General features: G+C 48.4%; 54 protein-coding genes, 1 tRNA gene, 1 other RNA gene and 2 pseudogenes (1 of these 58 running past the window's edge). 6 read left to right on the top strand and 52 right to left on the bottom strand.

Annotated elements, in window-relative coordinates; translation table 11 throughout:
• Nucleotides 1-482 precede the first annotated feature (482 nt).
• From ssrA to BHE18_RS16820, 15 genes and pseudogenes are all read right to left on the bottom strand, one after another.
• Nucleotides 483-846, bottom strand: a transfer-messenger RNA (tmRNA) gene (ssrA, locus tag BHE18_RS16755).
• A 137-nt stretch (nucleotides 847-983) separates the two neighbouring features.
• Nucleotides 984-1457 (bottom strand): SsrA-binding protein SmpB, encoded by a 474-nt coding sequence (smpB, locus tag BHE18_RS16760; protein ID WP_032086610.1) that lies wholly within the window; start codon nucleotides 1455-1457, stop codon nucleotides 984-986.
• A 343-nt stretch (nucleotides 1458-1800) separates the two neighbouring features.
• Nucleotides 1801-4128: a ribonuclease R gene (rnr, locus tag BHE18_RS16765; protein WP_071619673.1), complete on the bottom strand. Its 2328-nt coding sequence runs from the start codon at nucleotides 4126-4128 to the stop codon at nucleotides 1801-1803.
• 27 nt (nucleotides 4129-4155) lie between these two features.
• Nucleotides 4156-4902 (bottom strand): alpha/beta hydrolase, encoded by a 747-nt coding sequence (locus BHE18_RS16770; protein ID WP_058299643.1) that lies wholly within the window; start codon nucleotides 4900-4902, stop codon nucleotides 4156-4158.
• Between the two features lie 603 nt (nucleotides 4903-5505).
• Nucleotides 5506-5733, bottom strand: a complete 228-nt coding sequence (secG, locus tag BHE18_RS16775; RefSeq protein WP_071619674.1) for a preprotein translocase subunit SecG — start codon at nucleotides 5731-5733, stop codon at nucleotides 5506-5508.
• 616 nt (nucleotides 5734-6349) lie between these two features.
• The gene (gene eno, locus BHE18_RS16780) at nucleotides 6350-7642 is read right to left on the bottom strand and encodes a phosphopyruvate hydratase (RefSeq protein ID WP_071619675.1); all 1293 of its coding nucleotides are present in this window, start codon (nucleotides 7640-7642) and stop codon (nucleotides 6350-6352) included.
• A pseudogene (locus tag BHE18_RS23655) lies at nucleotides 7603-7831 on the bottom strand (hypothetical protein). The gene eno and the pseudogene BHE18_RS23655 overlap by 40 nt, the downstream one beginning before the upstream one ends.
• Before the next feature lie 22 nt (nucleotides 7832-7853).
• A complete protein-coding gene (gpmI, locus tag BHE18_RS16785) occupies nucleotides 7854-9389 on the bottom strand; it encodes a 2,3-bisphosphoglycerate-independent phosphoglycerate mutase (RefSeq protein ID WP_071619676.1) in 1536 nt (511 codons plus the stop codon).
• Nucleotides 9382-10143: a triose-phosphate isomerase gene (tpiA, locus tag BHE18_RS16790; protein ID WP_071619677.1), complete on the bottom strand. Its 762-nt coding sequence runs from the start codon at nucleotides 10141-10143 to the stop codon at nucleotides 9382-9384. Before tpiA ends, gpmI begins: the two co-directional genes overlap by 8 nt.
• A 41-nt stretch (nucleotides 10144-10184) precedes the next feature.
• The gene (locus BHE18_RS16795) at nucleotides 10185-11369 is read right to left on the bottom strand and encodes a phosphoglycerate kinase (RefSeq protein ID WP_071619678.1); all 1185 of its coding nucleotides are present in this window, start codon (nucleotides 11367-11369) and stop codon (nucleotides 10185-10187) included.
• A gap of 177 nt (nucleotides 11370-11546) precedes the next feature.
• On the bottom strand, nucleotides 11547-12554 hold the full coding sequence (gene gap, locus BHE18_RS16800; protein ID WP_071619679.1) for a type I glyceraldehyde-3-phosphate dehydrogenase: 1008 nt from the start codon (nucleotides 12552-12554) through the stop codon (nucleotides 11547-11549).
• A 39-nt stretch (nucleotides 12555-12593) separates the two neighbouring features.
• A complete protein-coding gene (locus tag BHE18_RS16805) occupies nucleotides 12594-13634 on the bottom strand; it encodes a sugar-binding transcriptional regulator (RefSeq protein WP_071619680.1) in 1041 nt (346 codons plus the stop codon).
• Nucleotides 13635-13859: 225 nt separating this feature from the next.
• Entirely contained in the window at nucleotides 13860-14105 is a 246-nt protein-coding gene (locus BHE18_RS16810) for a glutaredoxin family protein (protein WP_071619681.1), read from the bottom strand.
• A gap of 431 nt (nucleotides 14106-14536) precedes the next feature.
• The gene (gene rpoN / locus BHE18_RS16815) at nucleotides 14537-15856 is read right to left on the bottom strand and encodes an RNA polymerase factor sigma-54 (RefSeq protein WP_071619682.1); all 1320 of its coding nucleotides are present in this window, start codon (nucleotides 15854-15856) and stop codon (nucleotides 14537-14539) included.
• Nucleotides 15857-16336: 480 nt separating this feature from the next.
• Nucleotides 16337-16408, bottom strand: a tRNA-Arg gene (locus BHE18_RS16820).
• 244 nt (nucleotides 16409-16652) lie between these two features.
• Between BHE18_RS16820 and clpP the strand changes: the two genes are divergently transcribed.
• The gene (clpP, locus tag BHE18_RS16825; RefSeq protein WP_032086625.1) at nucleotides 16653-17249 is read left to right on the top strand and encodes an ATP-dependent Clp endopeptidase proteolytic subunit ClpP; all 597 of its coding nucleotides are present in this window, start codon (nucleotides 16653-16655) and stop codon (nucleotides 17247-17249) included.
• A 337-nt stretch (nucleotides 17250-17586) separates the two neighbouring features.
• On the opposite strand, the gene BHE18_RS16830 is transcribed toward clpP, so the two are convergent.
• The 7 genes from BHE18_RS16830 to BHE18_RS16860 form a co-directional block, all read right to left on the bottom strand.
• Nucleotides 17587-17844 carry an HPr family phosphocarrier protein gene (locus tag BHE18_RS16830; RefSeq protein ID WP_071619683.1) on the bottom strand — a complete coding sequence of 86 codons (258 nt, stop codon included), beginning with the start codon at nucleotides 17842-17844 and terminating at the stop codon, nucleotides 17587-17589.
• Nucleotides 17845-17868: 24 nt separating this feature from the next.
• On the bottom strand, nucleotides 17869-18816 hold the full coding sequence (gene whiA, locus BHE18_RS16835; protein WP_071619684.1) for a DNA-binding protein WhiA: 948 nt from the start codon (nucleotides 18814-18816) through the stop codon (nucleotides 17869-17871).
• A gap of 60 nt (nucleotides 18817-18876) precedes the next feature.
• The gene (locus BHE18_RS16840) at nucleotides 18877-19833 is read right to left on the bottom strand and encodes a gluconeogenesis factor YvcK family protein (protein WP_071619685.1); all 957 of its coding nucleotides are present in this window, start codon (nucleotides 19831-19833) and stop codon (nucleotides 18877-18879) included.
• Nucleotides 19830-20726, bottom strand: a complete 897-nt coding sequence (rapZ, locus tag BHE18_RS16845; protein WP_071619686.1) for an RNase adapter RapZ — start codon at nucleotides 20724-20726, stop codon at nucleotides 19830-19832. Before rapZ ends, BHE18_RS16840 begins: the two co-directional genes overlap by 4 nt.
• Before the next feature lie 322 nt (nucleotides 20727-21048).
• Nucleotides 21049-21507, bottom strand: a complete 459-nt coding sequence (locus BHE18_RS16850; protein ID WP_032086634.1) for an 8-oxo-dGTP diphosphatase — start codon at nucleotides 21505-21507, stop codon at nucleotides 21049-21051.
• 471 nt (nucleotides 21508-21978) lie between these two features.
• A complete protein-coding gene (locus BHE18_RS16855; protein ID WP_071619687.1) occupies nucleotides 21979-22695 on the bottom strand; it encodes a GDSL-type esterase/lipase family protein in 717 nt (238 codons plus the stop codon).
• A 154-nt stretch (nucleotides 22696-22849) separates the two neighbouring features.
• Nucleotides 22850-23164, bottom strand: a complete 315-nt coding sequence (locus tag BHE18_RS16860; RefSeq protein WP_071619688.1) for a MerR family transcriptional regulator — start codon at nucleotides 23162-23164, stop codon at nucleotides 22850-22852.
• Nucleotides 23165-23327: 163 nt separating this feature from the next.
• Between BHE18_RS16860 and fbpA the strand changes: the two genes are divergently transcribed.
• Nucleotides 23328-23477, top strand: a complete 150-nt coding sequence (fbpA, locus tag BHE18_RS22975; RefSeq protein ID WP_141771914.1) for a Fur-regulated basic protein FbpA — start codon at nucleotides 23328-23330, stop codon at nucleotides 23475-23477.
• 107 nt (nucleotides 23478-23584) lie between these two features.
• Here the strand turns inward: fbpA and trxB are convergent, their stop codons facing one another.
• The 29 genes and pseudogenes from trxB to serC form a co-directional block, all read right to left on the bottom strand.
• Entirely contained in the window at nucleotides 23585-24532 is a 948-nt protein-coding gene (trxB, locus tag BHE18_RS16865) for a thioredoxin-disulfide reductase (RefSeq protein ID WP_071619689.1), read from the bottom strand.
• Nucleotides 24533-24649: 117 nt separating this feature from the next.
• Nucleotides 24650-26158: a tetratricopeptide repeat protein gene (locus BHE18_RS16870; protein WP_071619690.1), complete on the bottom strand. Its 1509-nt coding sequence runs from the start codon at nucleotides 26156-26158 to the stop codon at nucleotides 24650-24652.
• Nucleotides 26159-26891: 733 nt separating this feature from the next.
• Entirely contained in the window at nucleotides 26892-27548 is a 657-nt protein-coding gene (hisIE, locus tag BHE18_RS16875; RefSeq protein ID WP_071619691.1) for a bifunctional phosphoribosyl-AMP cyclohydrolase/phosphoribosyl-ATP diphosphatase HisIE, read from the bottom strand.
• Entirely contained in the window at nucleotides 27545-28303 is a 759-nt protein-coding gene (gene hisF, locus BHE18_RS16880) for an imidazole glycerol phosphate synthase subunit HisF (protein WP_071619692.1), read from the bottom strand. Before hisF ends, hisIE begins: the two co-directional genes overlap by 4 nt.
• Nucleotides 28297-29037, bottom strand: a complete 741-nt coding sequence (hisA, locus tag BHE18_RS16885; protein ID WP_071619693.1) for a 1-(5-phosphoribosyl)-5-[(5-phosphoribosylamino)methylideneamino]imidazole-4-carboxamide isomerase — start codon at nucleotides 29035-29037, stop codon at nucleotides 28297-28299. Before hisA ends, hisF begins: the two co-directional genes overlap by 7 nt.
• On the bottom strand, nucleotides 29034-29672 hold the full coding sequence (gene hisH, locus BHE18_RS16890; protein WP_071619694.1) for an imidazole glycerol phosphate synthase subunit HisH: 639 nt from the start codon (nucleotides 29670-29672) through the stop codon (nucleotides 29034-29036). Before hisH ends, hisA begins: the two co-directional genes overlap by 4 nt.
• Before the next feature lie 3 nt (nucleotides 29673-29675).
• On the bottom strand, nucleotides 29676-30263 hold the full coding sequence (gene hisB / locus BHE18_RS16895) for an imidazoleglycerol-phosphate dehydratase HisB (RefSeq protein ID WP_071619695.1): 588 nt from the start codon (nucleotides 30261-30263) through the stop codon (nucleotides 29676-29678).
• Between the two features lie 32 nt (nucleotides 30264-30295).
• Nucleotides 30296-31570, bottom strand: a complete 1275-nt coding sequence (gene hisD, locus BHE18_RS16900) for a histidinol dehydrogenase (RefSeq protein ID WP_071619696.1) — start codon at nucleotides 31568-31570, stop codon at nucleotides 30296-30298.
• A 218-nt stretch (nucleotides 31571-31788) separates the two neighbouring features.
• Complete coding sequence (hisG, locus tag BHE18_RS16905) at nucleotides 31789-32415, bottom strand: ATP phosphoribosyltransferase (RefSeq protein ID WP_032086644.1); 627 nt, start codon at nucleotides 32413-32415, stop codon at nucleotides 31789-31791.
• Nucleotides 32412-33605 carry an ATP phosphoribosyltransferase regulatory subunit gene (locus tag BHE18_RS16910; RefSeq protein WP_071619697.1) on the bottom strand — a complete coding sequence of 398 codons (1194 nt, stop codon included), beginning with the start codon at nucleotides 33603-33605 and terminating at the stop codon, nucleotides 32412-32414. Before BHE18_RS16910 ends, hisG begins: the two co-directional genes overlap by 4 nt.
• 459 nt (nucleotides 33606-34064) lie before the next feature.
• The gene (locus tag BHE18_RS16915; RefSeq protein ID WP_071619942.1) at nucleotides 34065-35246 is read right to left on the bottom strand and encodes a MalY/PatB family protein; all 1182 of its coding nucleotides are present in this window, start codon (nucleotides 35244-35246) and stop codon (nucleotides 34065-34067) included.
• Between the two features lie 35 nt (nucleotides 35247-35281).
• A pseudogene (locus BHE18_RS23870) lies at nucleotides 35282-35472 on the bottom strand (hypothetical protein).
• A 99-nt stretch (nucleotides 35473-35571) separates the two neighbouring features.
• A complete protein-coding gene (locus tag BHE18_RS16920) occupies nucleotides 35572-36111 on the bottom strand; it encodes an acyltransferase (RefSeq protein WP_071619698.1) in 540 nt (179 codons plus the stop codon).
• Complete coding sequence (ppaX, locus tag BHE18_RS16925) at nucleotides 36108-36758, bottom strand: pyrophosphatase PpaX (protein ID WP_071619699.1); 651 nt, start codon at nucleotides 36756-36758, stop codon at nucleotides 36108-36110. Before ppaX ends, BHE18_RS16920 begins: the two co-directional genes overlap by 4 nt.
• Nucleotides 36730-37695 carry a nucleoside recognition domain-containing protein gene (locus BHE18_RS16930; RefSeq protein ID WP_071619700.1) on the bottom strand — a complete coding sequence of 322 codons (966 nt, stop codon included), beginning with the start codon at nucleotides 37693-37695 and terminating at the stop codon, nucleotides 36730-36732. Before BHE18_RS16930 ends, ppaX begins: the two co-directional genes overlap by 29 nt.
• A gap of 43 nt (nucleotides 37696-37738) precedes the next feature.
• Nucleotides 37739-38575 (bottom strand): prolipoprotein diacylglyceryl transferase, encoded by an 837-nt coding sequence (gene lgt / locus BHE18_RS16935; RefSeq protein WP_071619701.1) that lies wholly within the window; start codon nucleotides 38573-38575, stop codon nucleotides 37739-37741.
• A 166-nt stretch (nucleotides 38576-38741) separates the two neighbouring features.
• A complete protein-coding gene (hprK, locus tag BHE18_RS16940; protein WP_071619702.1) occupies nucleotides 38742-39677 on the bottom strand; it encodes an HPr(Ser) kinase/phosphatase in 936 nt (311 codons plus the stop codon).
• A 377-nt stretch (nucleotides 39678-40054) separates the two neighbouring features.
• On the bottom strand, nucleotides 40055-40705 hold the full coding sequence (locus tag BHE18_RS16945) for a hypothetical protein (protein WP_071619703.1): 651 nt from the start codon (nucleotides 40703-40705) through the stop codon (nucleotides 40055-40057).
• Between the two features lie 102 nt (nucleotides 40706-40807).
• Nucleotides 40808-41158, bottom strand: a complete 351-nt coding sequence (locus BHE18_RS16950) for a phage holin family protein (protein WP_071619704.1) — start codon at nucleotides 41156-41158, stop codon at nucleotides 40808-40810.
• Complete coding sequence (locus BHE18_RS16955; protein WP_071619705.1) at nucleotides 41155-41361, bottom strand: PspC domain-containing protein; 207 nt, start codon at nucleotides 41359-41361, stop codon at nucleotides 41155-41157. The genes BHE18_RS16950 and BHE18_RS16955 overlap by 4 nt, the downstream gene beginning before the upstream one ends.
• Nucleotides 41362-41719: 358 nt before the next feature.
• Nucleotides 41720-42838: a DUF4097 family beta strand repeat-containing protein gene (locus BHE18_RS16960; RefSeq protein WP_071619706.1), complete on the bottom strand. Its 1119-nt coding sequence runs from the start codon at nucleotides 42836-42838 to the stop codon at nucleotides 41720-41722.
• A gap of 183 nt (nucleotides 42839-43021) precedes the next feature.
• Nucleotides 43022-43342: a DUF4870 domain-containing protein gene (locus tag BHE18_RS16965; protein WP_328585898.1), complete on the bottom strand. Its 321-nt coding sequence runs from the start codon at nucleotides 43340-43342 to the stop codon at nucleotides 43022-43024.
• A gap of 384 nt (nucleotides 43343-43726) precedes the next feature.
• Nucleotides 43727-46600 (bottom strand): excinuclease ABC subunit UvrA, encoded by a 2874-nt coding sequence (gene uvrA, locus BHE18_RS16970; protein ID WP_071619708.1) that lies wholly within the window; start codon nucleotides 46598-46600, stop codon nucleotides 43727-43729.
• A 7-nt stretch (nucleotides 46601-46607) separates the two neighbouring features.
• Complete coding sequence (gene uvrB / locus BHE18_RS16975) at nucleotides 46608-48590, bottom strand: excinuclease ABC subunit UvrB (protein WP_071619709.1); 1983 nt, start codon at nucleotides 48588-48590, stop codon at nucleotides 46608-46610.
• A gap of 875 nt (nucleotides 48591-49465) precedes the next feature.
• Complete coding sequence (locus BHE18_RS16980) at nucleotides 49466-49696, bottom strand: CsbA family protein (protein ID WP_058299603.1); 231 nt, start codon at nucleotides 49694-49696, stop codon at nucleotides 49466-49468.
• A 73-nt stretch (nucleotides 49697-49769) separates the two neighbouring features.
• Entirely contained in the window at nucleotides 49770-50411 is a 642-nt protein-coding gene (locus BHE18_RS16985) for an HD domain-containing protein (RefSeq protein WP_071619710.1), read from the bottom strand.
• 50 nt (nucleotides 50412-50461) lie between these two features.
• The gene (locus BHE18_RS16990; protein WP_071619711.1) at nucleotides 50462-51232 is read right to left on the bottom strand and encodes an alpha/beta fold hydrolase; all 771 of its coding nucleotides are present in this window, start codon (nucleotides 51230-51232) and stop codon (nucleotides 50462-50464) included.
• Between the two features lie 77 nt (nucleotides 51233-51309).
• Nucleotides 51310-52482, bottom strand: coding sequence for a phosphoglycerate dehydrogenase (locus BHE18_RS16995; protein WP_071619712.1), 1173 nt, complete (start codon nucleotides 52480-52482; stop codon nucleotides 51310-51312).
• The gene (gene serC / locus BHE18_RS17000) at nucleotides 52482-53567 is read right to left on the bottom strand and encodes a 3-phosphoserine/phosphohydroxythreonine transaminase (RefSeq protein ID WP_071619713.1); all 1086 of its coding nucleotides are present in this window, start codon (nucleotides 53565-53567) and stop codon (nucleotides 52482-52484) included. Before serC ends, BHE18_RS16995 begins: the two co-directional genes overlap by 1 nt.
• 508 nt (nucleotides 53568-54075) lie before the next feature.
• Here serC and BHE18_RS17005 point away from each other — a divergent pair.
• The 4 genes from BHE18_RS17005 to BHE18_RS17020 all read left to right on the top strand — a co-directional run bounded on the left by BHE18_RS17005 (nucleotide 54076) and on the right by BHE18_RS17020 (nucleotide 57542).
• Complete coding sequence (locus BHE18_RS17005; protein WP_141771915.1) at nucleotides 54076-54561, top strand: hypothetical protein; 486 nt, start codon at nucleotides 54076-54078, stop codon at nucleotides 54559-54561.
• A 458-nt stretch (nucleotides 54562-55019) separates the two neighbouring features.
• Nucleotides 55020-55910 carry an ABC transporter permease subunit gene (locus BHE18_RS17010; RefSeq protein WP_071619715.1) on the top strand — a complete coding sequence of 297 codons (891 nt, stop codon included), beginning with the start codon at nucleotides 55020-55022 and terminating at the stop codon, nucleotides 55908-55910.
• Nucleotides 55907-56944 (top strand): ABC transporter permease subunit, encoded by a 1038-nt coding sequence (locus tag BHE18_RS17015; protein WP_071619716.1) that lies wholly within the window; start codon nucleotides 55907-55909, stop codon nucleotides 56942-56944. Before BHE18_RS17010 ends, BHE18_RS17015 begins: the two co-directional genes overlap by 4 nt.
• A complete protein-coding gene (locus BHE18_RS17020; RefSeq protein WP_071619717.1) occupies nucleotides 56931-57542 on the top strand; it encodes a hypothetical protein in 612 nt (203 codons plus the stop codon). Before BHE18_RS17015 ends, BHE18_RS17020 begins: the two co-directional genes overlap by 14 nt.
• A gap of 50 nt (nucleotides 57543-57592) precedes the next feature.
• Here BHE18_RS17020 and BHE18_RS17025 read toward each other — a convergent pair whose 3' ends face one another.
• Nucleotides 57593-57671, bottom strand: the end of a protein-coding gene (locus tag BHE18_RS17025; RefSeq protein WP_071619718.1) for a TrkH family potassium uptake protein. It continues 1244 nt past the right edge of the window; the window shows 79 of its 1323 coding nt (coding positions 1245-1323); its start codon lies off the right edge, out of view; its stop codon occupies nucleotides 57593-57595.

The following is a 57671-nucleotide window of genomic DNA, read 5'->3' on the forward strand; positions in this document are numbered from 1 at the left end:
CCCTTCGGTACTTAATTCGAGGTCATGCATGACACTCTCTATCGTACCAAGGGGGCTTTTTTTATGCACATCGCAAAAACTTCGATATAAACGCAATTTACTTTATAACAGGAATGCTCCTCGTCGCATGCGCTCCTGCGGGTTAGAAAAGCGGAAGGGCTTTGGTCAGAGGCGGGTGGCATAAGGCGAATCGTCCACGAGGCGATCTTTGCCTTCTTGGGCGAGTTGACTTATGACATGTGCCTCTAAGCCCTGGAGCTGGACAGGTCTCACCTGTTTCGCTTTCCCCGCAGGAGTCTTCGTCTTTTACTCCAATCAAACGCTAGAAAAGGCTAAAATTCCATTATATTTTTGAACAAATTAAAAACTCGAACTAATTTGCCACAGGGTGTGCAAAATAGTTCGAGTTTTACTCAGTCTAAACACTCTTGTCCCAGCTTCTTGAATTTTTTGAACAAAATAAAAACCACCAAATATGTATTTGGTGGAGACGGTGGGAATCGAACCCACGTCCAGAAACATCGGCACTTAGGCGTCTACGAGCGTAGTCGATATATTCGCGAGTTCACTGCAATTTCTGCCTATCGACGGGCGTCCATGCAGCTAGTCTGATTAATCTCTTCCTTCATCCTCAGACGGTGGAATCCGGCGTAGCCTACTAAGAGTGAGTCCCTTACCCTACCACATAGGCGATGGAGGGAGGAACAGCTAAAGCGCTATTACGCTGCTAAAGCTAGGTTATTGTTTGATTTGCCAGTTATTATTGGCTTTGACGTTTTAACGTAGACGATCCCTACGGCTCGCGACCCAAGCTCGAACTATCCCTGTCGAATCCGTAACGTCCCCATGATATAAAGGGAAGAACGGGAAGAATAAGTTCAATCTGGTCACTTATTCAATTGTTCTTGCTGCCGCTTGATTACCTCGCGACATCTATTATTATAACAAATCTACAGCAGAATGCAATTGTAAGATTCCGGAAATCAGTACGTTCCCTTTTGTCTTTGTGCCAATTCACGCTGGATTGAACGATTTGCTTCTTTGCGTTTCAGGTCTTCACGCTTATCATACTTCTTCTTACCTTTGGCAAGGCCGATGAGAAGTTTTGCTACACCATTTTTAATATAGAGCTTCAATGGTACGAGCGAGTAGCCTGCTTCCTTCGTTTCACCGATCAGCTTGCTGATCTGTTTTTTGTGCAGCAGGAGCTTTCGCGTCCTCAGCGGTTCGTGGTTGTAGCGGTTCCCCTGTTCATACGGGCTGATGTGCATGTTGTGAACGAAGACTTCGCCGTTTCTGATGCGTGCGAATGAATCCTTCAGGTTCACGCGTCCGGCACGGATGGCTTTGATTTCGGTCCCCTGGAGGACGAGTCCCGCTTCGTATGTTTCTTCGACTGTAAAGTCATGGCGTGCTTTTTTGTTTTGGGCAATGAGTTTGCCTTCTCCCTTTGGCATGTGGATCCCCTCTTTTCTCTTTCTGTCGTGCTTTTTATTATCTCATATTTTGGTGAAGATTTGTATGAAAAGGAAAGGAGCAAAGGATTAGCTTTGCTCACATGTTATTTGTATTCGGTTCTTTATACCGCTTTTGATTTCCGTGCAGGACTACGCTTTCCGCGGGCGGTTGGTGAGCCTCCTCGTCGCTGCGCTCCTGCGGGGTCTCACCTAACTCGCTTCTCCCGCAGGAGTCTTCGTCCTGCACTCCAATCAAAAGCTGGAAGGAACAGATAAACAACACAATCCTCTTTCAAAGTAAAGCTTCATTAAATCTACTCTTATCAATCATATAACAAAAAGCCTACTTCTTCTTTTTACGTTTGCTGCGTGGGGCGTTTTCGTAGTGTTTTTTGTTTTTCTTTTTCTTTTTGTTGTTTTTTGGCGGTCGGGTTGACCATTCTCCGTCTTCTTTTTTACGTGACGGGGATTTGCTTTTTCCGCTTTCTGAGCGGAAGGTGCGGGATTCTGCCGGCCTTTCCCTTCGGTTGTTTTTCATGCCGACGATTTCGAAGTCGATGGCGCGTTCGTCTTTGTTGACGCTGACGACGCGAATTGTGATTTCGTCACCGATGCGGAAGACGTTGCCTGTCCGCTCGCCGATCATGGCGAGGTGCCGCTCGTCGAAGCGGTAGTAATCGTCTGTCATGTAGCTGACATGGACAAGACCTTCAATCGTGTTAGGCAGTTCAACGAACATCCCGAAGTTCGTGACAGAAGAGATGATACCGTCGTACTCTTCCCCTACTTTGTCTTCCATGTACTCTGCTTTTTTTAGTTCATCCGTTTCGCGCTCTGCGTCAACGGCACGGCGCTCGCGGCTTGAAGTATGCTGCGCGATATTGCCCATTTGCGCTCCCCATTTATCACGGGTCGCCTGATCGATTTTCCCTTCAATCAGGTACGTTCTGATCAGACGGTGGACGATCAGGTCAGGGTAACGGCGGATCGGCGATGTGAAATGAGTGTAGAACTCTGTCGCCAGTCCAAAGTGACCGAGGCTTTCAGGATCGTATTTCGCCTGCTGCATTGAACGGAGCATCATCGTCGATACAACCATTTCCTCAGATTTACCCTGTACGTCTTCAATGATTTCCTGAAGGGCTCGCGGGTGTACAGAATTGGCTGTGCCTTTTACAATCAATCCGAAGTTCGTGATGAACTCGAAGAAGCGCTGCAGCTTGTCTTCTTTCGGATCTTCGTGGATACGGTAAATGAACGGTACTTCCATCCAGTGGAAATGTTCCGCCACCGTTTCGTTGGCTGCGAGCATGAATTCTTCGATCAGTTTTTCTGCAACGGAACGTTCACGCAGGACGACATCCGTCGGTTCACCTTCATCATCGACAAGGACTTTTGCTTCTTTGAAATCAAAGTCGATGGCGCCGCGTTTCATCCGTTTTGTACGGAGGATCTGGGCAAGGTCTTCCATTTGCTCGAACATCGGCACCAGCGGCTCATAATGTTTACGAAGCTCTTCGTCTTTGTCGACAAGAATTTTATTTACATCAGAGTACGTCATTCTTTCCGTGGTCTTGATCACACTCTGGAAGATTTCGTGTTTAACGACATCCCCATCCGGAGAGATTTCCATGTCACAGGAAAGTGTCAGACGGTCCACCTGCGGATTCAATGAACAGATTCCGTTTGAGAGGCGGTGCGGGATCATCGGGATGACCCGGTCTACGAGGTATACACTCGTTCCGCGGTCAAATGCTTCCTGATCGATCGGAGAGCTTTCTTTTACATAGTAGGTGACATCGGCGATATGTACTCCGAGCTTGTAATTGCCGTTGTCGAGCTTTGTCACCGTGACTGCATCATCCAGGTCTTTGGCATCTGCTCCGTCAATCGTAACGATGGTCTGGTCACGGAGGTCCCTTCTGTTCGGTATCTCCGATTCGTCGATCGTATCCGGTACATTATTGGCCTGTTCCATCACTTCTTCCGGAAACTCGACCGTGATGCCGTGTTTATGAATGATTGAAAGGATATCGACACCGGGATCATTTTTATGACCGAGGATTTCAATAACTTCCCCTTCTGCACTCTTCCGGCCTTCAGGATAAGCCGTCAGCTTCACGACAACCTTATGGCCTTCAATCGCTCCTTTTTGAGCGGATTTTGGAATGAAAATGTCGCTTGCAAATTTCTTATCATCCGGGATGACAAATCCGAAGTGTTTGCTTTGTGTGAACGTACCGACCATCTGATCGACACCGCGTTCAACAATACGGACAATGGTCCCTTCCCGCCTTGAACCCGACGAGTTCGACGACACACGTACAAGGACGATGTCCCCGTGCATCGCGTTGTTTGTTTCATTCGGAGGGATGAAGATATCATCCATGCCCGATTCCTCAGGTATGACGAAAGCGAATCCTTTCGCATGGGCGGAAACCTTTCCTCTTACCAGATTCATTTTTTCCGGCAGACCATACCGGTTGCTGCGGGTACGCACCACTAGACCCTTCTCTTCCATCACGACAAGCGCCTTTACAAAATCCTTGAAATTGGTGGAGCCCTCGATTCCGAATGCTTCCTCCAGCTCTTGTACCGTCAGCGGCTTATAGGCCTCATCTCTCATGTAGGAAAGGAGTTTATCCACATGCTCTTTAATATTTTCGTCCATGACAATCCCTCCTGCTCTTGCTATTCATTAAACAGTCCAATCCAATTTTTCAAGGAAATTGTACACATCTTCATGAAGCTGTTCTTTTTCCTTATCCAGTGTAATGACATGACCCGATTCTTCGTACCATTTTAAGTCCTTTTCGTCCGATTCAACGTTATCATATATAATGTTGGCAGAATCGGTATTAATCATGTGATCATGTCTTGCCTGTACGACAAATGTCGGTGAATAGATCATATCGACATTCCCGCGTACATCGGCAATCAGTTCCTGAAGAGCTTTCAGTGTGTTCATCGGTGTCTTCTTGAACTCTTCTATTTCCTTTTCAATTTGATCTTCCTGTTTTCCTTCAAATTTCTTAAATTCGCGGGCGTATTCCACGACCCCTTTATACATGACTTCTTCACTTTTTATATACATAGGCGCACACATTGGTACAATACCCTTTACAGGTACAGTGTAACCTAATTTCAAGGAAAATACCCCACCCAATGACAGTCCTGCAACGGCGATTTCTTCATAGCCTTTATCCTTCAAGTGCTGATATCCGTTCATGACATCCTGCCACCAGTCTTCAGGGCCTGTATGAACCAATTCTTCAGGCGGTACACCATGACCTTTATAATGAGGTGCGTGTGAAGAGTAGCCTTTCTTTTCGAGATAGCGGCCGAGCATCCTCACATCTGCCGAGTTTCCAGTGAATCCGTGCAGCAGCAGAACGGCTCTCGGGCCTGCTTCAAATGTAAATGGTTTTGGTAAAACGGTCTTCATTTATATGAACTCCTTTTCTCTGAATTTAAACAAACGATTGATTAACTCCTCCGATCATTGATACAGCAGACTTCATCGGTTTAAACGATTGTTTAAAAGATTTGTGTATGTAATGGGATTTCGGTTTGTTTTTTTAAACAAACGTTTGATTAAGATTGGCAAACCCTTGATGCGTATGGGTTCGATGAGTTAAACGATCGTTTAAATGGTTTACTCTTTATTTTTAGCAAATATGCTGGTTATAATCCAATATTTCGGTTTATAAACCGCAGTTGATTTCCGTGCAAGACTTCGCTTTCCGCGGGTAGCCCGTGAGCCCCGATAATTCTTTATCTGACTGGTAACTGTCCAGCTACAGGGCTTAGAGGCACATGACATAAGCCAAACCGACCAAGAAGGCAAAGAACGCCCTCATGGCCGAATCATCTTTTGCCACCCGCCTCCTGAGCAAAGCCCTTCCGCTTTTCTGGCAGGAGTCTTCGTCTTGCACTCCAATCAACTGCTGGAACCTATAATATGACTGAACCAGCATTATTTTTGTAAGAAATTTACTAACTCTACAAAAATAAAAAAACCTGACCTTATTAGAGATCAGGTTTTGTATTATATCGCAACGATTGCAGTTGTTAGAACAAAGAATAATACGGCCAACACGATCGTGATCCGGTGTAATACCAAGTCGATACCGCGTGCTTTCTGTTTTCCGAAAAGCTGTTCTGCACCACCAGAGATGGCCCCTGAAAGTCCAGCACTCTTACCTGATTGAAGTAAAACAATAGCGATAAGTGCGATTGAATCAATGATAAGCAAAGTGACTAATAAAGCGTGCATGAGTCCCACCTCCTGATACGAACATTACAACATTCTTAGTTTACCATAGGGACATGGTACGGACAAGGTAATATTCGCATAATTGTGGAAAGTGTTGGGTTCGGAGAGGCGTTGGATTCAATTCGGGCCGGGATGAAGCCTATATCTGTGAGAAACAGGACAGCTAAAACAGACAAATTGAGGTTTTGAGAATTTAGGTTTTGGTAATTTGGCAGGCAGATTAGAATAATTCTAAGTGGCTCATAAAAATGAAAAGTGGCTTGTAAATCAGGGATTTGGCTCGTATTTTTCAAAAGTGGCCCGTAAATCACAAAAGTGGCTTGAAAAGTTAAACATGTGGATCGAAAACCTCTTCACGAAGGATTTCGCATATGAATAGCCCCAGTCTGAACTCCTGAATTTGTTCTTTAAAAGACTAATTTGTCTATTTTCCATAAAAAAATAGTCAAAACGAATGCATTAAGAAGATAAACCGCTTCTTCAGCTGCTGATAAGTCTCCCGCCCTACCCGAACGAACACTCAGTCCGGCAGCAAGCATCACGCGACACCCCATAACAGAAAAAAAACAGCCCCGTCACCAAACAGGGCTGTTTCCTATCACTAATCTCAAATCAATTAGCGCTTAACGTTATAAAAAGTTTTCACACCAAGGTATTGTGCAGTGTGTGCCAATTGGTCTTCGATGCGAAGCAATTGGTTGTATTTCGCTACACGGTCTGTACGTGATGGTGCACCAGTCTTGATTTGGCCGGCGTTTGTCGCCACTGCGATGTCAGCGATTGTGCTGTCTTCTGTTTCACCAGAACGGTGGGAGATGACTGCAGTGTAGCCTGCGCGCTTCGCCATTTCGATTGCATCGAATGTTTCAGTAAGTGTACCGATTTGGTTCACTTTGATCAGGATGGAGTTACCGATACCCTGCTCGATACCTTGAGCAAGCTTGTTTGTGTTTGTTACAAACAAGTCGTCTCCGACAAGCTGAACTTTGTTTCCGATGCGGTCAGTAAGAAGTTTGAAACCTTCCCAGTCGTTTTCGTCAAGACCGTCTTCAATTGAGATGATTGGGTATTTGTCGCACATCTCAGCATACCAGTCAACCATTTCAGCAGACGTACGAACAACGCCTTCACCAGAAAGATGGTATTTACCGTCTTCTTTGTTGTAGATTTCAGAAGCTGCAACGTCCATCGCAAGAAGAATTTCTTCGCCTGGCTTGTAGCCTGCATTTTCGATAGCTTCGATGATTGTAGAAAGTGCTTCTTCGTTTGACTTAAGGTTAGGAGCGAATCCGCCTTCGTCACCTACAGCCGTGTTGTAGCCTTTAGATTTAAGAACTGATTTCAGGCTGTGGAAGATTTCAGCACCCATGCGAAGTCCTTCTTTGAAAGTAGGAGCTCCTACAGGCATGATCATGAATTCCTGGATGTCAACGTTGTTGTCAGCGTGCTCTCCGCCGTTGACGATGTTCATCATTGGAACTGGAAGCTGCTTGGAGTTGAATCCGCCAAGGTATTGGTATAGTTCTACTCCGAAGAAGTCAGCCGCTGCGCGTGCAACAGCCATGGAAACACCAAGGATTGCGTTAGCACCTAATTTACCTTTGTTTTCTGTACCGTCAAGCGCGATCATCGCCTGGTCGATCGCCACTTGTTCAGTTACGTCGTAACCGATGATTTCTTCAGCGATTTCGTTGTTAACGTTGTCGACTGCTTTTTGGACACCTTTACCAAGGTAGCGGCCTTTGTCGCCGTCGCGAAGTTCTACTGCTTCGTATTCACCAGTAGATGCTCCGGATGGAACAAGCGCGCGTCCGAAAGCGCCTGATTGAGTGTAAACTTCTACTTCGATTGTTGGGTTACCGCGTGAATCTAGTACTTCACGTGCGTATACGTCTGTAATGAATGGCATAAAAATAACTCTCCTTTATAGTTAGGTTTTCGTATAAAATCAATTTGTTTTACAACCCTGAACTCCGCAGTTGATTTCCGTGCAAGACTTCGCTTTCCGCGGGTAGCCCGTGAGCCTCCTCGGCTTCGCCTCCGGGGTCTCACATAAGCTACTCTTCCCGCAGGAGTCTTCGTCTTGCACTCCAATCAACTGCTGGAAACGGTAAAAACAATTATTTTCTAATCAAAGATTTTCCGGTCATTTCTTTCGGCAGATCCACGTTTAATAGATCAAGCATCGTCGGAGCTAGGTCTCCCAGGATACCGCCGTCGCGGAGTTCGATTCCTTCTTTTGTGACGATGACAGGAACCGGATTCGTTGTGTGGGCGGTCATCGGCTTGCCTTCTTCGGTAAGGACTTCGTCAGCGTTGCCGTGATCGGCCGTGATGATGGCCGTTCCGCCTTTTTTCTCGATGAGGTCGATGATTTTGCCGAGACATTCATCGACTGTTTCGACTGCCTTGATCGTCGGTTCAAGCATTCCGGAGTGGCCGACCATGTCAGGGTTTGCGAAGTTCAGGATGATCGCATCGTGATTGTCTGCTTCGATTTCGGCGAGCAAAGCATCTGTCACTTCATAGGCGCTCATCTCAGGCTGAAGGTCATAGGTTGCCACTTTCGGTGAATCGATCAGGATCCGCTTTTCGCCCGGGAATTCATTTTCACGGCCGCCGCTCATGAAGAACGTGACGTGAGGATATTTTTCCGTTTCGGCGATGCGAAGCTGTTTCAAACCGTTTTGAGACAGAACTTCACCGAGCGTGTTATCCAGGTTCGTAGGTTTGAAGGCAACGAAGCCGTCCACCGTTTCGCTGAATTTTGTCAGGCACACGAAGTGAAGGTTCTTCGGATGCTTATCGCCGCGTACGAAGTAGCGGAAATCTTCGTTCGTGAATGTATTTGAAATCTGAATGGCACGGTCCGGACGGAAGTTGTAGAAGATGACGGCATCTTCGTCCTTGATCGTTGCGACCGGCTCTCCATTTTCTTTTGTGATGACAGAAGGAAGCACGAATTCATCGTAGATTCCTTTTTCATATGAATCGTTGATCAGCTGCATCGGATCTGTGTAATCAGGGCCTTCACCGTACACCATCGCACGATAGGACTTTTCCACACGCTCCCAGCGTTTGTCACGATCCATTGAGTAATAGCGTCCGGAAATCGTGGCGAATTGACCGACGCCGATTTCCTTCATTTTCGCTTCTGCTTCTTCGATGTATTTCGGTGCTGTCTGCGGTCCGACGTCTCGTCCGTCAAGGAACGCATGCACATAGACTTTCTCGACGCCTTCCTGTGCCGCTAAGCCGAGGAGTGCGTATAAGTGTTCGATGTGGCTGTGTACGCCGCCGTCTGACAACAACCCGAAGACATGCAGGGCTGTCCCTTTTTCCTTCACATGGTTGATGGCATCAAGGAAGGTTGCATTCGTTTCGAATTCGCCTTCACGGATTGCAAGGTTTACGCGGGTCAGACTCTGATATACAATGCGGCCTGCACCGATGTTTAAGTGCCCCACTTCGGAGTTCCCCATCTGTCCTTCAGGAAGGCCGACCGCTTCACCGGATGCCGTCAACTGGTTATGAGGGTACTTTTTCCACAAGCGGTCGAAATTCGGTTTCTTGGCCTGTGCAACAGCATTTCCTTCGTTCGTGTCGCGGCATGCAAAGCCGTCTAAGATGATTAAAGCTGTTGGTGACTTACTCATGTGAACCTGCCTCCAGTAGCTGAAGGAACGATTGAGGTTCCAGGCTTGCGCCGCCTACCAGAGCCCCATCGATGTCGGATTGAGCCATATATTCTTTGATGTTGTTCGGCTTTACGCTTCCGCCGTACTGTACGCGTACAGAATCTGCTGCAGCCTGCGAGAATTCACTTGCCACGACTTGACGGATGTGGGCACATACTTCGTTGGCATCTTCTGAAGTGGAAGATTTGCCTGTTCCGATTGCCCAGATTGGTTCGTAAGCGATGACTGTCTTCTTGACTTGATCTTCAGTAAGACCGGCAAGAGCTTTTTTCACCTGGGATCCGACAAGATCCTTTGTTTCATTGTTTTCACGCTGTTCCAATGTTTCACCGACACACACGATCGGAGTCAGGTTGTGCTTGAATGCAGCAAGAGTTTTCTTGTTTACGGACTCATCTGTTTCATTGAACATTTCACGGCGCTCTGAGTGCCCGATGATCACGTATTCAACACCCATGTCAGCTAGTGCGACAGGGCTTACTTCGCCAGTGAAGGCTCCGTTTTCTTCGAAGTGCATGGTTTGTGCACCGATTGCCACCTTGCTGTCTTTTGTCTGTTCAACCAGGCTTTCTAAAAATAGAGCCGGTGCACAGATGACAGAGTCGACTTTATCTGTGTCAGGAACCAAACCTTTTACTTCTTCAGTGAAAGTCTTTGCTTCTGATGCCGTTTTGTTCATTTTCCAGTTTCCTGCAATGATGGGCTTACGCATAGTGCTCATCCTTTCTTGGCTATCATTGTATTTTTGCTGAATTATTTATCGTTAAGGGCTGTAACACCAGGAAGTTCTTTACCTTCCATGAACTCAAGGGATGCGCCTCCGCCTGTAGAGATATGACTCATCTTGTCAGCATAGCCGAATTTTTCAACAGCTGCTGCAGAGTCACCGCCGCCGATGACAGAGTATGTATCTGTCGCATCGGCCAACGCCTCAGCTACGGCTTTCGTTCCGTTCGCAAATGCATCGAGTTCGAATACACCCATAGGTCCGTTCCAGATGACAAGCTTACTATCCTTGATTGTCGCTTGGAATAATTCCCTTGTCTTAGGACCGATATCAAGTGCTTCCCAATCAGACGGGATCGAATCGATGGCCACTTCTTTTTTATTAGCGTCGTTTGAGAAGTCATCAGCAACGACTACATCGACAGGCATAAGGAATTTAACGCCTTTTTCTTCAGCTTTTTTCATGAATTGCTTTGCAAGGTCAATTTTATCTTCTTCTAAAAGGGATTTCCCAACTTCGTGGCCCTGCGCTTTCACAAATGTGTAAGCAAGTCCGCCTCCGATGATCAGGTTGTCCACTTTATCTAACAAGTTATCGATGACACCGATTTTGTCTTTGACTTTCGCTCCGCCGATGATCGCAGTGAATGGACGCTCAGGAGTTGAAAGTGCTTTGCCAAGTACTTCAAGCTCTTTTTCCATCAATAATCCTGCGACAGCCGGAAGATGCTTTGCCACACCTTCAGTTGAAGCGTGCGCGCGGTGGGCTGCACCGAATGCATCGTTCACATAAAGATCCGCAAGTGCCGCGAATTCTTTTGCAAGTTCAGGGTCATTCTTTGTTTCGCCGGCATAGAAACGCACGTTTTCAAGAACGAGTACATCACCGTCAGCCATTTCGCTGATTTTGGATTGTACGTTTTCTCCGTATGCTTCGTCTGCTTTTACTACGTTCTTTCCAAGCAGTTCGGAAAGTCTCTCCGCTACCGGTGTCAAACGAAGTTCTTCCACTACTTCACCCTTAGGACGGCCCAAGTGACTCGCCAGGATGACTTTCGCTCCGCCTTCCACCAGATACTTGATTGTTGGAAGTGCAGCCTGGATACGGGTTTCATCCGTGATTTTGCCTTCTGACATCGGTACGTTGAAGTCGACACGGCAAAATACGCGTTTCCCTTTTACATCAACATCTTTGATTGATTTTTTATTCATCGTAAAAGGCCTCCTTTTGTGTTTCTTTTCATAATGAAAAGAAAATTCAGTATAGGAACAAGAAAAAGGGAGTGGGGAATCTTCCCCGCTCCCCTTCATCCCTTTCCATTATAGAGGGTGGGACAGAATTTATCCATCCTCACCGTGCTGATAATGTCAATTTACATTAATGTCGGATTAAAGACCTTTAGAAGCGATGTAATCAACAAGGTCAACTACGCGGTTAGAGTATCCGCTCTCGTTGTCATACCAAGAGATGACTTTCACCATGTTGTCTTCCATTACCATAGTAGATAATGCATCGATTGTTGAAGAAGCAGGGCTTCCGTTGTAGTCAGTTGATACTAATGGCTCTTCGCTGTAAGCAAGAACTCCTTTAAGATCGCCTTCAGCAGCTTCTTTGAATGCTGCGTTTACTTCTTCAGCAGTAACGTTCTTGTCTAGTTCAGCAACAAGGTCAACAAGTGAAACGTTTGGAGTCGGTACACGTACTGCTCCACCGTTCAATTTGCCTTTCAGTTCAGGAAGAACTAGTGATACAGCCTTCGCAGCACCCGTAGTTGTAGGGATGATGTTCTCAGCTGCCGCACGAGCACGACGGTAGTCTTTATGCGGAAGATCAAGGATTTGCTGATCGTTAGTGTAAGAGTGGATTGTTGTCATCATACCACGCTTGATTCCGAACTTGTCGTTAAGGACTTTCGCGAATGGAGCCAGGCAGTTAGTTGTACAAGATGCGTTAGAGATCACGTTGTGGTTCTCTGCATCGTACTTGTCTTCGTTAACACCCATAACAACTGTGATGTCTTCATCTGTTGCAGGAGCAGAGATGATAACTTTCTTCGCACCGGCTTCAAGGTGTTTCGCAGCGTCTGCACGCTTTGTGAAACGGCCAGTTGATTCAACAACCACTTCTACACCAAGGTCGCCCCAGCCAAGTTGAGCAGGATCGCGCTCAGCAAGTACTTTTACTTTTTTATCGCCGATAACAAGAGTGTCACCGTCAACAGTTACTTTCTCTTCAAGAGTTCCGTGAACTGTATCATATTGTAAAAGGTGAGCAAGCATGTTTGCATCAGTCAAGTCGTTGACTGCCACTACCTCTACGTTATCGTTTTTAAGTGCTGCACGGAATACGTTACGTCCGATACGTCCAAATCCGTTAATACCAATTTTAGTTGCCATAATATTATTTCCTCCTTTAGTGTGTGTAAGGATGATTTTTTATATTTCAAAAGGCCTAAAGCCTTTTAAAAGCTCTTTCGCTGCTCCTTCATCCGTGATCAGGATGGTTGAAGAGGGAGCACTCTTTAAATATGCCCGGATCGCTTTCGCTTTCGAGCTGCCGCCGGCAACCGCAAACACATGATTGATATGCTTCAGGTCTTCAAGCTGGAGTCCGATGGTGGGCACTTTATGTACCACTTCCCCCGACTCATCGAAATAATAGCCGAACGCTTCACCGACAGCGTGACCCGCCGTGATTTTTTCAAAATCATCCGGTGACGTCTTGCGCCTTTCAGCCATTGTGATAGCATCTCCAATTCCATGAAGGACCATGTTCGCCGACTTGATTAAATTCAAGACCTCTTTGATCACCGGTTCCGTCAAAAAGGATTTGTAGACTTCTTTACTCACCTGATCGGGAACATACAACACGCGGTGGCGCAGCCCTGTATGCTCTGCCATCTTCGCACAGATCGTATTGGCCTGGTTCTTCACATCTTCCCCGATTCCGCCCCGTGCAGGAACGAACAGCGTGTCGGATCCGGAAAAGTCGGGTGTCAGCATTTCTGCGACAGCCGCCATCGTAGAACCGCCGGTCACAGCGATGATATTATTCCCCTCAAGGCGCTGTTTTATACTAAAAGCAGACGCACGCCCCAATTCTTCCTTTACCCAGGGAGACTCATCACTATTCCCGGGAACGATGACAATTTCATTAAGATTGAGTAAAGACTGTAATCTTTTCTCCATTTCATTGATTCCCGAGATCTCTCTCATCATGTTTTCAATCCTGTCGAGGAGCTTCATGCCGTTTTCTGTCATGATCATCCCGGACGTCTTGATCGAGATGAGGTCCTGATTCTTCAGGAATTCCACTTCACTTCTCAGCACCCGTTCCGTCAACCCGAGGTTCTGCGCCAGGCTCCTGCGGCCGACCGGCTGTAAGAATTGAATCGAACGGAGAATCTGATGCCTCTTTTGCATAACTTCAAGCAGGTCGGGTAATAATCGCTTTTGTATATCTATAATGGATTCCATCGGTAAAAGCTCCTTACATGGAGTGAGTGAGTGCCACTTTATAGTAATTCCACAATGGAACGGGCGTTAAACGCAGGCTTCCATTGGTTGATGAAAATGCGGCATATGCCCGTTGGACTCTAAAAGTCCCGCATAGACATATTATGTCCCACTGTCTCCAAAAAAAATTCATCCCTGCTTTCAACGTCAATTCTATCAGTATAGAAATCGCATTTCAACTGGAAACTACTGAGTTTTTTGATGTAAACGTTTACTCAGTGTAAAATAGTCAATTTGCCCGTACTGAATGATTTCACCTTCATATTCCACCACCGGGATCATCAATCCGAACCGCTCCGTCAGCTCGTCACTCTCGTCGATATCCTTCTCGATGATCTCGAATTTCAAGTCCTCCTGGACGAGTTTCAGATTCAGTTTCGCATCGGTGCAAAGATGGCATTGGTTTCTGGTGTAGAAGATGACTGGGTTCATTGGTTTGCTCCTCCGTTTTGGGTGGATTTTGGTTGGGTTGTTTGCTGGATGGGTGTACCTGGTACAATTTCGGTTCGGTGTACCTAAGAAGATTGTACCTGATACAACCTCGGTCCGTGTACCTGGTACAGGTTGCGGTGATTGTACCAGGTACAAATCCATCTGTTTGTACCTGGTACAACCGATAATACTATATATGACCGCTGGGTGGAAATGGTTTGGGCGTGTGACCTTATGCGCGAAATTTGTCGGATTCTCCCGAATTGTCGGTAATTCATAATAAATTGTTGGTAAACAGCAGGAATTGTTGGTAACTCTCTTGAAATTGTTGGAAAGCCCGAAGAATTGTTGGTAAATTCTATTTTTGGTTGGTATCCCCAAAAGATTGTCCTCAATCCCTCGGACTTCCCCCAAATTCCACAATTCGTCCGCTATTCATACCGCTTCCTCATCGTAGACGAAGAAATCCCGAGCTGATCGCGATATTTGGCGATCGTCCGGCGCGAGACGTCGAAGCCTTTATCGATGAGCATATTGACGATTTTCTGATCGGACAGCGGTTTTTTCTTATCTTCTTCATCTACCAGGCGCTGTAATTCATTTTTGATTGCGGTGGAGGAAGCCGCTCCACTGTCTTCCGAGTTCAGTGTTTTGATGGCGGCACTGAAGAAGTACTTCATTTCATAGATGCCATATGGCGTCTGCATATACTTACCCTTGACCGCCCGGCTGACAGTAGATTCATGGACCCCCGCTTCATCGGCCACTTCCTTAAGCGTCAGCGGCTGCAGACCGGCCGGCCCTTCCAAAAAGAATGATTTCTGCTTTTCGACGATCAATTTCCCTACTTTTAAAATCGTTTGTTTCCTCTGCCTCAGGCTTTGGAGAAGCCATTGGAATTCCTGATCCTTCTCCCTCAGATAACGAACGGTTTCCTTATCGGGGTGATGCTCGAGGAAATCCTTGTATTCCTCATTATAGATCACCTTGACAGTCGTCCCGTCAAAAAGGGAAACAGAGACTTCATTTTCACCCGCTGTTTTCACTACCAATTCAGGGGCTATGTAATGAGAAGGTCCGTCACTGTAGAGTGCACCCGGACGTGGATTGCACTGCCGAATGAGATCTGCGGCCTTCTGTATCTCCTTCAGGTCAACTTCCAATTCCTTCACGATAACCTTCCATTTTTTCGCGGCAAAATCATCGAAATGCTCTTCGACAATCCTCCGTGCAAGCCCGGTTTCCTTTTTCCGCATTAATTGGAGGAAAATGCACTCCTGGAGGGTACGGGCCCCTATTCCGGCTGGCTCCAATTCTTGCAGACTGTCAATATAGTACTGGAGCTGAGAGGATTGAAGATCATGCCTGGAGAGGAAGTCTTCCGTTTCTATATGCAGATATCCGTTCTCATCCAGACTGTGAAACAGGTCTTTCATGATTTTAAGTTCTATGGATGAAAACGATTTCAAATCCAATTGAAGAAAAAGATGCTCTTCAAGTGTTTTCTCCGAGACTGATAGAAACTCGGTGAAATCGGTCTCATTTTTATCATCATAATAAGACTCTCCCCGGCCGGGAATGTCTGTGATGGGGTCTTCTATTTGTATGAGGGGATTCTCCAATGCTTTTGTTTCGAGGAAAGCATTCAGTTCCAACGTGGAATACTGGAGGATGGTGATGGCCTGCTTTAGCTCTTGGGTCATCTGAAGCTTTAGTTGCTGTTTCTGCCATAATCCTGTGTTCAAATTCATCCTTCTAACCTCCTCCCCTCATTTTACATGAAATTTTGGGTTACGTTAATGGAAATTGTTTGGAAGACTGGTTGTTTTATAGAATTCTATGAATTTAGCAGGTGGAAGATAGCTTTTAACCTATTAATAGAGAGAGTAATAATTAACATTGACCGTTCCTGGCGCTCCACTTTTGGTTCAAACGAAAATTCATTTCCCAAAGTATCAAGCCCTTCTGACAGGAGTAGAAAAGGTGGAGATTTTATAAGTAAATCCAATACTGGATTTTTAAATAATGGATACGCCAACTGTTTATTGGAGTGCAGGACGAAGACTCCTGCGGGAGAAGCGTGTTAGGTGAGACCCCGCAGGAGCGTATGCGAAGAGGAGGCTAACCAACCGTCCGAGGAAAGCGAAGTCCTGCACGGAAATCAACAGCGGTGTTACAACTGAAGACAAAAAAATGCCGCCGCGTTATAATAACGCAGCGGCATCTTGGTACGCCCTCGGAGGGAATCGAACCCCCATTTTAAGAACCGGAATCTTACGTGCTATCCGTTGCACCACGAGGGCATGTAAGTGATCTTGTAAAACTATCGTACGAAAGTATATTATAATGTACTTTTTTCAGGAATGCAATACGTTTTCTCTGTTTAAAAAAGGAATGGATGGGTATGATGTAGAAAGGATTACATAGTGTAAGAATCGCTGGTGCGTCAGGTTTGACCTTTATTGACCAACAGTGTATGATTACAGTACAAAGTGAATATGTATTAAATACAAATAAAAAAAAGTGTACTTTAAGGAGGAACGAAGGATGAACTTAATTCCTACAGTTATTGAACAAACGAACCGCGGCGAACGCGCATATGACATTTATTCCCGTCTGTTGAAAGACCGTGTCATCATGCTTGGAAGCGCCATCGATGATAATGTGGCGAACTCCATTGTAGCACAACTTCTATTCCTGGAGTCTGAAAATCCGGAGAAAGATATCTCCATCTATATCAACTCACCTGGTGGAAGCATCACGGCAGGTATGGCGATCTATGATACAATCCAATACATCAAGCCTGATGTACAAACAATTTGTATCGGTATGGCAGCTTCAATGGGTGCATTCCTTCTTGCAGCAGGTGCTGAAGGCAAGCGACTTGCCCTTCCGAATGCTGAAGTCATGATCCATCAGCCGCTTGGTGGAGCACAAGGTCAAGCGACGGAAATCGAAATCGCTGCGAAGCGCATTCTATTCCTTCGTGAAAAACTGAATCAGATCCTTGCAGACCGCACTGGCCAGCCGCTGGAAGTCATCGCGAAAGATACGGACCGCGACAACTTCATGACTGCCGAGCGCGCGAAGGAATACGGTTTAATCGACCGCATCATCACACGCAACGATATGAACAATAAATAATATCTTTTTTGAGAGTTTGCCCCGTCGGCTTTGGCCGCCGGGGTTTTGTTTTGCTTGGGAATGCGGCATTAGTTAGGGTCTTCTGCGAAATTCGTCAACTTATGTCGGGGAGTCGCCAGTTCGCACATATATCGGGATTTTCGTACTTAAATTCCGGATTTCGCACTTAATCAGGAATTCCGCACATAAACAGATCTGTTTCATGCTGGTTTTCTCATAGAAGCATTCTCCAAAGACGAAATCTTCACAATCAACATCAAGCCTTTTGCAATCCCGGTCCACAGAAAAAGCCGGCAGCCCCTATTGGACTGCCGGCTTTCCTCGTGTGAAGCCGACCCTATCCTTCTTTCCCTACAAACTTCTCAAGTGCCGCGATGGCTTCTTCTTCGTCGCTTCCATCCGCTGCCAGTGTTATCACAGAGCCGGTACTGATCGCCAGGCTCATGAGGCCCATGATGCTTTTGGCGTTCACTTTTTTACCGTCTTTCTCCAAGAAGATTTCCGATGAGAAGCGGTTTGCTTCCTGCACGAAAAGTGCGGCCGGGCGTGCTTGAAGACCCGTTTTCAGTTTGACTTCGACTTGTTTTTCTACCATTATCATTTCTCCCCTTTGTTCGGATTACTTGCTTATTTTCTCACCCGCTCTGATTTTCTCGGCAATTTGATCGATTTTCCGTAAGCGGTGGTTGATTCCGGATTTACTGATGGTACCGCCTGATACCATTTCCCCCAGTTCCTTCAATGTCACGTCCTGATAGGTGACCCTGAGTTCCGCGATTTCACGCAGTTTATCGGGAAGGACCCCCAGGCCGACATGCTTTTCGATGAATTTGATGTTCTCGACCTGCCTCAATGCGGCTCCGATCGTTTTGTTCAGGTTGGCCGTTTCGCAGTTGACGAGGCGGTTGACGGAGTTACGCATATCCCTTACGATCCGTACATCCTCAAACCGCAGGAGGGAGTTATGTGCCCCTGCGATATTAAGGAACTCGGTGATTTTTTCCGCCTCTTTTAAGTAAGTGATGAATCCTTTTTTTCGTTCGAGCGTCTTGCTGTTCAGCCCGAAGGTATTCATCAGGTCTGACAACGCTTCGTTGTGTTCTGCATACAGTGAAAAAATCTCTAGATGATAGGAGGATGTTTCCGGGTTGTTCACCGATCCCCCTGCCAGGAATGCCCCTCTTAAATATGATCTCCTGCAGCATTTCTTCTTAATCAGATCTTCTGAGATATTATGGATGAATGTAAATCCTTCGCCGAGGATTTTCAGGTCCTCAAGGATTTTCTTTGTATCTTCTTTGATCCGGACGATGTAGACATTGTTTTTCTTGAGACGCATCTTCTTCCGCACCAGAAGTTCCACCGGGGTGTCGTATCCCTTTTTTATCAGTGTGTAGATCCTTCTGGCTATCGCGGCGTTCTCGGTCTGAATATTGACGACCAGCGTCTGGTTCGAGAAGGAAAGTGAGCCGTTCATCCGGATAAGAGCGGATAATTCAGCATTGGCACAGCAGTCCTTGACTTCAATATTGGTTAGTTCTTTCTTTGTTTCTGACGCAAACGACATCCCCATCACCTCCTAGCAAACGCTTGCACAAGCTAATACAACAGAAATTTTCTTCTGTCATTATTTGGATTTCATATAGGAATGAATGATTTTCGCTACTGTTTCTGTATTATGGCGTACCAGTCCATTATTATATGACAGGATATCCCGGGCAAGAACTTCAAGTCCCATTGAGTTTAAACGTTCGATATCGAAATGGACGGGACTCGCCTGCTCCTTGTCATAGCGTGCCTGGACTTCACCGGGCACCTGCTTGTTATTGACGAGGATCGAATCGATGCATGAAGAGTCCAAATGCTTTGATAAAGCCTCTACATGATCGCTTGCCGTGTATCCCTGTGTTTCACCCATCTGGGTCATGATGTTGCATATATACAGCTTCTTGGCCTTCGAGCGGCAGACTGCTTCGCCGATCCCCGGCACGAGCAGATTCGGAATGATGCTTGTATAAAGACTCCCCGGCCCCATGACAATCAGATCCGCTTCCGCGATTACCCTGAGCGTTTCAGCAAGCGGCTTGATGTTGTCAGGCTTTAAAAAGACACGCTTGATCTTTTTGCCTGCCTTCGGGATCGCAGACTCCCCCGTCACGATTGTGCCGTCTTCCATCTCGGCATTCAGGATGACGCTTTGATTGGCGGAAGGCAGCACTTTGCCTTTCACATTCAGGACCCTGCTCATTTCCTGAATGGCGTGGACAAAATCACCCGTGATCGAAGCCAGCGCGGCAATGATCAAGTTTCCAAGGGCATGACCCGAAAGCTCATTCTCTGTTTCGAAGCGGTGCTGGAACATCTGCTCTACAAGGGGTTCAACCTCGGAAAGTGCCGCCAGCACATTCCGGATGTCACCCGGCGGAGGGATGTCCAGTGAATCCCTCAGCCTTCCCGAGCTGCCGCCGTCATCCGCCACGGTCACAATCGCAGAGAGATCGAGCGGGTGGCGTTTCAGTCCGCGCAGGAGGACAGGGAGACCCGTCCCCCCTCCGATGACGACAACCTTTGGCTGTTTGGTCATGGCGCCTGAACAGCCTTTCTCTTTTCTATATCACGATGAGAGATTTTCGTATGATAATCCTCTTCGAAGTGATGCCCGATGTATTCCGCGAGTGCAACCGAACGGTGCTGGCCGCCCGTGCAGCCGATCGCCACGACAAGCTGGCTCTTCCCTTCACGTTTGTAATGGGGAAGCATGAAGGAAAGCAAATCGGTCACTTTATCAAGGAATTTATGGGTTTCATTCCATTTCAGGACATAAGTCGAAACCTCTTGATCCAGCCCGGTTTTCGGGCGCATATGGTCGATATAATGGGGATTCGGCAAGAATCTTACATCGAACACAAGGTCGGCATCGATCGGGAGACCGTGCTTGAAACCGAATGAAATCACATTGACCGTGAAAATCGATTTCTTGTTCACCGAAAACTCGGTCAGGATCTTCTCGCGCAATTCCCTCGGCTTCATTTTCGATGTCGTATAAATCAGCTGCGCGCGGCCTTTTAATTCTTCGAGCAGTTCCCGTTCCTGCTTGATCCCCTCAAGCGGAAGGCCTGACGGGGCAAGCGGATGGGAGCGGCGCGTTTCTTTGTAGCGTCTCACAAGAGCAGAATCATCCGCATCCAGGTACAGGATCTGCGGCGTCACCCATGAGGTTTCCGCAAGCTCATCCAGCGCCTTGAAAAGATGGTCGAAGAATTCCCTTCCGCGGAGGTCCATCACAAGTGCGACCTTATTCATTTTATTGCCGGACTCTTTCATGAGTTCGAGGAACTTAGGCAGAAGAGTCGGCGGCAAATTATCTACGCAGAAAAAACCTAAATCTTCGAAGCTTTGGATGGCGACCGTTTTACCGGCTCCGCTCATCCCAGTGATGATCACTAATTGTACGTCATTCGTAGAACCTGTACTCATACTCTTCCCCCGCTTTATTTTGAAATTTGTGTATGGGGCTTTTCATTACCGCAGTTGATTTCCGTGCAAGACTTCGCTTTCCGCGGGTGACCCGTGAGCCTCCTGTTAGAGGAGTCTATTGTCTAGCTGCAGGGCTTAGAGGCACATGTCATAAGCCAAACCGACCAAGAAGGCAAAGAACGCCTTCGTGGACGATTCGTCTTATGCCACACGCCTCTGGGCAAAGCCCTTCCGCTTTTCGGTCAGGAGTCTTCGTCTTCCACTCCAATCAACTGCTGGAACCGCCAAAGATCAAAATCACATGTACATATTTTTTCTTTTATTAACTCGGATCCAAGCGATATGACAGCAGCTTGAAATCCGGTGTGTACGTAAATGTACCGTAGATGGTTTTCTTTCCGTGGAGCAGGTAGTCGAGGATGTGATAATCCCCTTCGGCCATCGGCAGGTCCTTGATGTCTTCGAACTTATGCCATTTGATCTTGCCTTCCTCCGATTCCTGGAGGTTCACGCCGTCTGCTTCCGTTGCAAAAAAGGAAAACATCATCCACTCTGAAACGACTTTTTCACCGTCTTTGATAATGAAGGTGAACACACCTTTCAAATCCGGATTTTTTAAATAGATCCCTGTCTCTTCGCGGTACTCGCGTATGACGGCATCGCGGATCGACTCACCCGGCTCCATTTTGCCTCCGGGTGCCACCCACCAATTGCGGCGGGGTTTTTGGAGAAGGAGTACTTTGTCTCCATCCAGATATAAGCAATTTGTGACACGCTGCACATCCTTCACCTCTAGTCTGGTTCATTAGGACTCATTTCCGTCCTTTTTCATTCCCTTTATTATACTATGATTGCGGACAGGCTACAATGTCTCAGCCTGCGGGGCAGCCATGGAAGTTCACTTTGGAGGCTTCTTCAGGAAAAATTGTCGATTTCTTCATAAAAATATGGGGACAGGCTTCTTCAAATTTCGAGTGATACAGCCAGCTTTGAATCACTATAACAGAGGAAAATGGCAAAAAAAATAGACACAGGCGAGTCCTGTGTCGTCAAAGGGATTTATTACTTAAAAAGGGGGTCAATTTCTTACTTTCTATAATACCCGATAATTGTTTCATTCGTGTTACAACAGATTTAAAACGGTATTACGGAATTGTTAATTTTGACGAATTTTTATTAAACAAGCGTCGTTTTTTGTTAGAATTTGTATAACCTCATATGAATTAACATTCATTTATTTGGATGATTATTCTTAGAAGTCATATTTCTTCATGATCTGATCTGCCATAAGTTCGTAACCCTTTCCATTCGGATGGAGGGAATCATGGAAATATTGCTCCTTGTTTTTACCCTTGAATAATGGATTGGAAGAAACATATTTTACTTTCCCATGCTTCTTCACTTCTTTCACGATTGTCTGGTTCCACTCATCCACATATGCTTCAATTTTATCACTGTCCCTGTCCGGGTAAGGATTGTATAGCCCGATGACAAGGATCTCTGCATCTTCATTCGTTTTTTCAAGCGTATCGAGAATGAAATTCAAATTATCCACATATTCTTTTTTCGCTTCCATGATTTTGTCATGATGAAGAGGGACCAGTTTACCACCGTTGCTTTTGATGAGGTCATTCGTCCCGATGTTGACGATAAAGACATCCGCTTCTGTCAAATCTTCGCTCACGCTCGGTTTCATCAGCTGCTTTTGAAGACCGGAAGACTTCTGACCGGGAATCCCGAGATTCTGGAATTTGTAGATTTCGTCCGTCTCCTTCTTGTTCACCTTTTCTTCCAGACGGCCGATATAACCTGTATCTTTGTCATCACCGTATCCGTACGTCAGGGAATCACCGAGGGCAATGACCCTTTTCTTCGATTCCGACTTGCTTTCATCGGCAAAATAACTGAAATAAATAAGGGGAATTAATGCAATTACGACAATGGGTATGATAATTTTCCATTTTGACATTGATGATCCTACCTTCCTGTTCTTGGCTGCTTGTACATGATGAAGTTATTCCCGATTGTCAGAGGATGTAACCTGTATATTTTTGGAATGAACATTTTTTTACAATAAAAAAGACAAACTCTCCCCCGCTTGAGTATGCCTTTTCGAAGGTCGATCAGTTCTTCTGGATGCCAAATCGTGCATTGATCTGGCCCTTGATCATTTTCTGCTTCGCTTCTTTTCTCTCTTTTCTCGTCAGCTCGTACTTGATTTCCTTGGTTGTGACACCTTCTTCTCTATGGTCCGCAATTTCCATCAGCCGCTCTACATCGTTGAAAGAGTATTTCCGGTAACCCCGGTTGGTCCGTTCCGGGTAGATGAGCTTCTTTTCCTCGTAATACCTGATTTTTCTCTCTGTCAGGCCAGTCAATTCACTGACGACACCGATTGAAATCACCTTTTTGTCCTTATAGGAAGATTCCTGTCCCACACTGCCCTCCCCCTCTTAGCCTTATTATACATGGGCGGGCGGCGGAGCCCGAGGATTATGTAAGAAAGTCTGACAAACTTTTCTTCCGTTGGCAGGAAACCTGTCAAAGTCGCTGAAACCAGGCGGGGAAGGTTTTACAATACAATCAAAAGGAGTGAATGTTATGCCATTTTTAAGAGAAGCCGTCCAGAAGCAGCGCGAGCATTTTATTCGTCTTCTGGTGAAGAATGGGATTGCGGAAGGACCGGATTTGGAAAAATGGACGCTCACTGAACTTGTTGCTTTGTATGATAAACATTTTAGGAAGTCTTGAAGGAAAGACTGGTAGAAAACGGATGATGACAGGCTTATGCCAATTCCTGTTGAATCCGCTTTTTTTGCAAAAAAAGCCCCGGGATCCGAGTCCCGGGGCTTTATCCATTAACCGTTTTTGACTTTCTCTTTCAATTCTTCTACATAATGCTGGGCCGCCTGTGCAGCGATACTTCCGTCGCCTGTAGCCGTAACGATCTGGCGGAGTTCTTTTTCGCGTACGTCGCCGGCTGCGAAGATGCCAGGGACTTTCGTTTCCATTTGTTCGTTGGTCACGATGTAGCCCATGTCGTTTGTGATTCCAAGGTTTTGGAATGGCTTCGTCAGAGGAATCATTCCGATATAGATGAAGACACCGTCAGCCTGGAATTCTGTTTCTTCGCCATTTTCAGTTGAAACAAGAGTGACACTGCCGACTTTGCCGTCTTTATCATTGATTTCCTTCACCGTGTGGTTCCAGATGAAGTCGACTTTTTCATTGTCGAATGCACGCTGCTGAAGGATCTTCTGTGCGCGAAGCTCGCCGCGGCGGTGAACGATCGTCACCTTGTTCGCGAAACGGGTCAGGTAGACGCCTTCTTCGACGGCAGAATCCCCGCCGCCTACGACGACAAGATCCTTCCCTTTGAAGAATGCGCCGTCACATACGGCACAGTAGGATACGCCGCGCCCGCCGAGTTCTTTTTCACCAGGAACGCCGATTTTTTTGTATTCGGCACCGGTTGAAAGGATGACGGCACGCGTCTTGTATTCCTTCGATCCCGCTTTGACAAGCTTGTAATCGCCCTCGTCGACGATTTCCTTGATGTCTCCGTATGCGTATTCCGCACCGAATTTCTTTGCGTGATCGAACATCTTATTCGACAGGTCCGGACCAAGGATATGGTCGAAACCTGGATAGTTTTCCACTTCTTCCGTGTTGGCCATCTGGCCGCCCGGCACTCCTCTTTCAAGCATCAGGGTTGAAAGGCTTGCGCGGGATGTATAGACAGCCGCTGTCATACCGGCAGGACCGGCACCGGCGATAATAACATCATAGATTTTTTCTTCTGACATACTGAAATTCTCCTTCCGCAAACGTTCTTGTAAGCATGCTTTATCGTATTCCCCATATAGTATTTACTTGCTATCATTATCCTATAAAATTCAGGGTTGTATCGTCCAAAAATATGCTCATGGAAGGTAGTTTTCCACGACGGTGATGTATTTAGTCAGTGTACTCGCAGAAACACTGTAGCTGTCGCATACCTGCTTCTTTGTCACCTTCTCATTCCTCAGGCGGTTCCACACATAATAGGCAGCCGCCGCGAACGCTTTTGTATTCTTGAATGTCTCTCGCTCCTTAAGGCCGCGGTAGGCAACCGTGAACCATGTCAGGAACAGGCCGGAATCCACACTCGAGATCGGGTGGTTGGATTCATAGAGGTGCATGGCGACCTCATGCATATTCTTGATCTCCTGATTCACTTTGATCGAGCTGTTGACGTTTCTGTTCAAAACGTGGGCGAGGTATACCTTTTCCACGATCGAAAGCTCCTCGACATCGCAGAAATCGGCATGTGTAAGCACGGATTTCTGGTGCTCCGACACAGCGGTGAGAAAGAGGCCGAACAGTTTTTCTTCTGTATACTCACTTTGCAGCTTCTTCAGGATCGACGTCACGTGATTCTCAAATCCGGTTGGACGATCTTCATTCCAAGGCTCGCTGCCCTCTTTTTCCGGATTGATCTCGACTACCTTCTTCCACGCATTGCGCGCCGTCTGCTCACGGCCGGTTTCATACGCTGAATGGGCCAGCCAGTAATAATAGCTCGCATCCCCTTCGAAACCGATCTTCTGCAGCGACTTCAGCCATTCAAATGCTTTCTCCGAATGTCCGATCAGTGCAAACGTCGCCCCAAGCTTGAAGCGGTGCTCATGCAGGAGCGGGCGGACCTTTTCAAGTCCGGCGACCAGTTCATCCAGTTCGTCCTGCCTTTTTTGGTAATAATAAAACACAGCCGTGTTGCAGAGCGCATGCAGATTCCCCGGATTCTTCTCCAGCACCTCTTCAAGCGTGGCAGAAGCCTCTTCCACCTCGCCGAGATAAAAATAGGCAAGAGCCAGATTGTTGTAGGCAGACCAGAATTCCGGGTATTCATCGATCACTTTTTTCAAGGTATCAACAGCCTTCTGGAAATGCCCGGACTCAAGGAGGTCCTTCGCCTTCTCCTGCTGGACGATCAAATCATCGTGCTCGTAAAGATCTTCCACGGTGAGGTCCGAATCGAGCTCCAGCAGTTCTAGGAGATCTTCGGCATCCTCGGCAAACTCGCCGTGCTCCGCTTTATCCATATATATGCTCACATGATCATACGCTTCCTTGAACAAACCGAGATGCGCATAATTATTGGCGAGGAAGTAATGACACTCCACCATATACGGATCCAGGTTCTTCAGAATTTCATGCAGCAAATCATTCGCACGCTTGAAATCGCCAAGCTCTGTATACACAATCGACAACTGACACGCAATCATCGGTTCTAGCGGTTCCAATTGAAGCGCTCTATTCAAATATTTTAACGACCGCTTTAGCTCGCGGCGATGATAAGCTTTCATTCCCTTATTGTAGTAATACTCACCTGTAGGGACAAAAGACAATACCTTGGCTTGCTCACTTCTTAGTTTTGACCCTTTTCTCATCAAAGTCCTCCGAAACGTTCATAGTATATCCAGGCTCTTTTCTGCAGACTTTCAGCGGGGCCGGCCGGCTGGGAGTTCCGTTCGTTTGCCGGGGCCGCTTAGTAGTACCTTTGCGGATAGAGCACGATTATTTAAAGTATTAATCCTATAACTAAGATAGTATAACACACAACAAAGTTGGACTAAACTACCATATTTTGAGGGGATGGGCGTTTGGTATGGGGTGGGCAGTGTGGATTGAGGTTTGGTCCAGATGCGATCCGGGTGGAGATTTTTCGACATGAAGGGCGCAATTATTTTTTTGAAAGGGTGAATTAATTGGTTGAAGGGTAGAATCGGGGCTAGGAAGGGTGTAATTATTTTAGTGAAGGGTGCAATTGTTTGGATGAAGGGCAGAATTAGTAATAAGATAGTAAGTTGACCCGGAGATCATGCCTGCTGCCAGGGTGGGTTGGCGCAATTAATACGATTCTGGCGCAATAATTGTGAAAGTGGCGCAATTATGATGAAACAGGCGCAATAATTTGGAAAGTTGCGCGATTATCTGGATTCCGGCGCAATTATTTAATTGTGGCCATACCCCAATCATTAACTCAATCTATTAATACGCACTCTTCACGAAAGGATCCAGCCCAGCCTGATTTCCAAACCGAAAGCTTGTCTTTTTTAATAAAACAAACAAAAAAGAACGAACCTTTAACCAACTAAAGGCCCGTCCCTCTATCTATCAACATCACTTATTATGACGCTCTACCAACACACCGAGGACTTCCTCAAGAGGCAGTTCCTGTTCGCGCAGCAGTACGAGTACGTGGTAGAACAGGTCTGCGGCTTCCCATTTCAGTTCTTCGGCGTCCCTGTTTTTTGCGGCGATGATGACTTCTGACGCTTCTTCGCCGACTTTTTTCAGGATCTTGTCGACTCCCTCTTCAAACAGATAAGTCGTATAGGCGCCTTCCGGACGCTCTTTCTCGCGGTCGGCGATCAGCTTCTCAAGGGTCAGGAGGATGTTTTCCTTTGAAGCGGACGCATGATCCGAACCTACCGAATCAGACGCCCCTCCGAACACCCGCTCATGAAAACAGCTCTCCTCCCCCTTATGGCACGCCGGTCCTTTTTTATCGACAAGGACAAGCAGTGCGTCTTTGTCGCAGTCCCACACGATGCTTTTCACCGTCTGCGTATTTCCGCTTGTTTCGCCTTTATGCCAGAGTTCCTGGCGGGAGCGGGAGTAGAACCATGTTTCCCCCGTTTCCAGGGTCCGCGCAAGCGATGTTTCGTTCATATAGGCAAGGGTCAGGACTTCCTTCGTTTCGGCATCCTGTACGATTGCCGGCACAAGTCCTTTTTCGTCGTATTTCACGTCACTTATCCAATCGTTGTTCGTCATCGTACATGCACCTCCTGCTCTTTCAAATAGCTCTTCACTTCTTCGACACTTGTTTCTTTATAGTGGAAAATCGATGCTGCAAGGGCCGCATCTGCTTTTCCATCCGTGAATACTTCTTTAAAATGTTCTGAGTTGCCGGCTCCGCCCGAAGCGATCACCGGAATCGAGACGGCTTCGCTCACCACGCGGGTCAACGCCACATTGAAGCCTTTTTTCTCACCGTCGCTGTCCATCGATGTCAGCAGGATTTCGCCTGCTCCCAGTTCTTCAACCTGCTTGGCCCATTCGATTGCATCCAGCTCGCGGAGCTTCCGGCCGCCGTGGGTGTAGACTTTCCAGCTGCCGCTTTCTTCATCGTACTTGGCATCGATTGCGACGACGATGCACTGGGAGCCGAAATACCGGGCGCCTTCGCGGACGAGTTCGGGCCGCAGGACGGCTGCCGTGTTCAGGGAAACCTTGTCGGCACCGGCTCTCAAGATAGCTTTCATATCTTCGACGGCATTGATCCCGCCGCCGACCGTGAACGGGATGGCGAGTTCCGCCGCTACATGGCGGACAACCTCGACCATCGTTTTCCGGCCTTCATGGGATGCTGATATATCTAAAAAAACAAGCTCGTCCGCACCTTGTTCATCGTATACTTTTGCCAGTTCGACGGGATCTCCGGCATCTCTCAGCTCTACGAATTGAACGCCTTTTACGACACGGCCGTCTTTTACATCCAGGCAGGGAATGATCCGTTTCGTCAGCATGAGCCCTTCACCTCTTCCAGTGCCTCGGTTACTGTGAACTTGCCGGTATAGAGGGACTTGCCGCAAATCGCACCGGACACTCCCTGGTCACAGTATTTTTTAAGGGCAGCAAGGTCTTCCAACGAACTCACGCCGCCGGATGCGATTACCGATTTGCCCGTTTCCCTGGCAAGCTCGGCTACCGCTTCGATGTTCGGCCCCGAAAGCATGCCGTCCGTTGCGATGTCGGTGAAAATGAATGTCTCCGCACCTGCTTCGGCCAGTTCTTTTCCGAGGTCGACCGCCTTCAGGGAGGACGTTTCGACCCAGCCGTGCGTCGCGACATAGCCGTCTTTGGCGTCCAGTCCGATGGCGATCTTTTCGCCTCCGTACTTAGCAAGCCATTCCTTCACAAGCTCCGTGTTAGACACGGCGATACTGCCGATGATCACGCGGTCCACGCCGCGATTCAGATAATGTTCGATGTCTTCCGCAGAACGGATCCCGCCGCCGATCTGAACCTTCGCATCGAGCTTTTCAGCCACCGCAAGGACAAATTCATCATTGATGCGGGAACCTTCCTTGGCGCCGTCCAGGTCGACCATGTGGATCCACTCCGCGCCTTCATCCGCGAATTTTTTTGCCATATCGAAAGGAGAATCGCCGTATACCGTCTCCTGATTGTAATCACCCTGGATCAACCGTACACATTTTCCGCCGCGCATATCGATCGCGGGATAGATTGTAAAACTCATGATACTGCCTCCGATTCTTTCACTTTCCTTGTGAAGTTTTCCAGCAGCTGCATGCCCAGCTGCCCGCTTTTCTCGGGATGGAACTGCATGCCGTATATGTTTTCCCTGCTGACCACCGCCGGGATTTCAACCCCTGCATAGTCCGCCGCCGCGGTCAGGACCTCTTCCGATCCTTCTACATAATAGGAATGGACGAAGTAAACGTATCCTTCCTCCAAGCCTTCGAGAAGGGCAGAGTCTTTTTTAAACGATAGATGATTCCAGCCCATATGGGGGACCTTGTATTCGTTCCCTTCTGAATCCTTTTTCGGAATATGGACGACTTCCCCCGGAAGCAGTGCGAGTCCCGCTGTGCTGCCGTTCTCTTCACTTTTTTCAAAAAGAAGCTGCATCCCGAGGCAGATGCCGAGCAGCGGCTTTCCGCTTTCGGCAAAGGTCAGGATCGTTTCTTTCAGATGCGTCGACTCAAGGAGATTCATCGCATCCTTGTAGGCGCCGACCCCCGGGAGGATCAGACCGTCCGCCTCCAGCAGTTTCCCGCGGTCGTCACTGATAAAATAAGGGACGTTCAGCCGCTCGAGGGCTTTGCTGACTGAAAACAGATTTCCCATTCCGTAATCTGCGATGCCGATCATGGTCTACAACATCCCCTTTGTGGAAGGAATCCCTTTGACCCGCGGGTCTATGGTCGTCGCTTCATCGAGCGCACGGCCGAGTGCCTTGAAGATCGCCTCGATGATGTGGTGGGTGTTGTGTCCGTAGTGAACGATGACGTGCAGGTTCATCCTTGCTTCAAGCGCCAGCTTCCACAGGAATTCGTGGACGTTTTCCGTATCGAATGTCCCGACCTTCTGACTTGGAAGCTCTGCCCTGAATTCAAGATGCGGACGGTTGCTGAGGTCGACGACGACAGTTGCGAGTGCCTCATCCATCGGCACCATCGCAGAACCGTAGCGTTTGATGCCTTTTTTATCGCCGAGCGCCTTCACGAGCGCCTGTCCGAGGCAGATCCCGATATCTTCCGTCGTATGGTGGTCATCCACCTCCGTGTCGCCTTTCGCACCGATTTTACAGTCGAACTGTCCGTGTTTGGTGAACAGGTCTAGCATATGACTCATGAACGGCACACCCGTCTCAATCTCCGAATTTCCTTCCCCGTCAATCCCGAAACTCAAACGAATATCCGTTTCATTCGTCTTCCTCACAATCTCCGCTCTTCTTTCCATCGCTGCTTCACTCCTTTAAAATACCGGGGACTTCAGCCCCTCTTGTTGAATCGTATCTCGACTGCACGTGCGTGGGCTTCGAGTCCTTCGAGCCGCGCAAATGCCGCGATTTTATCTCCATTCTCCCTCAGCGCTTTTTCGCTGTAGGAGATGATGCTTGATTTTTTCATGAATTCATCGACGTTCAGGGGACTTGAGAATCGTGCCGTCCCGTTTGTCGGCAGAACGTGATTCGGCCCTGCAAAATAATCCCCGACAGGCTCCGAGCTGTACCGGCCCAGGAATATCGCGCCGGCGTGGCGGATGCCCGCCATCGTTTCAAACGGATCCGCCGTCAGGATTTCAAGATGCTCCGGTGCCAGATTGTTGACAAGATCCACGGCCTTCTCCAGATCCTGCGTGACATAGATGGCACCGTAGTCGCTGATTGACCTGCGGGCGATGTCTTCCCTTGGCAGCGTCGATAATTGACGCTCCACTTCCCTCGATACTTCTTCAGCCAGTTCTTCAGACGTCGTCACGAGGACTGCGGATGCGAGAGTATCATGCTCCGCCTGCGATAACAGATCAGCCGCTATTTCATCCCCATGCTGATTGCCGTCCGCGAGCACGACGATTTCACTCGGTCCCGCAATCATATCGATATCGACGTCTCCGAACACTTCCCGTTTGGCAAGCGCCACGAAGATGTTCCCCGGACCCGTGATTTTATCAACCGGTGAAATCGTCTCCGTCCCGTATGCGAGAGCGGCTACTGCCTGCGCCCCGCCGACTTTGTAGATCTCTTCCACTCCGGCGATTTTTGCCGCGACCAGGACACCGGCAGACAATTTGCCGTCTTTTCCGGGAGGCGAGACCATCGTGATCCGGCCGACCCCGGCGACTTTTGCCGGCAGCACGTTCATGAGCACGGATGAGGGATAAGCCGCTGTTCCGCCTGGCACATAGACCCCGACCGAATCAAGCGGGGTCAGCTTCTGGCCGAGCATCGTACCGTCCGGCCTGGTTGTGAACCAGGAGGACTGCTTCTGCTTTTCGTGGAAGTCGCGGATATTGTCCGCCGCTTCCTGGATCACCTTGATCATCCCGGTGTCCATTTCGGCAAACGCGTCTGCGATTTCCACTTCGGATACCTTGAGTTCTTCTATTAAAACTCCGTCAAACTTTTCCGTGAGCTCCCTCAGGGACGCATCCCCTTTTTCACGGACGGAGGCGATGATTTCTTTCACGGCCTTTCGCTGTTCTTCGGTTCCGCTGTCGACCGAGCGCTTAATCGACGCTTCTTCGACCTCTTTGATAATCTTCATGTATTCCACCAGCCTTTTTGATGAAGCTCTTTTCGCATATTTTGTTGCTATACAGACAAGAAAATACCGTACTTGGGTATTTTCAGATTGCCCGTCCGCCTCTAGTTTAAACTTGAGTTCGAAAAGAGCACGTCCACCAAAAGCTCAATTCAGGTTACAAGCCTATTTAGAAAAGCAACAATCTTTTAGAAAACAGCCTTGATTAAAAAAGTTCTCCCTCAACCTTCGATGATGCGTGTCAGCCTTGCCACCAAATCTTCTATTTTCTCATCCTTCATCCTGTAGCTGACCGGGTTCACGATCAGGCGAGAAGTGATATCCACAATTGTTTCGTATTCCACGAGTCCGTTTTCCTTCAGCGTCCTGCCGGTCGACACAATGTCCACGATCCTATCGGCGAGGCCGATGAGGGGGGCCAGTTCGATCGAGCCGTTGAGCTTGATGATCTCCACCTGCTCACCCTGCTCCCGGAAGTAGGAAGAGGCCACGTTCGGATACTTGGTCGCGATCTTCGGTGCCACATCGCTCATCTTCGTACCGGGCAGCCCGGCAACGGCGAGGTAGCAGCCGCTGATTTTAAGATCGAGCAGTTCGTACACGTCCCGCTCTTCTTCAAGCATCACGTCTTTTCCGGCGATCCCGAGATCCGCGACACCGTGCTCCACGTACGTCGGAACATCCATCGGCTTTGCGAGGATGAAGCGAAGATCTTCCTGCGGCACTTCGATGATCAGTTTTCTGGAGTCATCGAATTCCGGCGGCAGGTCGTAGTCCGCTTTTCGTAAAAGTTCGACCGCTTCTTCAAAAATCCTGCCTTTAGGCATCGCAATCGTCAAGCTGCTCATCGTTTCTCACCGCCATTTCCGTTCGAGTCACGGCCCACTACAAAATGTACATTGCTGAAGCCTTTCGTGAATTCATCGACGTCACCGACACCTTTCCAGTTCTGGAGGACGACTTCCTTCCCTTCATCCCTCAGCTCTGATGCGAGCGTGATCGCTTCTTTCCTGCGTTCGTCGCTGAACAGGACGCACTCCTGCTCGGAGGACGTCAATTCGACCTTCATCGCTTCAAGTACATAGTCAAGGCGCAGGCCGAATCCGGTCGCACCGGATGTCTTGCCGAATTTTTCAAGGAGCTTGTCGTATCTGCCTCCGTTGCCGATCGCAAATCCGACATGCTCGCCGTACACTTCGAACAGGATGCCGGAGTAGTAGCTCATATGGCTGACGAGGCTGAGGTCGAATTTGATGTACTGATCCACGCCGTAGTCTTTTAAGATGCTCCATAATTCCTTCAGCTGTTCAAGCGCATGGAGTCCTTTTTCACCTTCCAAAAGGGAATGGGCCTCGGCGAATACATTGTCGGATCCCCTCAGTTTCAGGAAGCTGAACAGCCGCTGCTTGTCGATGGAGGATAGGGTCAGCTCATTGACATGCTTGCGGTACCCCACATAATTTTTTTCATAAAGGAATCTTCTCAGCGTCTCGGCCCTTTCCTCGGTCCCGACGATCTGGGTGAAGAGTTCCTGTACAAAGCCGATATGGCCAATCGATATCTTGAAATTGTCGAGTCCCGCTTCCTTCAGGACGGACACCATCAGGGCAATGACTTCGGCGTCAGCGCTGACAGAGTCATCCCCGATGCATTCGATGCCGACCTGTTCGAATTCCGCCGGCCGTCCGCCTTCGCGCTGCTGTGCGCGGAAGACGCTGTTCGAATAGGCGAGCCTTAGCGGCGCCTGATCCTTGAGGAGTTTCGATGCTGCGATTCTGGCGATCGGAGCCGTCATATCCGGTCTGAGGACAAGCGTGTGGCCCTGCTGATCGAGCAGTTTGAACAGCTGCTGATCGAGGATTGCAGACGCTTCTCCCACCGTTTCGTAGTATTCAAGCGACGGCGTCTCGATGAATTTGTAGCCCCAACGCTTCATCGCACCTTCCATTTTCTTTTTCGTGCGGTCTTTTATTTCATATAAGTCAGGGAATGTGTCTCTCATTCCCAACGGCTTCTCAAACATGAATAGCTTCGTCATAAGAACCACCTTCGGCAAATTGAATATTGATTTATTTTCCCCTATGGAATGAGGATTACTAATAGTTGATTATTCGGAAATCCTTTAGTTCGCTAATGTGCTAATAAAATAAAGTTATAAGTAGTGTAGCTTTTCTTGTTTTATTCGTCAACCGTTAAAAGAGGATTTTGTCGATGTGGATGGAGATCGTGATGATGGGTTGCCGGGAAAATTCGACAAGAAGCACTTTTACAGGAAAATCGGCACAATAAGTTTCGGTGTGGAACAATAAACTTGATTTTGGCACAATAATTTGGAAACCGGCACAATTATGTTGATTTTGGCACAATCTCTTGCGGAAGCGCTCCGAATAAAGGGTCGGCGGAGGAATCAACATAGGTTTTTTCATAAAAAAAGGCAAAAATAGATTGTCACGATCCACTTTTGCCTTTTCCCTTATTCTTTCATTTTCAATCCTTGTTATTTCACAGCCTGCCTGTTCATCCGGTGTTCAAGGACGGCGTGGTTCATCCTTCGCAGTGCCGTGTCGATCCGTTCTTTCGGGCAGGCGATATTCATTCTTACAAACGAGCCGCCGCTTTCACCGAATTTGAAGCCTTCGTCGAATTTCACCTTGGCTTTTTCGAGGAAGAATGTGCAGAGCTCTTCTCCCTCCATACCCAGCCCTCTGCAGTCGATCCAGATCAGGTGGGTAGCCTGCGGTGTGATTGCCTTCATTTCAGGCAGATGCAGTTCCAGGTAATTGAAGACGTACTGCTTGTTGTCTTCGAGTACCATGAGAAGTTCATTCAGCCAAGGCTCTCCTTCTTCATAAGCGGCAATCGTCCCTTCGATCCCGAATACATTCGGTCTCATCAGGCCGAAGCCTGTGAGTTTTTCATTGTACTTTTCCCTGAGTTCTTCATTCGGGATCAGGAGTATCGATGTCTGGAGACCTGCTATATTGAATGTTTTACTCGGGGCAGCACAGAGGATGCTTTTCTCTTTTATGCTTTCATTTACGCTGAAGAGAGGTCTGTGTTCGTGGCCGCTGTAGACTAGGTCCCCATGCATTTCGTCAGAGATAATCCATAGATTGTGACGTTTGGCGATCTCTCCGATTCTATTTAATTCCTCTGGGGTCCACACTCTCCCGACCGGGTTGTGAGGGCTGCAGAGGATCAGAAGTTTGGTACAGGACCCGCGTGCCTTTTCTTCCAGATCGTCAAAGTCGATTGAATACTCACCGTCCCTGTAGATCAAAGTGTTTTTCAAGACGCTGCAGCCATGGTTCTCAATCGTGCTGTAGAAAGGATAATAGACCGGATCCTGGATGATGACCCCGTCACCCGGTTCGGTCAGCACGGACAGCAGTACGTTTATGCCAGGGATGATACCCGGGCTGAAGCAGATCCACTCTTTATCAATAGGCATGCCGAACCGTTTTTTCCACCATGAGATGATCGATTCGAAGTACCGTCCGCTGAAGGTCGTGTAACCGTATATTCCGTGCCTGGCTTTCTGGTTAAGTGCCTCTGCGATGGCCGGTGCCACCTGAAAGTCCATGTCGGCGATGCACATCGGAATGACGTCCTCTTCTTCAGGAAACGACCATTTGACCGAGTGTGTATTTGTTCTTTCGATGCAATCATTCCAATTCATGCCCTTTGCCCCCCTCATTTCTCTCTCCCCTTACTTTAAACCAGTTTAGGGGGAGGGGGAATAGCTAATTTTATGTAGTTGCCTGTTAACAATAACAACGCTATTGATTTCCGTGCAAGACTTCGCTTTCCGCGGGCAGCCCGAAAGCCTCCTCGTCACTTCGTTCCTGCGGGGTCTCACATAAGCTGCTTTTCCCGCAGGAGTCTTCGTCTTGCACTCCAATCAACCGCTGGATCCAGCTGAATCCCCCCAAGATCTGTTTTAGTTTCTTAAGTAAATAAAAAAAGCAAAGACAGATTCCGGGGAAATTGTCTTTGCCTTCAATCTATTTTTCTGTGTTATTTCCGTAGATTTCATCATCCTGCCAACGCTCTGCAAGTTGATCTTTGGTGTAGATGACACGCATCGGATTTCCTCCGACGAAGGCGCCGGGCGGGACGTCTTTGTGGACGAGGGTGCCGGCGGAGACGATGGCTCCGTCGCCGATTTTAACGCCTGGGAGGATTGTGGTGTTCGCTCCGATCATGACTTCGGAGCCGATTTGCACTTCGCCGAGGCGGTATTCTTTGATCAGATACTCGTGGGCAAGGATGGTCGTGTTGTAACCGATGACCGTGTTCCTTCCGACTGTGATTTTTTCCGGGAACATGACGTCGAGCATGACCATGAGGGCGAACGATGTCTGGTCGCCGATATTCATTCTTAGGAACGTCTTGTAGAGCCAGTTTTTCAACCCGAGAAACGGGGTGTATCGCGCCGCCTGGATGACGAGGAAGTTCTTGACGACTTTCAAAAACGGCACGGTTTTGTATACATGCCAAAGGGAATTGGCTCCCGTCACCGGATAGCGGGTCGTCCGTCTCATGCCGTCGGTACCCCGACCACCTTCAACAGGTCGGGCATCGTGTCGAGCATGAAGTCCGGTTCATACTGCATGAGATGATCGCGGCCTTTCGCGCTCCATGCGACTCCGGCAGAAAGGACGCCGGCATTTTTACCGGCCAGGATGTCATGGTGGTTGTCGCCGACCATGACTGCTTCCTCAGGGGACGAACCCAGTTCGAGGAGGGCTTTCTGGATCGGTTCCGGATGAGGCTTGGCGTTTTCCACTTCATCCAGGGTGATCACAACGTCGAAAAATTGACGCAGGTTCATCAAGTCGAGACCTTTCAGGACGACATCGCGCACTTTTGTCGAGACGATGGCAAGTTTGTATCCTTGCTTGTACAGGGCTTCGACCGTTTCGTACACTCCTTCGAACTCGGTTACAAGCTCGTCATGGTGTTCGTGATTGTAAGCGCGGTAGTGGGCGCACATTTCTTCTGCTTTATCGAGATCCAGGCCGCCGAAGGATTCCTCGAGCGGCGGGCCCATGAATGGGAGTACGTCCTGTTCGGCGTACTGTCCCGGATAATAGTGGTTCAACGTATGAAGGAAGGAAGAAATAATCAGATCATTTGTGTTGATCAGTGTTCCGTCCAGGTCAAATAATACTGTTGTAATTCTGCTCATAATGATTCTTCCTTTCTTTTTTTGCATCGGCGCGGTTCCAGAAAAACGCGACGATCATGGTCAGGACGATTGCTGTCACAAGACGGATGATCAGAAGCGGAAGGACCGGTATGCCGAGCGGGATGAAGATCAGCGTATCCTCGACGACTGCGTGGCAGGAAACGAGGAAGATGAAGGCGAGCGTGACATCCTTCTTGCTCACGCCGTCTTCTTTGACCGCCTGGATCATGACGCCTGCGCCGTAAGCGAGGCCGATGACGAGTCCGGCGACCATCGTCGTCGATGTATTCGCATTCATGCCGAGCGCACGCGTCGCAGGTGCAAGCCAGCGCGAGAAGACTTCCATCCAGCCGAGGTCTTTCATGATCTGGATGATGATCATGAGCGGGATGACGATCAGTGCGAGCTGAAGCACGCCGTAGCCTGCTTTTTCAAGTCCGAGGAGCAGGATTTCTCCCCAGCCATCGGGCTCTGCCTGCTGCGGGGGCATCATGCCATATTGGGCCATTTCGGAGCCGCCCTTCCATAACAGGTTGATGACGACCGCCGAAATGAGCGCGAGTCCTATCCGCACCGCGACGATCAGCCAGATCTTCACGCCGACTTTGGCGGCAACCGTCGACTCGATCAGCAGGTTATGTGAAAACGACAGCATGACGGCCACGATGAAGACTTCCTTGACGGTCAGGTCCAGGGAAAGGATCCCCGCGATTCCTGCGTACAGATTCAGGAAGTTTCCGAGGACAAGAGGAATGGCCGCGTCACCCGACAGGCCAAGCAGCTTCATGAACGGCGATATTTTTTCCATCACCCAGGGCAGGACAGGCGTATACTGCAGGACAAATACAATCAGCGTGATGGGGAAAATGACTTTTCCCAGGGACCAGGTTGTCTTTAAACCTGTCTGGCCGCCTTGCTTAATCGATGACATCCACATTCTCTCTTCTCCCCTTATCTATTTGTCTTTCTAACTGTTTTGATTACATATTCACTTCTTCGTTGCTTTTATCATTATAGGCATGGCGTGCCAGACCTGATTTTCTTCTGAAGATGATCAGCGCGGCAGCAACGACGATCAGAACAAGCGAGATGACCTGTGCGATCCGCAGAAATTCAGTCAGCATGAGGCTGTCCGTCCTCATTCCTTCCACGAAGAAACGGCCGATCGAGTACCAGATGACATAGGATAGGAACAATTCCCCGCGGCGGAGGTTCGCTTTTCTCCTTAAAATCAGGAGAAGGATGAAACCTGCGATGTTCCAGAGTGATTCATAGAGGAACGTCGGGTGATAGTAGGTCCCGTTTATGTACATCTGATCGATGATGAACCGGGGCAGATGCAGGTTCTCAAGGAATGAACGGGTCACTTCGCCGCCGTGGGCTTCCTGATTCATGAAGTTGCCCCAGCGGCCGATCGCCTGCCCGAGGATGATGCTCGGTGCTGCGATGTCAGTGAGTTTCCAAAAAGAGATGCCTTTTATTTTTGCAAAAACAAGGGCCGTGATCACGGAACCGATCAATGCTCCATGAATCGCGATGCCGCCGTTCCAGACTTTGATGATATCGCCCGGATTCTGCGAATAATAGTCCCATTCAAATGCGACGTAGTAGGCCCTTGCGGACAGGATGGCGATAGGGATCGCCCATACGAGTAAATCTACAAACGTATCAGGGTGAAGCCCCAGCCGCTTGCTTTCTGATATTGCCAGGTATAGTCCTAATGCTATTCCGAGTCCGATGATGACGCCGTACCAGTGTACCTGCAAGGGTCCGAGCTGGAAGGCAATCGGATCGATGGGTGTAATCGATTGGTCCATGATTTCGCTCCTTTAATTAGGCTCTTTTCGACATTAGAAAATACCGGAACTTGGGTATTACCGTGACTAGAATCATTTCGGAAAAGAGCTCGTATACTCACTTCAATAAGGTTCTAAATGTTGTACGAATGGCGGCAATCCTTTTAAAACAGCCTTTATGAATAAATTAGATGTCTTCGTTCACGCCGTCTTCAATGACTTCGGAGAGGCGGTTCGTGAATTGTTCGGCAGCGTTCACGCCCATCCGCTTCAGGCGGAAGTTCATCGCGGCCACTTCGATGATGACGGCCAGGTTCCGGCCGGGACGGACAGGGACCGTATATTTCGTGATATCGGTGTCGATGATTTTCATCTTTTCTTCCTCGAGGCCGAGACGGTCATACTGCTTCTTCTGATCCCAGAGTTCAAGGTTGATGCAGAGGGTGATGCGCTTGTAATTGCGCACGGCACCGGCACCAAAGAGGGTCATGACATTGATGATCCCGAGACCGCGGATTTCGAGAAGATGCTCGATCAGGTCCGGGGAAGTCCCGATCAGGGTATCGGTATCTTCCTGGCGGATCTCGACGCAGTCATCTGCGACAAGGCGGTGTCCGCGCTTGACGAGTTCAAGGGCGGTTTCACTTTTCCCGACACCGCTCTTGCCGGTGATCAGCACACCGACTCCGTAAATGTCCACCAGTACGCCGTGTACAGCGGTCGTCGGAGCAAGCTTACTTTCCAGGTAGTTGGTCAATCTGGAGGAAAAACGGGTCGTCTTCATATCCGAACGCATCACCGGGACGTCCGTGCGGTTTGCCGCTTCCACCAGTTCATCCGGGATTTCCAGGTCGCGGGAGATGATGATGCCCGGCGTGATATCCGTGCACAGCGCCTCCATGCGCCGCTTGCGCTCTGTTTCGTCGAGCAGCTCGAGGAATGAAAGCTCGGTTTTCCCGAGCAGCTGGATCCGCTCTGCGGGGTAATAGTTGAAGTAGCCGGCCATTTCAAGCCCGGGGCGCGAGATATCGCTTGTGGTGATCGGTCTATGTAATCCGTCTTCTCCGCCCACGAGCTCCAGGTTGAATTTTTCCAGTATGTCTTTTGTTCGAACTTTTGCCAAAGCAAGCTCCTCCTTTTATTCTCTATGTCAATTGTTCGTTCTTCGAATCTTTTTTTGTGCTCTTTCCTATTTTAGCAATTATGAGGAAAAGCGCAAGCGCGTCGGTTGTTATGGAATTGGCCACGTTCTAACTAAGAAAAACGGTTTGAATACCGCAGTTGATTTCCGTGGAAGACTCCGCTTTCCGCGGGCGGACGGTGAGCCTCCTCGTCGCTGCGCTCCTGCGGGGTCTCACCTGTCTCGCTTTTCCCGCAGGAGTCTGCGCCTTCCACTCCAATCAACTGCTGGATAGTACTTTAATTTGCACGGATGGCGATTCTCCATAACAATGACGTGCAGTTGGAGGAGATGAGAAAGCAAAAAACACAGCCCTTGGGCTATGTTTTTTTTATGAATGATTCGATTAGGTTCATGATGGTTCTGTGGGTGTCGATGGATTCCAGCACCCGGAAATCTTGTTCGAGGCTGTGGTTGGCTCCTGGGATTAGGTGGAGCTGGAGGTCTTGGTTTTTGTTTAGTTCGTTGAAGCGTTCCTGAATGTAGTGATGATCACGGTCGCCGATGAAGCAGATGGCTTTTTGGCGGCTGTTCATCATGGAGCCGTGGACGGCTTGTTCGTTCAGTAGCGGGGTGAGCCAGATCGCTCGGGCGTCTTTGAATGCCGGGCGCTGGAGTTCGGCGCTCATCGGGATGGTTCCGATTGATTTTGCCACCAGGAAATGGGAACCGTATGTGCTGGATTCGAGTACGGTATCGATGACTTTTTTAGAGTCACTGAGGAGCATTTCATCAAATTCCTGGTCGGTCAGATCCTTCACCTCCTCCGAATTGTATTCATAATTTATCTGCATCACGTCCCATTCTTCATTCAGGAACATTCCGGTCGGGTAGTGCAGGAGCGGACCCATGACGGTGTAGCCCATTCCCGGAAAGAAAATGGCGAGCCCTTTTGGATTGTCCGAATTACTTAATAATCGATATGGGACTTGGACTTTCATCCCTTTTATACTTGTTGATGTTACGTTCATGCAGATCCCCCCTCATCTTTCCAACTATTTCTAGTAATCGAAGGGGAAATCCTCTTTTCTTCCATAAAAAAAACCCCGGCCGCTGACGACCGGAGTCCATTCCTACTTTTTAGGTTCAAACACAGCTTTTTGAATGACTAAATTGGCAAGGGAGAGGATGATTGATGCCAGGAAGGCCATGCCGAATCCTGATAGTTCAAAGGCATCCCCCATGATTCCGTCTGTCAGCAGCAGGGTGACCGCGTTAATGACGAACAGGAACAACCCGAGCGTCAGGATGGTCACCGGCAGTGTCAAGAGGATCAGAAGCGGACGGATCAATACATTCAGGATCGATAAGACGATGCTTGCTATGACAGCCGCCCCGAAACCTGAAACATTGAACCCGTCAAAGAATCCTGCCAATGCGATAAAAATCACTGCGTTGATCAAAATACCAACTATCCATCTCATTCTCTGATGGCTTCCTCCTCATTCGGCAGCACAAAGGCCAATAAACCGTATACGACGACCAGCGGAAAGAATCCCGTCGGAATCAATAAAATAATGAATATCACCCGAAGGATCGTCGCTTCGATTCCCGTGAACCGGGATAAGCCGCCGATCACGCCGGCGAACTTGCGATTGGACCTTGAGCGTGCTAATTGTTTTTTCATACAGAACACTTCCTTCTCATCTTATGCGTTGTCCTTCTTAACATTCTTCTCCGCGTCCTATTTTATGAGGGAGAAACGGATGTTTTTGCGCATGGATGATGTTTAAACATTTTTATCAAGACCGTTCCTTTTCGCTTCAGGCACTTGCTTTCCGCGGGGAGGAAGTCGAGCCTCCTCAGAGCTGCGCTCTTGCGGGGTCTCGACTTTTCCTCTATCTCCCGTCGGAGTCAAGTGCCTTCCGCTCCAATCCACTCTGTGGTGGAATTGATAGATTTTTTGAATCATACAAGAGGACAACCCTTCATATTTTCTTTATTCCCTTCGAGCGGGAGCTTAAAACAGGTGGATGTGTCCTTTATCAGATGGTATCCGTTTTCCTGTCTTCTGCCTTTTTAATAAGGACAGAACCGGTCTTTGTTTCTGCAAAGAGGTGGAGCTTATCTTCTGAATCCGTTTTGCGGTTGAATTTGATTTGCTTCTGGACGACATCATTTTTCTCTTCGACGACATCGATTCCTTCGAGCTCAATCTTGAAGCTTCCAAGATTGGATTTTGCTTCGCCGGCGATGTTGATGGATCCCGGCACGTAAAGGTCGACATTGCCAGTCACGGTTTTGGCGTGGACGGTATCTGCTTTTGAACCTGTAAGTGCACAGATGATGTTGCCGTTCAGCGACTGGGCATCTGTATAGTGGATATCACCTTCGACCTGGACCTTGCCGTTGATCGATTCCGCTTCGACTTTTTCAGCTTTCGCATTCAGAATCGTGATGGCTCCGTTCGACGTTTCGACTTCTGCTCTTTTACTTGTCAGATTGTCGATGTTGATTTTTCCATTTGCCGATTTGGCCCGGAAGTCCTCTGCCTCGATATGTTCAGCTTTCAGTCCGCCGTTGAACAGTCTCACGGATACTTTTTCATACTGATGCTTCGGGATATAAAGTTTCGAGTCGACTTTCATCCATTTCGTCTGGGTTGCAAAGTAGAGCGTATCCCTGTCGACGGCAAAAGAGATGTTCTCCATGAACTGCCTCCGCGCTTCTTCACGGTCCTCGGTGCGGTAAACCTTCGCCTGGCACTCGACGCGTACCTCTTCCCCGTCCCATGGGATCAGTTCCACTTTTCCGTTTGCGACATCCACATCGACTTTCTTGAATGATGTGTCCGGCTGCTGGAAGACGTGGGACACTTCGACCGACTGATTCCATTGGAAATCGAAGTCGAAGTTTTTGATTTTGGAAAAGGCGGTGTTCATGAAATCGAGGATTTTGTCCTTTGTTTTATCCGTCTTGTAGCCATTGCTGGTGTCGCTCTTTTTATCATCAAAAATGGATACGAACTCATCCAGGAAGTCCTTTTCTTTTTCCTTTGCCGGTTCTGTCTTCTTGTCGAGCGCTTCTAACAGGGTCAATGCTTCCTGTGCCGTGAGTGTCCCTTTTTCCACCATATCGAGAATCCGTTTGCGTTCTTCATTCATGTTTCTTCATCCCCTTATCATTGAATTCATTACAAAAGGCTGTTTACTGACAAAATGTTGTTTTTCGGACAGCATGCAACGTTCTAACGAAGTGAGTACACGTGCTCTTTTCGAACCCGAAGCAAAATGAAGTGTAGTTTTTATTCCGGTATTTTCTCAAGTAACAAATTTGAGAAAAGAGCCTTACAGAAGTACTTTGATTCCTTTGTACACATTCCAAATGACGATGACAATATTGATTATGATGAACAGGCCGATCATCAGGAGGAAAAAGACCGGAATTCCGGAGCCTGTGGCAAAAATGCCTATGTCTAAAAACAAGCCTGCAAATAACAGGGGTATTGCGATGATCGGTATGATGTGAGAAATCAAGGCCGACTTGGCATCCTTTTTCACATGCGGGTTGTCTGTTACGAAATAGACGATGATCGGAAAAATAAATCCTGCAAAAAATATACTGAAATAGCAAAGCGCTGATAAAATCTTGTTGGTCTCCACTTTCATCATCTCCTTTACTATTATCTACGATACGTTTTAAAAAAGGTTTCATTCTTATGGAATTCCTCTTATGATCATTTTCTCACGGGACATTCTTTTTACGGCTCCATCTTAGGTCTGAGTTTTGATGGGTATCGGGAGGTATTTTTGTGGCACCTTTATTCATTCACCTTTGAACAACGCTATTGATTTCCGTGCAAAACTCCGCTTTCCGCGGGTAGCTCGTGAGCCTCCTCAGAGCTGCGCTCCTGCGGGGTCTCACATTAGCTACTCTTCCCGCAGGAGTCTGCGTCTTGCACTCCAATCAACCGCTGGAGTTCGGTAACTCCATCAAAACCTTTCGTAAAAAAAGAGAGCAGGATTTCTCCTAACTCTCATTTTTCTCATACTTTAACTTGTGACTTCTTCTTTTTCGCGGATTTTCTTTTTCATTCGTTCGCGGTCGCGGTCGAGGATCGGTTTCAGGTATTTGCCTGTGTAGGATCCCTTGGCTTCTGCGACTTTCTCGGGGGTTCCGCTGGCGATGATGGTTCCGCCTTTGTCTCCGCCTTCAGGTCCGAGGTCGACGATATAGTCGGCCGCTTTGATGACGTCGAGGTTGTGCTCGATGACGAGCACGGTATCGCCGTTATCGACAAGGCGCTGAAGGACGGTGAGGAGACGCGAAATATCATCGACATGGAGACCCGTTGTCGGTTCGTCCAGGATATACAGTGAGCGGCCCGTTGAACGGCGGTGCAGCTCGGATGCCAGTTTGACACGCTGCGCCTCCCCGCCGGAAAGCGTGGTCGCCGGCTGGCCGAGCTTGATGTAGCCGAGTCCCACATCCTCGATCGTCTGAAGCTTGCGATTGATTTTCGGGATGTTCTCAAAGAACTTCACGGCATCTTCCACCGTCATCCCGAGGACGTCTGCAATATTCTTATCTTTATATTTCACTTCGAGTGTTTCACGGTTGTATCTCTTTCCATGACAGACTTCACATGGGACATATACATCCGGAAGGAAGTGCATTTCGATCTTGATGATTCCGTCTCCGCGGCACGCTTCACATCTTCCGCCTTTTACGTTGAAGCTAAAGCGACCTTTTTTGTATCCGCGCACCTTCGCTTCATTGGTTGTCGCGAATACATCGCGGATATCATCGAATACGCCGGTGTACGTTGCCGGGTTTGACCTCGGCGTCCGGCCGATCGGCGACTGGTCGATATCGATGACTTTATCGAGATGATCGACCCCCTTCACTTCCTTATGCTCCCCAGGCTTGGTTTTGGCATTGTGCAGTTTTTGGGCCAGGGATTTATGAAGGATTTCATTGATCAGCGTACTTTTACCGGAACCGGAAACACCGGTTACCGCCGTGAAGACACCAAGCGGAAACTTCGCTTTCACATTGCTCAGGTTGTTCTCTTTTGCTCCGACAATTTCGAGATATCGCCCGTCAGGCTTTCGTCTCTCCTGCGGGAGCGGGATGAATTTCTTCCCGGATAGATACTGTCCGGTCAATGAACTCTTGTCATTCATGACTTCATCCGGAGTCCCAGCCGCGATGACTTCACCGCCGTGCACGCCTGCACCCGGACCGATATCGATCAGATAATCGGCTGCGAGCATCGTATCCTCATCATGCTCGACGACAATCAGCGTATTGCCGATGTCACGCATATTCTTGAGTGTATCGATCAAGCGCTCGTTATCACGCTGATGAAGTCCAATCGATGGTTCATCGAGGATATATAAGACTCCCGTCAATTGTGAACCGATTTGGGTTGCCAGACGGATCCGCTGTGCTTCCCCTCCGGAAAGTGTCCCGGCTGCCCGGCTCAACGTCAGATAGTCCAGACCGACATTCACAAGGAAACCGAGACGTTCGCGGATCTCCCTGAGGATCAGCCTGGCAATCTTCATATCTTTTTCCGACAGCTCGAGCTTAGAGAAGAAATGATCTGCTTCCTCGATCGAGAAGGCAGTGACTTCCCCGATGTGGAGGGAGTCCACTTTTACGGCGAGACTCTCTTCTTTCAGCCGGTGGCCGTCACATGCAGGACAGTCCTGCTGCGCCATGTATTTTTCCATTTGCTCCCGGATGTAGTCCGAGCTTGTTTCACGGTAGCGCCGCTCGATGTTTTTCATGACCCCTTCGAAGCGGAGATAATTCTCGCGCACCTGTCCGAAGTCGTTTTCATAACGGAAATAGATTTCATCCCTGCCCGACCCCTTCAGGATCTTATCCATTTTATCTTTCGGGATATCCTTGACCGGCACATCCATCGGGATGCTGTAGTGATCGCAGACCGCCTTCAAGAGGGATGGATAGTATTGTGAACTCGTCGGCTCCCACGGGGCGATCGCGTGCTCGTTCAATGTTCGGTCCCAGTTCGGGATGACAAGGTCCTTGTCCACTTCAAGCTTCGTTCCAAGTCCGTCACAGCTCGGGCATGCCCCGAATGGACTGTTGAAAGAGAACATCCTCGGCTCAAGCTCCGTGATCGAGAACCCGCAGTAAGGGCAGGCATGATGCTCGCTGAACAGGAGCTCTTCCTCTCCGATCACATCGATGACGACCTGTCCTTCAGCAAGACGGAGGGCCGTTTCCAATGAATCCGACAGACGCGCAGACACGCTGTCTTTTACGACGATACGGTCGATGATGACCTCGATCGTGTGCTTCTTATTTTTTTCAAGCTTGATCTCTTCCCCGAGATCCACGACCTCACCGTTCACGCGGACACGGACGAATCCCTGCTTCTTGATGTCTTCAAGCGTCTTGACATGGGTCCCTTTCCGCCCGGACACCACAGGTGCAAGAACCTGAAGCTTCGTACGCTCGGGATATTCAAGGATCCGATCGACCATCTGCTCGATCGTCTGGGATGAGATTTCGATGCCGTGATTCGGGCAGATCGGTTTTCCGACACGGGCAAACAGCAGACGGAGATAGTCATAGATTTCAGTGACCGTCCCGACTGTCGACCTTGGGTTCTTGCTTGTCGTCTTCTGGTCAATCGAAATCGCCGGTGACAGTCCTTCGATGGAATCGACATCCGGTTTGTCCATCTGTCCCAGGAATTGACGGGCATACGCTGACAGGGACTCGACATAGCGCCGCTGCCCTTCAGCATAGATCGTGTCGAATGCCAGTGATGATTTTCCCGATCCGGACAGGCCGGTCAGGACGACCAGCTTATCCCTCGGAATTTTGATATCTATATTTTTTAAGTTATGAGCTCTGGCTCCTTGTACGATAATTTGGTCTTTGGCCATTCCTGTTTCACCCTTCCGCCTTTAGCTCAAGAATGGTGTCGCGAAGCTGGGCTGCCCGTTCAAAGTCGAGCGCCTTGGCCGCTTCTTTCATTTCCACTTCCAAGCTAGCAATAAGTTTTTGTCGCTCCGGTTTGGACATTTTCGATACGTTTGTCTCTTTCCCCTCATAAACCCCTGCTTCTTCAGCAGCATGGGTCGCACGGATGACATCCCTGATTTCTTTTTGGATTGTCGTCGGCGTGACGCCATGCTTTTCGTTATATTCAATCTGGATTTCACGGCGTCGTTTCGTTTCATCGATCGCCTTCTGCATGGAATCCGTCATCTTATCGGCATACATGATGACTTTACCGTTCGAGTTACGCGCAGCACGTCCGATCGTCTGGATGAGGGAACGCTCGGACCTGAGGAATCCTTCTTTATCCGCATCGAGGATCGTTACGAGCGATACCTCAGGGATATCCAGTCCTTCACGGAGCAGGTTGATTCCCACAAGGACATCATATTTTCCAAGACGCAGGTCACGGATGATTTCGATCCGTTCGAGCGTCTTGATTTCCGAGTGCAGATATTGCACTTTGATGCCGATTTCTTTTAAATAAGCAGAAAGATCCTCTGACATTTTCTTTGTCAGTGTCGTCACGAGGACGCGCTCATTTTTCTCGATCCGCTCATTGATTTCACCGAGAAGGTCATCGATCTGTCCTTCGATCGGACGCACTTCGATAACCGGATCAAGCAGACCTGTCGGACGGATGATCTGTTCCACCATTTCAGGGCTGTGTTCAAGTTCATATGGCCCCGGCGTTGCGGAAACATAAAGGAGCTGCTGGACCTTTTCTTCGAATTCCTCGAACCTGAGCGGTCTATTATCCATCGCTGAAGGCAGACGGAAACCGTGGTCGACAAGCACTTTCTTCCGTGCCTGGTCCCCGTTGAACATCCCCCTGATCTGAGGCAGAGTCACGTGGGACTCATCCACCACAATCATGAAATCATCCGGAAAATAATCCAGGAGCGTATAAGGTGTGGAACCCGGCGGCCTCAATGTAAGGTGGCGGGAATAGTTCTCGATTCCCGAACAGAAGCCCATTTCCCTCATCATTTCAAGGTCATAGCGGGTCCGCTGTTCGAGGCGCTGTGCTTCGAGGAGCTTCCCGTCTTCTTTCATGATCGCCAGCTGTTCTTCCAGTTCTTTCTCGATATTTTTGATCGCGACCTGCATCTTTTCTTCGCGGGTTACGAAGTGGGATGCCGGGAAGATAGCGACGTGATCACGGTCTCCCATGATTTCGCCTGTCAGGGCATCGACTTCGCGGATCCGGTCGATCTCATCCCCGAAGAACTCCACACGCATGCAGTGTTCATCACGCGATGCCGGGAAGATTTCCACAACATCCCCGCGTACGCGGAATGTCCCGCGCTTGAAATCGATGTCGTTGCGTTCGTATTGGATATCCACAAGCTTGCGTAGAAGCTGATTCCGCTCGATTTCCATCCCTGTCCTGAGGGACAGGACAAGCTCACGGTATTCTTCCGGGTTACCGAGCCCGTATATGCATGAAACGGAAGCGATGATGATGACATCCCTCCGCTCGAATAAAGCGGATGTCGCCGAGTGGCGGAGCTTATCGATTTCATCATTGATGCTTGCGTCTTTTTCTATAAATGTATCGGTCTGGGGAACATACGCCTCAGGCTGATAATAATCGTAGTAGCTGACGAAATACTCGACAGCATTATCCGGGAAAAACTCTTTAAATTCGCTGTAAAGCTGACCGGCAAGTGTTTTATTGTGGGCAATAATCAATGTCGGTTTCTCCACTTTTTGAATTACGTTGGAAACGGTAAAGGTCTTACCGGTACCTGTCGCCCCGAGAAGCGTCTGATGACGTTTCCCTTCATTAACGCCTTGAACCAATCTGTCGATTGCCTTCGGTTGATCGCCTTCCGGCTTGTATTTGGACTTTAATTGAAATTGTTCCTTCACCGTGAAACCTCCTGTACTAAAGAATCCGTACCTTGTTATTTACCTATTTATTCACAAATTAAACACAGTCCATTCATCTATACACATTCTACCACATATCGCAGGGAAATAACCAATAAAAAGCGAACAAAAGTTCGTTTATTTCGTCCCAGGGATCCTTGCTTTGTTTTGCAAGGAAAAGAGCGTTGTGGAGGATTTGGGGATAACTGTGGAATGTTGATTATTCGATTTTTTACGTCTTCGGATATGATTTCATGCCGGCGGGAGTGGATGCAGATCAATTTATACGGGGATAATCCCAATTAATTTTCGGAGGGGGATTGTTTAGAGGCGAAAAGCATAAAATGGATGGGCCTTGAATCCGGAATCTTCGAATTTCAGGTTGAAATCTTTTAATTTTGAGCCTTAATCTTTCAATATTAACCATTATTCTTCGAATTCCGCCCCATAATCTTTTAATTTCCAAGATAATTCCGTCAAATAGAAATAAATTCCAAAAACCACGACCTTCTCCCGCATGACCCCCAATACCAATACCGAACTGGCTGCTTTAATAGGAGTCTGCGGATGATCACGGTTAATGGTGCCCCAATCCAAATAAATGTACCGGAAATCATTTTTATGTGCAGATTTGGTCGATGATAAGCTAAAACAATACACACAACCTGTTAATAACTATGTGTATAAATTACCAATTATTGTGGAAAACGACAATTCTTATCCACATTTCTGATCGTAACCTGTGAATAATGTGTATGAATCCGGATTCATAGTGTGAATAAATTCAGAACAATCTAGTTTATTCACAATACTCTGCCAGTTATCCACAATCCGTATAAAAAGAAAAACCCGGGCACTGTTTTGGTCCACAGTGCTCAGGTTTTTTGTTTCGCTTTGTTCATCATACGATTGCTGTACCAGAATCCGACGGTGAGGGATGCTGCGTCGACGACGATCAGTCCCCAGGAGTCGGTATATCCTTTTGATACGGATGCAGCGATCAGGGCTACGGTAAGTATGAGTCCGACGTAGTGATTGTAGGTGACTCTGGCGAACAGAATCACGAGCAATCCCGGCAAAAAGATACCCAGTATGATTTTAGACACGGTCCACTCTCCTCAAATGACGGGAATAACCATATTTTAACGAATAACTTCGCCCGATGAAAGGTTTTTCTCGTTATTCGTCCGCGGAGTGGATCAACCGCTCCGTCCGTTCTTTCAATTCACTGTGGGGGATGAATTTTTCCGAGAGCATGTCGGGGAGGATGTAGTCGAGGAAATATTGGACGCACCCGAGCTCCCTGAATTTCATGATGGTCGACAGGGCTCCCTCATAAATCTCCATGAATAACGGGTCCGGATTGCCCTTCTGGATTTCGCCGAATGATTCATAAAGAAGATCGATTTTATCGGCGACCGACAGGATCTGGCCTTCGAGTGATGCATCCTTCCCTTCCTTGAACCGTTCCCTGTAGACGTCCTGGAACTGCGGCGGGATTTCGGTGTTGATGAATTTTTTGACCATCTGATCTTCCACCTGGCTGAACAGTTCGCGGAGTTCTGCCGATGCATATTTCACCGGTGTTTTGATGTCGCCCGTGAACAACTCGGCATAGTCATGGTTCAGCGATTTTTCGTAAAGGGCCTTCCAGTCGACCTCTTGTCCATTCTGTTCCTCCACGGTCCCGAGGAATTGTGAGATCTTGGTCACCTTGAAGGAGTGGCTGGCCACATTATGTTCGTGATATTTGAACCTCCCCGGACAGCGCACGAGCGTCTCAAGGTCGGACAGGCTTTTGAAATAGTGATGGATTCCCATTGTATTCTCCTCTCTCTTATATCGTTCCGGGATGTACCCTTACCCTTATTTTATTTAAAAGAAACCAGCCCTTCCACTTCCCCGGCCAGGATGGCATTGAGTGCATCGTGATGGAGGGTCGGGATCTGGTGGGATGCCCCGGGTATGATGTAGACTTTCTTCGGGTGACAGTCTTTGTAGCACTCCATTTGATCGTTGACCCAGTCCGATTTCTCTCCGTATATGAGCAGAAGCGGCACCTTGCAGCGGTTCATTTTTTCAATGCCGTCATAATTCAGTGACTGCTTGTAAAAATGGTACCAGACTTCCGGATTCGCCTTATTCATGTGAAGGACGAGTTCTTTGCGTTCCGACTTATCTTTCGTATGGGCCTTTGAGATGATCTTGGCGAGCCGTACCGGATGATGACGGACCATCTTCATCCCGATGAGGTGCATCATTTTCAGCTTATTGTGGACAACCCTGGGGTAAGCCCCGATCAGGATCATGGCGCTTACTCTTTCATTATATGCCGCGGCGAATTCTTGTGCGATCACACCTCCGGCTGAATATCCGAGGAGTACACATGTGGATAACTGTAAATGATCAAGAAGGAAAAGAAGTTCATCCACAAAGGAATCAAGGCTAATGAACGGCTTCAGAGTCGGAGAATCTCCGTGTCCCGATAAATCCGGGATGATCAGCCGGAAATGACTGGCAAGGGAGTGCTGTTTTGAAAATACGGCCCTCCCCATTCCAGGGGGATGAATGAATAGCAGCGGAGTCCCTTTTCCGATATCGTCATAAAATAGGGTGGACCCCTGATAAGGTACGCTTGGCATATATAAAAACCTCCCTTATTCCGAGTGAGTGTCTCTTACACATTCTTCTCGGGATAAGGGAGTTCTAGTCATCCTTTTTAGATGAGGCGCACCGATACGACGCCATCGATGGCTTTCAATTTTGTTTTGACATCGTTCTGCTCTTCTTCAGTCAGCTTTTGGTCTAGGTCGATCATCGTGTAGGCCCATGTGTTCTTACTGCGGTTGATCATGTCGGCGATGTTGACGGCATAGCCGGATAAGGTCGTCGTGATGCCCCCGACCATGTTCGGGATGTTTTTGTGCATGACGGACAGACGCATCTTGCCGCTGTATGGAAGGTCCACGTCCGGCAGGTTGACGGCGTGCTTGATGTTCCCTGTCTCAAGATACGTTTTCAGCTGCTGCGCCGCCATGACGGCGCAGTTTTCTTCCGATTCGACGGTGGAAGCGCCGAGATGCGGAACAGGGATGACATTTTTCAATCCCAGGACCTTTTCATTTGGAAAATCGGTGACGTATTTTTTGACGGTGCCCGCGTTCAATACCTCACCGAGGGCATGCTCATCAACCAGTTCCCCTCGTGAGAAATTGAGGAGGGTGATGCCTTTTTTCATGCGCAGAAAGCTGTCATTGTTCACGAAATGCTTCGTCTTGTCCGTAAGGGGGATATGGAATGTGACAAAATCGCACTGCGCCCAGACGTCTTCGATGTTATGGGCGCGTTTCACGTCCTGTGACAGTCTCCAAGCGGCATCGACTGAGATGAACGGATCGTAAGCGACGACATCCATTCCGAGTGCGAGGGCGTCATTCGCGACAAGGACACCGATGGCACCGAGACCGACGACACCGAGCTTTTTCCCCTTGATTTCACTTCCGACGAATTCCTTTTTCTTTGCCTCGACGACCGAGGCTGCATGTTCCTCTCCATGAAGCGTCTGCGCCCAGCCCACCGCAGAATAGAGATTGCGTGCAGAAGCGATCAGATTGGCAAGCACAAGTTCCTTAACGGCATTGGCATTCGCCCCCGGCGTGTTGAACACGACGATCCCCTTCTCGGTACAGTCATCGACCGGGATATTGTTCACGCCCGCACCGGCACGCGCAATCGCTTTTAACGACGGAGGGAATGAGAAATCATGTAGATCCTTGGACCTGACGAGCAGGCCGTCGGGATCTCCCTCCCCGTTCAGGAGATAGTTGAGATCATCCTCTATTAATGAAAGTCCGCTTTTGGCTATCGCATTGTACGTATTGATTGTCAGCATCATGATCCTCCTTCACTCAGTTCGCGTTCAAAGTTTTTCATGAAATCGATGAGCTCCTTCACACCCTCGAGCGGCATCGCGTTGTAAATGCTTGCGCGCATGCCCCCGACAGAACGGTGACCTTTCAGGAACTCTAAGCCTGCTTCCTTTGCTTCCTTTAAAAATCTGGCATTCACTTCATCTTTTTCTGCAGTAAAAGGGATGTTCATGAGTGACCGGTTTTCCGGTGAAACCGGGTTATGGAAGAGACCGGACTGATCGATCGCCGAGTACAGCAGCTCCGCTTTTTCCCGGTTGCGCGCTTCCATCCCCTCTAATCCGCCATTGTCTTTCACCCATTGAAGCACGAGTTTCAATACATAGATGGAGAAGGTCGGCGGGGTGTTGAACAACGAGCCGTGCTTTACATAGGTGTCGTAATCCAGGAGTGCCGGACAATGCTCAGGCGCATTGCCGACAAGGTCCTTGCGGATGATCGCGACCGTGACTCCGGACGGTCCGAGATTTTTTTGGGCGCCGGCGTATATGAGACCGAATTTTGATACATCCAGTCCCTCTGACAGGATATGCGAGGACATGTCGGCGATCAGCGGGATGTCCCCGGTCTCGGGATAGCCGTTGAACCGCGTTCCTTCTATTGTATTATTCGAGGTGATATGTACATACCGGGCGTCTTTTGAAAAATCATCACGAGAAAATTGCGGGATGCTATGTTGATTTTCCATCTCATGCGTCCTCACTTCCCCGACTTTATCCGCTTCTTTCACCGCTTTTTTCGACCAGCTGCCGGTGACGATATAGTCGGCGGTCTGGCCCGGGCCGAGCAGATTCAGCGGAATCATCGAAAATTGCAGGGAAGCCCCGCCCTGCATGAACAGCACATGATAATCGTCCGGAATGCTTAGCAGCTCACGGAGCAGTGCTTCGGCCCCGTCGATGATTTCCTGGAATGCAGCGGAACGGTGACTGAGCTCCATCACGGACATGCCTGTCCCTTCATAATCAAGCAGTTCACTCTGCACTTTTTCGAGTACCGGCTTCGGCAGCACCGCGGGACCTGCCGAGAAATTATAAACAGTTTTCATTTATGACACCACCCTATCTGAAAGTTCCGATTTTTTTCAAATTATAGTGAAATCGCGCGGCTGCGTCAATCCCACTCTACCCACATGTAAACGCTTAATCACCCCCTTTTTTGTCCATTTTCCTATTCATCGTATCGTTCTATATGTTTTTGAAAAAAGATTGGAGGTCCCTCCCTCGCTGCGGTGAAGCAGCAAAGAACCGGCTTTTAATACGAAAGAATCGAAACTTTCGGATGTTCACTTTTTCACATTTTCAAGGGATATTGTGGAAACTGTATAGTATAATAGGTAAATAATTCGAGTATGTAATTATGTAATCGTTGAAGTTACCAAGGGGCCAATTTCTTTACAAGAACACTTATCGTTTGATTTACCAGTGGGGTGATATTAATTGGGAAATTTAAAAATAGTGTGCTTGCTGCTGGGTTTCCTTCTCTTATTGTCCGGTTGCAGAGTAGTCTTAGTGGACCCTTCGCTGGAGGCTCCTGAGCCCGAGAAATCTGCCCCCTTGCAGGAACAGATTAATCTGCAGGCTCATATTCAGTATGATAATCGAAAAATTGTGTTCCGGGGAGAGACGGACCTTCCTGAAGGAACCATCCTTGAAGCCTCAAAGATGGAATATCCGATAGGAACAGAACCATTTTCTGTAGAAGTTGGAGCTGCCGACCCGCTTAAGGAGACCAAAGCAGCTGAAAAAGCCGAGGTAGCGAAAGAAGGTACATTTCTAGTCGTTTTGAAAAGGGATCCCCAGAAACGTTATCAGATATCCCTTCAATTCAGACCGGAATTGCAACCCGTTCCGATAAAAGAAATATACGGTGACACAGGGGACAGCATCGGAGCGAGCGAAGGACTTTTCAACTATGAAGATAACGGGACCGAATACACCGGAATAGCCTTATTTGCCCCGCTTAATACGATTGATGATGCAGGTTTTTGGATGGGGAGGCTTGAAATGAGGCCAAATCAAAAAGATGCGAGACCATACTGATATCAGATTCAATGAGGGTGGACAAAAATAATATAGTCTAAGTAGAACCCAAACTAATTTGCCATGAGATGAGGCAAATTAGTTCGGGTTTTTAATTTGTTGTACATTTAATTCAGCGATTGATTGGAGTGCAAGACGAAGACTCCTGCGGGAAAAGCGTGTTAGGTGAGACCCCGCAGGAGCGTCGCGACGAGGAGGCTCACCAACCGCCCGCGGAAAGCGAAGTCTTGCACGGAAATCATTAGCGTTATTTAAATCACCTCTATAATATTCGCCCATAAAGCCTAGGGTCTTCATAGTCGTACCGGTTTTTTATAACCATATTACACTGTCTTCACCAGTGGTTTTAAAGACATTGAGGGAATAAAGTGGAAATGATATAGTATAATAGGTAAATAGTTTGAAAATTTTGTAATATAATTGTAATCGAAGCGCCATTTAATCAGGGAGGGATTTTTATGAAAAAACAGCTCCTCCGGCTGCCCCTTCAATTCATCCTGACGTGTCTGGGTCTATTCCTTTTCAGCGGGGCCGGGTCGCTGCTTATGTACGACCATGAACTTGTGATACATATCGCTAAATATATTCATACACTCCAACTGATCGGTAAGGACCTGCTCGATCCGGGGTCCATTTTTGTACAAGTCGAAGCGGACGGGAAGGAATATCCGATCTTCCCGATGATGCTGAAGCTGTTCGGCTATTCATTCCTGCTGCTGGTGACGTCTTTTTTCATTGCGGTTGTGAGTGCTGCCGTATTAAGCTATCTGGCCATGCTCCTTCCCCGAAGGGCCCACCGGTTTTTTCTGAGGATCCTTGAATTGCTCGATTCGCTTCCGGATGTGCTCGTTGTGGTGTTCCTGCAGTTGTTCATCATCTTTCTGTTCAAGAAGACCGGCATTCTTTTCTTCGATATCTATGCCCTTGGGGAAGAGAGGATCTATATGCTGCCAATCTTTTGTTTAGCGGTGATGCCGGTTGCGTTTCTGGTCAAAAATTTCTTGTTCCAGCTGCGGGAAGAAGGAGATAAACCGTACGTTGAATTTTCTTTTTCCAAAGGGTTCTCGAAGGCTTATACACTGTGGGTCCATTTGTTCAGGAATGTGTGGGTCAGTTTTTATTATCATATCAAGCCGATTTTCCTGCTGATGCTCTCGAATCTGTTGATCATTGAGATCCTGTTCAACATCAATGGTTTCATGGTGGCGATGCTGTCGACCGCTGTCAGCAAGCCGAGTGCTTTTTTCATTGGCATGCTGATGGTGTATATCCCTTTCTTTCTATTATTCAGTCTGGGTCAGCTGTTATTGACAAAATACACGGGCATCCATGAGGAGGCGGAAGCATGAGTGTATTCAAAACGATTCGATTTTGGATTCCGATCTTAATCCTGCTCGCCATGATCATCGGCAGTTACATCATCCCTGTCTTGAATCCTGATTTTCAAGAATCAGGGCCGGCTTATATGAAAGATGAGGAAACTGGCAGGGTGGTCGCGGCACCTGTTTATTCCATTTCCGAGATGCCCCCGTTCGGAAGTGACAAGCTCGGAAGGAATCTATTCATCATCCTGGTGGCAGGTGCTAAATACACGCTGTTATCAGCGATCGTCATCGCCTTATTAAGAATGACGGGCGGATTTATCACGGGTGTGCTGTATGCCTTTCTTCCCCGCTGGTTCCGGGCAGGGGCAAAAGGGCTGTTGGACACATTTAATTTCATCCCGCTTGCCATCATTGCCTATATCCTGCTGTATCCGCTTCAGCTTGCATTCGCGGGAGGATCGCTTCCCTCCTTCAGGTTCCTCGTCATCGAGGTCATCGTAATCGCCCTGATTGTCATCCCGTCTCTCGGGATGTACGTCGGACAGGGGATGCATGATTTCCTGAAGCAGGATTTCATCTCGGCTTCGAGGACGATGGGAGCGGGGCGTTTTCACCTGATCCGGAAGCACTTGTGGCCATATTTCAGCCGCCAGTCGATCGTGCTGTTCTCGGAACAGCTCGCTCAGACGCTTCTTCTCCTTGTACAGCTCGGCATCCTGCATATTACGCTGGGAGGATTGATCACGGAAAATTTCGGCGTCCTGGAGTTCATCCCACAGTATTTCTCGGTGACCAATGAATGGGCCGCCACGATGAGCATCAACATCCAGCAGGTCTTCAACAAGCCGATGCTCCTGCTCGCACCGCTGCTGTTTTTTGCGGTATCGATCTACTGTGTGAATCAAATCAGTTCCGTTCTGAGACAGGTGCTGATCGAGGGACAGACGGTCAAGGCGGGTTCTGGTAAAAATGACAGCCGCGCGGAAGCTGCAATTTCTAAGCAGAGCATGGAGGATTTTCAATTCACAGCGGGGAGCGATCATCGTGAAACCGTATAGACTGCTGACTGTTCTATCGCTTTCCCTCCTCTTTATTCTGTCAGGCTGCCGGGTCGTCCTGGTTGATGAAACACTGGAGCAGGCAGAAGCCGAACCCGAACCAAAAGGAAAAGAGCCGATTTCGCTGCAATCAAAAGTCCAGTTCAGTACAAATAAATTGGTTTTCCGAGGAGAGACCGATTTGCCCAAGGGAGCTGTCATCGAAGCGAGCTTGACGGAATACCCTGAAACGGTCACTTTGCAGCAGGTCATGAATGCGGAAGCTGAGCCGTTGGCTGAAACGAAGGTCTCCGAAACAGGTGAAATAGGGGAAGACGGGACCTTTTTGATCGTCATGAAAAGGAGCGATCCCCAGAAGAGATATCAGGTATCCGTCCAATTCAGGCCGGAGCTTCAGCCTCAGGCGGTGAAGGACCTGTACGGGGAAACCGGGGAATACATCGGAGGGGGCGAGGGCTTTTTTGAATATGAAGCCGGGCAAACGGAATATAAGGGAATCGCTTTATTCGCCCCGCTTCCAAACCTTAACGACGGAGGATTTTATCAAGGGAAATGGGATATGCATGAGAATCAGGAAAAAGCGAGACCTTCCTTTTAAGTCCAAAAGAAAGACCTGTGCGGGCGAAGCACAGGTCTTTTTTGTATGGATCATCCAGTCATGATATCCTCCTTCGGATATCGGATCTTCTCTTTATCCGGTCTCGACAGTGAGAATGCAAGCGTCAAC

It is taken from the genome of Rossellomorea aquimaris, from assembly GCF_001877785.1.
Lineage (GTDB): Bacteria > Bacillota > Bacilli > Bacillales > Bacillaceae_B > Rossellomorea > Rossellomorea aquimaris_A.

Excerpts from the sequence above, each read along its gene's own strand:
- smpB (WP_032086610.1), bottom strand. The coding sequence starts at position 1,457 with ATGCCAAAGGGAGAAGGCAAACTCATTGCCCAAAACAAAAAAGCACGC.
- rnr (WP_071619673.1), bottom strand. The coding sequence starts at position 4,128 with ATGGACGAAAATATTAAAGAGCATGTGGATAAACTCCTTTCCTACATG.
- BHE18_RS16770 (WP_058299643.1), bottom strand. The coding sequence starts at position 4,902 with ATGAAGACCGTTTTACCAAAACCATTTACATTTGAAGCAGGCCCGAGA.
- secG (WP_071619674.1), bottom strand. The coding sequence starts at position 5,733 with ATGCACGCTTTATTAGTCACTTTGCTTATCATTGATTCAATCGCACTT.
- eno (WP_071619675.1), bottom strand. The coding sequence starts at position 7,642 with ATGCCATTCATTACAGACGTATACGCACGTGAAGTACTAGATTCACGC.
- gpmI (WP_071619676.1), bottom strand. The coding sequence starts at position 9,389 with ATGAGTAAGTCACCAACAGCTTTAATCATCTTAGACGGCTTTGCATGC.
- tpiA (WP_071619677.1), bottom strand. The coding sequence starts at position 10,143 with ATGCGTAAGCCCATCATTGCAGGAAACTGGAAAATGAACAAAACGGCA.
- BHE18_RS16795 (WP_071619678.1), bottom strand. The coding sequence starts at position 11,369 with ATGAATAAAAAATCAATCAAAGATGTTGATGTAAAAGGGAAACGCGTA.
- gap (WP_071619679.1), bottom strand. The coding sequence starts at position 12,554 with ATGGCAACTAAAATTGGTATTAACGGATTTGGACGTATCGGACGTAAC.
- BHE18_RS16805 (WP_071619680.1), bottom strand. The coding sequence starts at position 13,634 with ATGGAATCCATTATAGATATACAAAAGCGATTATTACCCGACCTGCTT.
- BHE18_RS16810 (WP_071619681.1), bottom strand. The coding sequence starts at position 14,105 with ATGAACCCAGTCATCTTCTACACCAGAAACCAATGCCATCTTTGCACC.
- rpoN (WP_071619682.1), bottom strand. The coding sequence starts at position 15,856 with ATGAATTTGAACACAGGATTATGGCAGAAACAGCAACTAAAGCTTCAG.
- clpP (WP_032086625.1), top strand. The coding sequence starts at position 16,653 with ATGAACTTAATTCCTACAGTTATTGAACAAACGAACCGCGGCGAACGC.
- BHE18_RS16830 (WP_071619683.1), bottom strand. The coding sequence starts at position 17,844 with ATGGTAGAAAAACAAGTCGAAGTCAAACTGAAAACGGGTCTTCAAGCA.
- whiA (WP_071619684.1), bottom strand. The coding sequence starts at position 18,816 with ATGTCGTTTGCGTCAGAAACAAAGAAAGAACTAACCAATATTGAAGTC.
- BHE18_RS16840 (WP_071619685.1), bottom strand. The coding sequence starts at position 19,833 with ATGACCAAACAGCCAAAGGTTGTCGTCATCGGAGGGGGGACGGGTCTC.
- rapZ (WP_071619686.1), bottom strand. The coding sequence starts at position 20,726 with ATGAGTACAGGTTCTACGAATGACGTACAATTAGTGATCATCACTGGG.
- BHE18_RS16855 (WP_071619687.1), bottom strand. The coding sequence starts at position 22,695 with ATGTCAAAATGGAAAATTATCATACCCATTGTCGTAATTGCATTAATT.
- fbpA (WP_141771914.1), top strand. The coding sequence starts at position 23,328 with ATGCCATTTTTAAGAGAAGCCGTCCAGAAGCAGCGCGAGCATTTTATT.
- trxB (WP_071619689.1), bottom strand. The coding sequence starts at position 24,532 with ATGTCAGAAGAAAAAATCTATGATGTTATTATCGCCGGTGCCGGTCCT.
- BHE18_RS16870 (WP_071619690.1), bottom strand. The coding sequence starts at position 26,158 with ATGAGAAAAGGGTCAAAACTAAGAAGTGAGCAAGCCAAGGTATTGTCT.
- hisIE (WP_071619691.1), bottom strand. The coding sequence starts at position 27,548 with ATGACGAACAACGATTGGATAAGTGACGTGAAATACGACGAAAAAGGA.
- hisF (WP_071619692.1), bottom strand. The coding sequence starts at position 28,303 with ATGCTGACGAAACGGATCATTCCCTGCCTGGATGTAAAAGACGGCCGT.
- hisA (WP_071619693.1), bottom strand. The coding sequence starts at position 29,037 with ATGAGTTTTACAATCTATCCCGCGATCGATATGCGCGGCGGAAAATGT.
- hisH (WP_071619694.1), bottom strand. The coding sequence starts at position 29,672 with ATGATCGGCATCGCAGATTACGGAATGGGAAATCTGTTTTCAGTCAGC.
- hisB (WP_071619695.1), bottom strand. The coding sequence starts at position 30,263 with ATGGAAAGAAGAGCGGAGATTGTGAGGAAGACGAATGAAACGGATATT.
- hisD (WP_071619696.1), bottom strand. The coding sequence starts at position 31,570 with ATGAAGATTATCAAAGAGGTCGAAGAAGCGTCGATTAAGCGCTCGGTC.
- hisG (WP_032086644.1), bottom strand. The coding sequence starts at position 32,415 with ATGAGCAGCTTGACGATTGCGATGCCTAAAGGCAGGATTTTTGAAGAA.
- BHE18_RS16910 (WP_071619697.1), bottom strand. The coding sequence starts at position 33,605 with ATGACGAAGCTATTCATGTTTGAGAAGCCGTTGGGAATGAGAGACACA.
- BHE18_RS16915 (WP_071619942.1), bottom strand. The coding sequence starts at position 35,246 with ATGAATTGGAATGATTGCATCGAAAGAACAAATACACACTCGGTCAAA.
- BHE18_RS16920 (WP_071619698.1), bottom strand. The coding sequence starts at position 36,111 with ATGAGACGGACGACCCGCTATCCGGTGACGGGAGCCAATTCCCTTTGG.
- ppaX (WP_071619699.1), bottom strand. The coding sequence starts at position 36,758 with ATGAGCAGAATTACAACAGTATTATTTGACCTGGACGGAACACTGATC.
- BHE18_RS16930 (WP_071619700.1), bottom strand. The coding sequence starts at position 37,695 with ATGTGGATGTCATCGATTAAGCAAGGCGGCCAGACAGGTTTAAAGACA.
- lgt (WP_071619701.1), bottom strand. The coding sequence starts at position 38,575 with ATGGACCAATCGATTACACCCATCGATCCGATTGCCTTCCAGCTCGGA.
- BHE18_RS16945 (WP_071619703.1), bottom strand. The coding sequence starts at position 40,705 with ATGAACGTAACATCAACAAGTATAAAAGGGATGAAAGTCCAAGTCCCA.
- BHE18_RS16950 (WP_071619704.1), bottom strand. The coding sequence starts at position 41,158 with ATGAGATGGATAGTTGGTATTTTGATCAACGCAGTGATTTTTATCGCA.
- BHE18_RS16955 (WP_071619705.1), bottom strand. The coding sequence starts at position 41,361 with ATGAAAAAACAATTAGCACGCTCAAGGTCCAATCGCAAGTTCGCCGGC.
- BHE18_RS16960 (WP_071619706.1), bottom strand. The coding sequence starts at position 42,838 with ATGAATGAAGAACGCAAACGGATTCTCGATATGGTGGAAAAAGGGACA.
- BHE18_RS16965 (WP_328585898.1), bottom strand. The coding sequence starts at position 43,342 with ATGAAAGTGGAGACCAACAAGATTTTATCAGCGCTTTGCTATTTCAGT.
- uvrA (WP_071619708.1), bottom strand. The coding sequence starts at position 46,600 with ATGGCCAAAGACCAAATTATCGTACAAGGAGCCAGAGCTCATAACTTA.
- BHE18_RS16985 (WP_071619710.1), bottom strand. The coding sequence starts at position 50,411 with ATGGGAATCCATCACTATTTCAAAAGCCTGTCCGACCTTGAGACGCTC.
- BHE18_RS16990 (WP_071619711.1), bottom strand. The coding sequence starts at position 51,232 with ATGCCAAGCGTACCTTATCAGGGGTCCACCCTATTTTATGACGATATC.
- BHE18_RS16995 (WP_071619712.1), bottom strand. The coding sequence starts at position 52,482 with ATGCTGACAATCAATACGTACAATGCGATAGCCAAAAGCGGACTTTCA.
- serC (WP_071619713.1), bottom strand. The coding sequence starts at position 53,567 with ATGAAAACTGTTTATAATTTCTCGGCAGGTCCCGCGGTGCTGCCGAAG.
- BHE18_RS17010 (WP_071619715.1), top strand. The coding sequence starts at position 55,020 with ATGAAAAAACAGCTCCTCCGGCTGCCCCTTCAATTCATCCTGACGTGT.
- BHE18_RS17015 (WP_071619716.1), top strand. The coding sequence starts at position 55,907 with ATGAGTGTATTCAAAACGATTCGATTTTGGATTCCGATCTTAATCCTG.